At 63.7% G+C, this 57076-nt stretch carries 55 protein-coding genes, 3 tRNA genes and 1 riboswitch (1 of these 59 cut by a window edge); of the genes, 13 read left to right on the top strand and 45 right to left on the bottom strand.

Annotated features, from left to right (window positions below):
* The 5 genes from DOM32_RS09515 to DOM32_RS09495 all read right to left on the bottom strand — a co-directional run.
* Window positions 1–652: the 5' end (the start) of a methyl-accepting chemotaxis protein gene (locus DOM32_RS09515; protein WP_110633791.1), read on the bottom strand. The gene continues 1043 nt to the left of window position 1, outside the view; the window shows 652 of its 1695 coding nt (coding positions 1–652); the start codon lies at window positions 650–652; its stop codon lies off the left edge, out of view.
* Between the two features lie 502 nt (window positions 653–1154).
* The gene (ku, locus tag DOM32_RS09510) at window positions 1155–2369 is read right to left on the bottom strand and encodes a non-homologous end joining protein Ku (protein ID WP_157957061.1); all 1215 of its coding nucleotides are present in this window, start codon (window positions 2367–2369) and stop codon (window positions 1155–1157) included.
* A complete protein-coding gene (ku, locus tag DOM32_RS09505; protein ID WP_110633785.1) occupies window positions 2362–3135 on the bottom strand; it encodes a non-homologous end joining protein Ku in 774 nt (257 codons plus the stop codon). The genes ku (DOM32_RS09510) and ku (DOM32_RS09505) overlap by 8 nt, the downstream gene beginning before the upstream one ends.
* A gap of 44 nt (window positions 3136–3179) precedes the next feature.
* Complete coding sequence (gene ligD / locus DOM32_RS09500) at window positions 3180–5918, bottom strand: DNA ligase D (RefSeq protein ID WP_110633782.1); 2739 nt, start codon at window positions 5916–5918, stop codon at window positions 3180–3182.
* A 189-nt stretch (window positions 5919–6107) separates the two neighbouring features.
* A complete protein-coding gene (locus DOM32_RS09495; RefSeq protein WP_071232665.1) occupies window positions 6108–6719 on the bottom strand; it encodes a hypothetical protein in 612 nt (203 codons plus the stop codon).
* A 384-nt stretch (window positions 6720–7103) separates the two neighbouring features.
* On the opposite strand from DOM32_RS09495, the gene DOM32_RS09490 reads away from it, so the two are divergent.
* The 3 genes from DOM32_RS09490 (at window position 7104) to DOM32_RS09480 (ending at window position 11985) form a co-directional block, all read left to right on the top strand.
* Window positions 7104–7928, top strand: coding sequence for a manganese catalase family protein (locus DOM32_RS09490; protein ID WP_110633779.1), 825 nt, complete (start codon window positions 7104–7106; stop codon window positions 7926–7928).
* 286 nt (window positions 7929–8214) lie between these two features.
* A complete protein-coding gene (locus DOM32_RS09485) occupies window positions 8215–9477 on the top strand; it encodes an acetate/propionate family kinase (RefSeq protein ID WP_110633776.1) in 1263 nt (420 codons plus the stop codon).
* A gap of 81 nt (window positions 9478–9558) precedes the next feature.
* On the top strand, window positions 9559–11985 hold the full coding sequence (locus DOM32_RS09480) for a phosphoketolase family protein (RefSeq protein WP_244179871.1): 2427 nt from the start codon (window positions 9559–9561) through the stop codon (window positions 11983–11985).
* A gap of 127 nt (window positions 11986–12112) precedes the next feature.
* Here the strand turns inward: DOM32_RS09480 and DOM32_RS09475 are convergent, their stop codons facing one another.
* Entirely contained in the window at window positions 12113–12880 is a 768-nt protein-coding gene (locus DOM32_RS09475) for a cytochrome c oxidase assembly protein (protein WP_110633771.1), read from the bottom strand.
* Window positions 12877–13341, bottom strand: a complete 465-nt coding sequence (locus DOM32_RS09470; RefSeq protein ID WP_071231955.1) for a DUF2243 domain-containing protein — start codon at window positions 13339–13341, stop codon at window positions 12877–12879. Before DOM32_RS09470 ends, DOM32_RS09475 begins: the two co-directional genes overlap by 4 nt.
* A gap of 449 nt (window positions 13342–13790) precedes the next feature.
* On the opposite strand from DOM32_RS09470, the gene DOM32_RS09465 reads away from it, so the two are divergent.
* The 4 genes from DOM32_RS09465 (at window position 13791) to arsJ (ending at window position 16930) form a co-directional block, all read left to right on the top strand.
* Window positions 13791–14210 (top strand): arsenate reductase ArsC, encoded by a 420-nt coding sequence (locus DOM32_RS09465; protein ID WP_110633768.1) that lies wholly within the window; start codon window positions 13791–13793, stop codon window positions 14208–14210.
* Window positions 14211–14219: 9 nt separating this feature from the next.
* Window positions 14220–14573 carry a metalloregulator ArsR/SmtB family transcription factor gene (locus tag DOM32_RS09460; protein ID WP_110633765.1) on the top strand — a complete coding sequence of 118 codons (354 nt, stop codon included), beginning with the start codon at window positions 14220–14222 and terminating at the stop codon, window positions 14571–14573.
* Window positions 14574–14653: 80 nt separating this feature from the next.
* Window positions 14654–15670 carry an ArsJ-associated glyceraldehyde-3-phosphate dehydrogenase gene (locus DOM32_RS09455; RefSeq protein ID WP_110633763.1) on the top strand — a complete coding sequence of 339 codons (1017 nt, stop codon included), beginning with the start codon at window positions 14654–14656 and terminating at the stop codon, window positions 15668–15670.
* 12 nt (window positions 15671–15682) lie between these two features.
* The gene (arsJ, locus tag DOM32_RS09450; RefSeq protein ID WP_110633760.1) at window positions 15683–16930 is read left to right on the top strand and encodes an organoarsenical effux MFS transporter ArsJ; all 1248 of its coding nucleotides are present in this window, start codon (window positions 15683–15685) and stop codon (window positions 16928–16930) included.
* 73 nt (window positions 16931–17003) lie between these two features.
* Here arsJ and DOM32_RS09445 read toward each other — a convergent pair whose 3' ends face one another.
* The 29 genes from DOM32_RS09445 to DOM32_RS09305 all read right to left on the bottom strand — a co-directional run bounded on the left by DOM32_RS09445 (window position 17004) and on the right by DOM32_RS09305 (window position 43269).
* Window positions 17004–17666, bottom strand: a complete 663-nt coding sequence (locus DOM32_RS09445; protein ID WP_110633757.1) for an NADPH-dependent FMN reductase — start codon at window positions 17664–17666, stop codon at window positions 17004–17006.
* An 80-nt stretch (window positions 17667–17746) separates the two neighbouring features.
* Window positions 17747–19057, bottom strand: coding sequence for an arsenic transporter (locus DOM32_RS09440; RefSeq protein ID WP_110633754.1), 1311 nt, complete (start codon window positions 19055–19057; stop codon window positions 17747–17749).
* 15 nt (window positions 19058–19072) lie between these two features.
* Window positions 19073–19831, bottom strand: a complete 759-nt coding sequence (gene arsH, locus DOM32_RS09435) for an arsenical resistance protein ArsH (RefSeq protein ID WP_110633751.1) — start codon at window positions 19829–19831, stop codon at window positions 19073–19075.
* Window positions 19828–20241 carry an arsenate reductase (glutaredoxin) gene (arsC, locus tag DOM32_RS09430; protein WP_110633748.1) on the bottom strand — a complete coding sequence of 138 codons (414 nt, stop codon included), beginning with the start codon at window positions 20239–20241 and terminating at the stop codon, window positions 19828–19830. The genes arsH and arsC overlap by 4 nt, the downstream gene beginning before the upstream one ends.
* A 7-nt stretch (window positions 20242–20248) precedes the next feature.
* Entirely contained in the window at window positions 20249–20599 is a 351-nt protein-coding gene (locus DOM32_RS09425; RefSeq protein WP_110633745.1) for an ArsR/SmtB family transcription factor, read from the bottom strand.
* A gap of 95 nt (window positions 20600–20694) precedes the next feature.
* Window positions 20695–21042, bottom strand: a complete 348-nt coding sequence (locus DOM32_RS09420) for a DUF190 domain-containing protein (protein WP_110633742.1) — start codon at window positions 21040–21042, stop codon at window positions 20695–20697.
* Complete coding sequence (crcB, locus tag DOM32_RS09415; protein WP_110633739.1) at window positions 21039–21440, bottom strand: fluoride efflux transporter CrcB; 402 nt, start codon at window positions 21438–21440, stop codon at window positions 21039–21041. Before crcB ends, DOM32_RS09420 begins: the two co-directional genes overlap by 4 nt.
* Before the next feature lie 102 nt (window positions 21441–21542).
* A riboswitch (Fluoride riboswitch) is annotated at window positions 21543–21627 on the bottom strand.
* A 67-nt stretch (window positions 21628–21694) separates the two neighbouring features.
* Entirely contained in the window at window positions 21695–23158 is a 1464-nt protein-coding gene (locus DOM32_RS09410; RefSeq protein WP_110633736.1) for a dihydrolipoyl dehydrogenase, read from the bottom strand.
* Between the two features lie 67 nt (window positions 23159–23225).
* Window positions 23226–24437: a zinc-dependent alcohol dehydrogenase gene (locus DOM32_RS09405; protein ID WP_110633733.1), complete on the bottom strand. Its 1212-nt coding sequence runs from the start codon at window positions 24435–24437 to the stop codon at window positions 23226–23228.
* A 263-nt stretch (window positions 24438–24700) separates the two neighbouring features.
* Complete coding sequence (locus tag DOM32_RS09400; RefSeq protein ID WP_071231969.1) at window positions 24701–25027, bottom strand: four-helix bundle copper-binding protein; 327 nt, start codon at window positions 25025–25027, stop codon at window positions 24701–24703.
* A gap of 313 nt (window positions 25028–25340) precedes the next feature.
* A complete protein-coding gene (locus DOM32_RS09395; protein WP_110633730.1) occupies window positions 25341–25754 on the bottom strand; it encodes a DUF6691 family protein in 414 nt (137 codons plus the stop codon).
* Entirely contained in the window at window positions 25751–26206 is a 456-nt protein-coding gene (locus tag DOM32_RS09390; RefSeq protein ID WP_110633727.1) for a YeeE/YedE family protein, read from the bottom strand. The genes DOM32_RS09395 and DOM32_RS09390 overlap by 4 nt, the downstream gene beginning before the upstream one ends.
* A 206-nt stretch (window positions 26207–26412) precedes the next feature.
* The gene (locus tag DOM32_RS09385) at window positions 26413–27327 is read right to left on the bottom strand and encodes an MBL fold metallo-hydrolase (RefSeq protein WP_110633724.1); all 915 of its coding nucleotides are present in this window, start codon (window positions 27325–27327) and stop codon (window positions 26413–26415) included.
* A 521-nt stretch (window positions 27328–27848) separates the two neighbouring features.
* A complete protein-coding gene (egtD, locus tag DOM32_RS09380) occupies window positions 27849–28811 on the bottom strand; it encodes an L-histidine N(alpha)-methyltransferase (protein WP_110633721.1) in 963 nt (320 codons plus the stop codon).
* Window positions 28812–28863: 52 nt separating this feature from the next.
* Complete coding sequence (gene egtB / locus DOM32_RS09375) at window positions 28864–30219, bottom strand: ergothioneine biosynthesis protein EgtB (RefSeq protein WP_110633718.1); 1356 nt, start codon at window positions 30217–30219, stop codon at window positions 28864–28866.
* 62 nt (window positions 30220–30281) lie between these two features.
* Window positions 30282–31691 (bottom strand): NADH-quinone oxidoreductase subunit N, encoded by a 1410-nt coding sequence (locus tag DOM32_RS09370; RefSeq protein ID WP_110633715.1) that lies wholly within the window; start codon window positions 31689–31691, stop codon window positions 30282–30284.
* Window positions 31691–33178: a complex I subunit 4 family protein gene (locus DOM32_RS09365; RefSeq protein WP_110633712.1), complete on the bottom strand. Its 1488-nt coding sequence runs from the start codon at window positions 33176–33178 to the stop codon at window positions 31691–31693. Before DOM32_RS09365 ends, DOM32_RS09370 begins: the two co-directional genes overlap by 1 nt.
* Window positions 33175–35061 (bottom strand): NADH-quinone oxidoreductase subunit 5 family protein, encoded by a 1887-nt coding sequence (locus DOM32_RS09360; RefSeq protein WP_110633709.1) that lies wholly within the window; start codon window positions 35059–35061, stop codon window positions 33175–33177. Before DOM32_RS09360 ends, DOM32_RS09365 begins: the two co-directional genes overlap by 4 nt.
* A complete protein-coding gene (gene nuoK / locus DOM32_RS09355; protein WP_035413666.1) occupies window positions 35061–35366 on the bottom strand; it encodes an NADH-quinone oxidoreductase subunit NuoK in 306 nt (101 codons plus the stop codon). Before nuoK ends, DOM32_RS09360 begins: the two co-directional genes overlap by 1 nt.
* Before the next feature lie 27 nt (window positions 35367–35393).
* Window positions 35394–36014 (bottom strand): NADH-quinone oxidoreductase subunit J, encoded by a 621-nt coding sequence (locus tag DOM32_RS09350; RefSeq protein ID WP_110633823.1) that lies wholly within the window; start codon window positions 36012–36014, stop codon window positions 35394–35396.
* A 25-nt stretch (window positions 36015–36039) separates the two neighbouring features.
* Window positions 36040–36966 carry an NADH-quinone oxidoreductase subunit H gene (locus DOM32_RS09345; protein WP_110633706.1) on the bottom strand — a complete coding sequence of 309 codons (927 nt, stop codon included), beginning with the start codon at window positions 36964–36966 and terminating at the stop codon, window positions 36040–36042.
* Complete coding sequence (locus DOM32_RS09340; RefSeq protein WP_157957060.1) at window positions 36959–38269, bottom strand: NADH-quinone oxidoreductase subunit D-related protein; 1311 nt, start codon at window positions 38267–38269, stop codon at window positions 36959–36961. Before DOM32_RS09340 ends, DOM32_RS09345 begins: the two co-directional genes overlap by 8 nt.
* Window positions 38260–38607 carry an NADH-quinone oxidoreductase subunit A gene (locus DOM32_RS09335; protein ID WP_110633700.1) on the bottom strand — a complete coding sequence of 116 codons (348 nt, stop codon included), beginning with the start codon at window positions 38605–38607 and terminating at the stop codon, window positions 38260–38262. Before DOM32_RS09335 ends, DOM32_RS09340 begins: the two co-directional genes overlap by 10 nt.
* A 396-nt stretch (window positions 38608–39003) precedes the next feature.
* Window positions 39004–39079: transfer RNA gene (locus DOM32_RS09330), tRNA-Thr, on the bottom strand.
* Between the two features lie 20 nt (window positions 39080–39099).
* Window positions 39100–39174 (bottom strand) — tRNA-Gln (locus tag DOM32_RS09325).
* 7 nt (window positions 39175–39181) lie between these two features.
* A tRNA-Phe gene (locus tag DOM32_RS09320) sits at window positions 39182–39257 on the bottom strand.
* Between the two features lie 91 nt (window positions 39258–39348).
* Window positions 39349–39621, bottom strand: a complete 273-nt coding sequence (locus DOM32_RS09315; RefSeq protein WP_071231535.1) for an oxidative damage protection protein — start codon at window positions 39619–39621, stop codon at window positions 39349–39351.
* Window positions 39622–39633: 12 nt separating this feature from the next.
* Entirely contained in the window at window positions 39634–40719 is a 1086-nt protein-coding gene (mutY, locus tag DOM32_RS09310; RefSeq protein ID WP_110633697.1) for an A/G-specific adenine glycosylase, read from the bottom strand.
* A gap of 162 nt (window positions 40720–40881) precedes the next feature.
* A complete protein-coding gene (locus tag DOM32_RS09305) occupies window positions 40882–43269 on the bottom strand; it encodes an AsmA family protein (protein ID WP_110633694.1) in 2388 nt (795 codons plus the stop codon).
* 290 nt (window positions 43270–43559) lie between these two features.
* On the opposite strand from DOM32_RS09305, the gene hisB reads away from it, so the two are divergent.
* The 4 genes from hisB to hisF all read left to right on the top strand — a co-directional run bounded on the left by hisB (window position 43560) and on the right by hisF (window position 46577).
* On the top strand, window positions 43560–44153 hold the full coding sequence (hisB, locus tag DOM32_RS09300; protein WP_071231538.1) for an imidazoleglycerol-phosphate dehydratase HisB: 594 nt from the start codon (window positions 43560–43562) through the stop codon (window positions 44151–44153).
* A gap of 40 nt (window positions 44154–44193) precedes the next feature.
* On the top strand, window positions 44194–44835 hold the full coding sequence (hisH, locus tag DOM32_RS09295; RefSeq protein ID WP_071231539.1) for an imidazole glycerol phosphate synthase subunit HisH: 642 nt from the start codon (window positions 44194–44196) through the stop codon (window positions 44833–44835).
* 171 nt (window positions 44836–45006) lie between these two features.
* Complete coding sequence (gene hisA, locus DOM32_RS09290) at window positions 45007–45807, top strand: 1-(5-phosphoribosyl)-5-[(5-phosphoribosylamino)methylideneamino]imidazole-4-carboxamide isomerase (RefSeq protein WP_110633691.1); 801 nt, start codon at window positions 45007–45009, stop codon at window positions 45805–45807.
* Window positions 45804–46577, top strand: a complete 774-nt coding sequence (gene hisF / locus DOM32_RS09285; RefSeq protein WP_087720695.1) for an imidazole glycerol phosphate synthase subunit HisF — start codon at window positions 45804–45806, stop codon at window positions 46575–46577. The genes hisA and hisF overlap by 4 nt, the downstream gene beginning before the upstream one ends.
* Window positions 46578–46668: 91 nt before the next feature.
* On the opposite strand, the gene DOM32_RS09280 is transcribed toward hisF, so the two are convergent.
* The 3 genes from DOM32_RS09280 to DOM32_RS09270 all read right to left on the bottom strand — a co-directional run bounded on the left by DOM32_RS09280 (window position 46669) and on the right by DOM32_RS09270 (window position 48491).
* Window positions 46669–47442, bottom strand: coding sequence for a DUF3298 and DUF4163 domain-containing protein (locus DOM32_RS09280; RefSeq protein ID WP_110633688.1), 774 nt, complete (start codon window positions 47440–47442; stop codon window positions 46669–46671).
* A gap of 145 nt (window positions 47443–47587) precedes the next feature.
* Window positions 47588–48178: a YjaG family protein gene (locus DOM32_RS09275; protein WP_071231543.1), complete on the bottom strand. Its 591-nt coding sequence runs from the start codon at window positions 48176–48178 to the stop codon at window positions 47588–47590.
* 10 nt (window positions 48179–48188) lie between these two features.
* On the bottom strand, window positions 48189–48491 hold the full coding sequence (locus DOM32_RS09270; protein ID WP_071231544.1) for an MGMT family protein: 303 nt from the start codon (window positions 48489–48491) through the stop codon (window positions 48189–48191).
* A gap of 60 nt (window positions 48492–48551) precedes the next feature.
* Here DOM32_RS09270 and DOM32_RS09265 point away from each other — a divergent pair, with 60 nt between their 5' ends.
* Complete coding sequence (locus DOM32_RS09265; protein WP_110633685.1) at window positions 48552–49226, top strand: type 1 glutamine amidotransferase; 675 nt, start codon at window positions 48552–48554, stop codon at window positions 49224–49226.
* A 13-nt stretch (window positions 49227–49239) separates the two neighbouring features.
* On the opposite strand, the gene mnmH is transcribed toward DOM32_RS09265, so the two are convergent.
* The 5 genes from mnmH to DOM32_RS09240 form a co-directional block, all read right to left on the bottom strand.
* Entirely contained in the window at window positions 49240–50313 is a 1074-nt protein-coding gene (gene mnmH, locus DOM32_RS09260) for a tRNA 2-selenouridine(34) synthase MnmH (RefSeq protein WP_071231555.1), read from the bottom strand.
* 35 nt (window positions 50314–50348) lie between these two features.
* Entirely contained in the window at window positions 50349–51389 is a 1041-nt protein-coding gene (gene selD / locus DOM32_RS09255) for a selenide, water dikinase SelD (protein WP_110633680.1), read from the bottom strand.
* Window positions 51390–51521: 132 nt separating this feature from the next.
* Window positions 51522–52898 carry a DNA repair protein RadA gene (radA, locus tag DOM32_RS09250; RefSeq protein ID WP_087720709.1) on the bottom strand — a complete coding sequence of 459 codons (1377 nt, stop codon included), beginning with the start codon at window positions 52896–52898 and terminating at the stop codon, window positions 51522–51524.
* Window positions 52899–53044: 146 nt separating this feature from the next.
* Window positions 53045–53509 carry a copper resistance protein NlpE N-terminal domain-containing protein gene (locus tag DOM32_RS09245; RefSeq protein ID WP_071231548.1) on the bottom strand — a complete coding sequence of 155 codons (465 nt, stop codon included), beginning with the start codon at window positions 53507–53509 and terminating at the stop codon, window positions 53045–53047.
* A 127-nt stretch (window positions 53510–53636) separates the two neighbouring features.
* Window positions 53637–54734 carry an alkene reductase gene (locus DOM32_RS09240; protein ID WP_110633676.1) on the bottom strand — a complete coding sequence of 366 codons (1098 nt, stop codon included), beginning with the start codon at window positions 54732–54734 and terminating at the stop codon, window positions 53637–53639.
* 189 nt (window positions 54735–54923) lie between these two features.
* Here DOM32_RS09240 and hisC point away from each other — a divergent pair, with 189 nt between their 5' ends.
* A complete protein-coding gene (gene hisC, locus DOM32_RS09235; protein WP_110633674.1) occupies window positions 54924–55982 on the top strand; it encodes a histidinol-phosphate transaminase in 1059 nt (352 codons plus the stop codon).
* A 259-nt stretch (window positions 55983–56241) separates the two neighbouring features.
* Here the strand turns inward: hisC and DOM32_RS09230 are convergent, their stop codons facing one another.
* Complete coding sequence (locus tag DOM32_RS09230) at window positions 56242–56994, bottom strand: VIT1/CCC1 transporter family protein (protein WP_110633671.1); 753 nt, start codon at window positions 56992–56994, stop codon at window positions 56242–56244.
* Window positions 56995–57076 lie beyond the last annotated feature (82 nt).

Raw genomic sequence — 57076 nt, 5'->3', positions numbered from 1 at the left:
GCGCCATGATGCCGCGGATCAGCCCCAGGGCCATCGCCACGCTCAGCACGAGCGACCCGAGCATGGTGCCGATGATGATATTGCGCCCCCATTCGTATTCGACAACCGCGCTCTCGAACGCCTCGGCCGCCTGCGCGCTGTTGCGGTCGATCAGCGTCTGGATGGCGTCCAGCGCCGCGGGGTACTGCTGGCGCAGCGTCGTCGTCGCGATGAGGCGGGCTCGATCGAAGTCGTTGCCGATCATCGCCGCGTTGAGCTCGGCGATGGTGGCCCGCAAGCGGGTCAGCGCGGCGATGAAGGCGTCCGCCATCTCCCGCTCCTGCGGGCCACTGAGACGTTGCGGATAGTAGTCTTCCCAGGCGGCATCGATGACGGCATCGTTATCCGCGACCTCCTGCTGCGTCACGCGGGCGGACTCCGGGTTTCGGTCACGCTGCTCCGCGGTGATCTTGACCCGATTGCTGAGCAGGGCTCGATCGATTCGGCTGAGGTCCGTCAGGGTCATCACGTTCCCTTCATAGGTCCGTTCGAGAGCGGCATTGTTGTCGCTCAGACAGAGCAGCCCGACGACTCCGATAATGAACAGCATGACGATACAGGCGCCCAGGCTCGCGGCCAGGCGGAGTTTGACGCTTCGATTCAGTAGCAGCATGGTAAAAAGCCCCGATAGATGCCCTTGGCTCAAGCCTCAGGGCAAGTGAAACTGGTCTCGGCAGGCGAGGATTCTCCATGGAGAATTCGTTTCATGCCGCGAGACGCTCTATCGGCGCTGCACAAATAAACTTAATTTTATTTAGTGTTTTAAGGCAGGGTTCGCCACCGAGACTCCCACCGGTTAAGTCACATCAACCCATCTTTTTATTTTCTAAAAATCCATTTAAAAACAATAGCTTAAAAATAAGAAAACTTTCTTTTTCATTGATTAACCACCCAATTCACCATGACCGTTATCGGCCCAGGATAAGTATGGAATTTCTGGTACTTTTATCCTACAAAACCGAGCGCCGTATAATTACCGGCCTTCGGCGATATCCCTGCCTTCGCCGAGTCGCGCTGGCTGAAGAGCTGAATGGCTGAAGAGCCGAACTGCTGAATGGATGGATATCCGAATAGCCGGATGGAAAAGCAATGTCAGGTAGTGCCACCGCCTCGCTTCAGCGCTGGCGGCCTATCGCGTCGATCAATTCCGCCTTGCTCATGCCGCTTCGCCCGGCGATGTCGCGCTGCTGCGCCAGCTCGTAGAGCGCTTCACGGGTGAGCGAGGAGAGTTCGGCTTTCGTCGATTTCTTGTTGCGGTTGCCGGATGGCTTCGCCCGCTCGCCTCCTGACTTGCGAGGCTTCTCGGTCCGGCCTTTCGTTTTCCGAGACCTGTCTTCGCTTGTCGACGAGTCCTCGTCCCGCGACTTGCCCTTGCGGCCACTCGTCTCCTTGCGGCCATTCGTCTGCTGGCGTGAGGGCTCGACCCGGCCGCGCTTGAGGCTGCGCTTGAGCACCTGCATCAGATCGATGACCTCGGCGCCTTCCTGCTCGTCGTCATCGTCCGCCGCCGCGCGGGAGGATTCGACCGGCACGATATCCTCGTGGCGACGGCGCTTTTGACGGACCCGCTTCTTGAGCGCCTCGATATGCGGATCGATCAGTTCATCGGGATCGAAGCGCTTCGCCTCGAGCTTGTCCATGGCGCGCTGCATCTGCCGCTGGCGTGTCGCATCCGGCTCGCCCGGCGCGTCCAGGCCGAGGCTCTGCGGCGTGCGCAATTCGTCATGAAAGCGCAGCGCCTCCGCTCGCAGGATGCCGTTCTCGGCCACAATCGCCACCAGCACCTCCCGCCCACGCATCACCAGCGTGGCAATGCCCGCCCGGTTGGCGTTTTCCATCGCCGCGGCCAGCAGCCGATAGGGCTTGAGCGCCCCACTGCCGTTGCCCGAACGAGAGTCCGGCACCAGGAAGTAGGCGCGCCGGAAGTAGAGCGGATCGAGCTCGTCCAGCGAGACAAACCGGCTCAGTTCGATCTCGCGCCGATGTTCGAGCGTGGCATCCTCGATCTCCTGGTCTTCGACGACCACGTAACGGTCCTCGTCGACCTCGACGCCCCGCGCCAGCTCGCTCGACTTGAGCGGCTTGCGCCCGGTCTCGCTGAAGAAACGCCGGGACAGCGGCCTGCCTTTGTCATCGACCTCTTTCAGTATGACGTCCCGGGCATGCTGGGCGGGATAGAGACCGACCGGGAGATTGACCAGCCCGAAGGCGATGGTGCCGGACCAGAACGGCCGCGGCCCACGAAAGCCGCTGTCGTGGTGCTGCTGCTTGTCCGACTTCGATGTTTTCGGCTTCGTTGTTTTCGACTTCGACGTTTCCGACTTAGGCACGCTTGCGCTCCCGGGCCAGACTGGCCTTGAGTGACGAGGCGATATCGTCGGTGGGTTCCTGCCGACGGCGTCGCTTGACCTTGACTCGCTTGCCGCTGCGCTTGGTCTCCACCAGCGCCTCCAGCCGCTGGCGGTATTCGTCCTGATAGGTTTCCGGCTCGAAATCGGCGGCATACATCTCGACTAGGTCGGTCGCCATCTTCACTTCGCTGTCGTTCAGCTTGCCGCCGCCGGGCGGATCCAGCGCATCGGCATCGACGACCTCGTCGAGATGACGCAAGGTGATCAACACCGGATGGCCGTCGTGGTCGCGCAGCGCGCCGACGTAAGCCTTGTGCCGCATCACCCAGTGGACCAGCCCTTCCCGACCGCTATCGGCAAGTGCGGCGGCGAAGGCGTCGAACGTGTCTTCGTCGCCATCCGGCCCGAGAAAATAGGGGCGCTGGTACCACTGGTTGTCGATGACCCCCTCGGGGAGAAAGTGCATCACCTCGATCTCCCGCGAGGGCGCCGGCGCCAGCTCGTCCAGCTCCTCCTCGTCGAACAGGATGCGATCCTGCTTGTCGATGACCGCCTTGTGCCGGTCGTCCCGCGATACCATCCTGCCGCTCTGCGGCTCGATCATCGCCTGATGCACGGGGCGATGCCGACGCCGGTCGAGCAGCCGAAAATGGACGTTGCGGTCGCTGACCGCCGTATAGAGCTTCACCGGCACCCGCTCTCCGCCGAAACCGATGACACCTTTCCAGACTGCGCGAGCGCTCATCGTTCTGTTTCCTCACTCATTCCGACCATCCTCCCGTCAGACATTCAGACCTCCATTCCGGCATCGCGGCAGCGCTGCTTGGTCAGCCGTTGGCGGGCGTCATCGAACCCGGCCCAGGGGTCCTGCTCGAGCGAGGCCAGCCGACGCGGCAGGTTGGTCAGCGTGTATCGATCGGCCTTGAGTTTCGGCCCGAGCTCATCCCAGCGGATCGGCGTGGCGACCGGCGCGCCGGGCCTGGCGCGGACCGAATAGGAAGCCACCGCCGTGGCGCCCCGGCCGTTGCGCAAGTAGTCGAGGAATACCTTGCCGCGCCGGGCCTGCTTGGACATGTTGAGCGTCAATTGATCGGGATGGCGATCGGCGCAGCGCTCGCAGACCGCCTCGGCGAACGCCTTGGCGGTGTCCCAATCGGCGTGCGGCTTGAGCGGGACCACCAGATGCAGCCCCTTGCCGCCGGTGGTGCGCAGGAACGCGACGAGATCGAGCTCGGCCAGGGCCTGACGCAGCTCGCCGGCGACATCGATGACCGCCTGCCACTTGCAGTCCGGCGCGGGATCGAGATCGAACACCAGCTGGTCGGGGCGTTCGAGGTCGTCGACGCGACTGTTCCAGAGGTGGAATTCGATGGTTCCCATCTGGACCAGCGCCACCAGATCGGCCGCGCTGCGGACATAGAGATAGTCATGCTTGCCGGACTTCTCGGCGATGGCCACGCTCGGCAGGTCGTCCGGCATGGTCTCGCTGGGGTGCTTCTGGACGAAACACTCCTTGCCAACACCGCCGGGGCAGCGCAGCAGCGTCAACGGCCGCTGGGCGAGACCGGGCAGGATCCAGCCGGCCTGCTCGGCATAGAATTCGGCGAGCGCCCGCTTGGTGATCCCTTCCTCTTCGAACAGCACCCGATCCGGATGCGTCAGCCGAATGCCTTCGATCCTGACGTCACCGCTGCCGCTCGCCTTTGCGGAGCCGTCCGTCTTTGCGGCGCTGCCGCTCGTCTTTGCGGATGAACGATTGTCGTTGGCCTGTTTCGTCATGGTCGCCCCCGAGGCTTGCTGCTGGCTCAATCGAATGTCCCTGGGATCGCGGTCCTCGCGCACGCCACGAAAGCGCGGGTGGCGCAGGCGCCCGTCGTTGGTCCATTCGCTGAAGTTGACATCGATCACGCGCTTCGGCGTGACCCAGTGGCTGCTGGCCAGATCGGGAATGTCACGCTCGACGAAGGGCGAGGTCTTGCGCGGCGAGCGGGCCAGGTCGCGCTGCCACTCGGCGAGCTGGGCGTGGGAAAACCCCGCCCCGACCCGCCCGCAGTAGCGCAGTTTGCCCGCGTCGTCGTAGGCGCCGATCAGCAGCGAACCGAAGCCGCTGCGCGATCCCTGGGGATCGGTATAGCCGCCGACCACGAACTCCGCCTGACGCTCGGTCTTGGTCTTCAGCCAGTCCCGATTGCGGCGGCCGCGATAAGGGGCGTCGGCGCGCTTGGAGACGATCCCCTCCAGACCCTGGCGGCTCGCCTGTTCGTAGAACGCCTCGCCCTGCCCTTCGATGTGATCGGTATAGCGCAGCATGCCGCCGTTGCCGATCCCCACAGCTTCGCAGACCTGAGTCAGCACCGCCTTGCGATCTCGCAGGGCCGCGTCGTCGAGTGTCACGCCCTCGAACCCGAGGCCGTCGAGATAGCGCAGATCGAATATCTGATAGACCAGTCCGGCGGTCTTCTCTTCGCTCAGCGCGCCCTGCAGACGCCGGAAGTCGCTGACGCCGTCGCGTCGCAGCGCCACGACCTCGCCATCGAACAGCGCCTTGTCCAGCGGCAGGGCTTCGATCGCCTCGGCAATCTCGGGAAAGCGGTCGCGCCAGTCATGGCCGTTGCGGGTCAGCAGGCGCACCTTGCCGCCGTCGAGCCGCGCCAGAATGCGGTAGCCATCGAACTTGATCTCGTGGAACCAGTCGTCACCGGCCGGCGCCTCGTCGACCAGCGTGGCCAGCTGCGCCTTGGGCTGGGCCGGAAAGCTCGCCTGGCGTGCACCGTCGATCTGATCGGGATCGATCTTGATGGCACTGGCCTTGCGGCTACTGCTCGAGTGTTTGCCGCCGCTTTTCGATGAGGTTGTTGATGATGAGGATTGGGACGACGAGGACTTCGTCGACGAGGATTTCGAAGCCGAGCTTGTTGATGACGAGGTTGCTGATGACGAGGATTCGGACTTCGCAGAGGCGGATTCGGGCTTCCCTTCGGCGATCTCCGCCATGCGCCGATTCGAGGCGACGCTGACGTCATCCAGGCTGTCGGGCACGTGGGCATCGCCGTCGTCGTGGCGCTTGATCATCAGCCACTGCCTGCCGCTTCCCTGCTGGCCGTCGCCACTTCGACCGCGCATGCGCTTGAGCGTCCAGGCGCCCTTGAGCTTGTCGCCGTCGAGTTCGAAATCGATCTGGCCGTCGTCGTGCTTGCCATTGACGCGCCACTCGCCGCGATCCCAGATCATCACCGTGCCGGCGCCGTAACCCTCGGGGATCACGCCTTCGAAATCGCCGTAGTCGAGCGGATGATCCTCGACCTGCACCGCCAGATGCTTCTCTCCCGGCTCGAGGCTCGGCCCCTTGGGCAGCGCCCAGCTGCGCAGCACGCCATCCTCTTCCAGTCGCAGGTCGTAGTGCAGCCGGCTGGCGTCGTGCTTGTGGATCACGAAACTCGACCGCGACCGCTTCCTGCCGCGTTTGCCGCGAGGTTCCGGCGAGCGCGAGAAGTCTCGCTTGTTGCGATAGGTCTCGAGGTCAGCCATCCGTTGCTCCCTCACGATAGCCTGGCGAATGGAACGATAGCCTGGCGAATGGAAACGATAATCTGCCGATGGAGACTTCAGCGTAGTCGACGCCAATCGGCACGTCAGATCATTGATTCAGGTCATCCAGCGCTGATCCCTGGCCACCACGCGGCTCCTGATCGTTAATCCAGTTGGTCGTGCGACTAGTTAGTCGTTCATCTCGCGAATCCATTGACGCACCTTGTGTCGGCGCCAATGGGACGCGTAGCGGCGGGTATCGTGGGAGGTCGGGGTCAGGTAACACCCGTTTTCGTCCTCGCTCAGTTCGAACGTTCTGAGCGCACCGACCGGCGCGTCCTCACTGCCGTATACGGCGATGAAACGCAGCTCGATCGCTTGGAGGACGATCTCGTCGTCGGCGATGCCGTGGTAGGTCTGCACTTTCTGGATGATGCCTTCGAAGGTGCCGATATCGTTGAAACTGCCGGGCATCATCGGCCCCTGTCGTGTCGTCTCCGCCAGCTGGGACGACTTCGGTTTTTCGGCATCTTCCATATCGATCATGCTGATAGCGTAATTGCCCTTGTCCGTGTGCAGGATGGCGAAGATATGTTCGATGAAGATCGCTTCCGGACTCATGTTGCTGACGACACAACGGGCCTGCAGCGTCTTTCCGCCGCCGCGATTGATGATGATCTTGGGTTGCCGCTGCCTTCTGAAATTCAGATAGAGCAGTTGCGCGTAAAACAGCCATACCAGAAGCGTGAAAAAGCCAGTCACCGCATTGATAGCGGAACTATGGTTCGATAACCATTCCATGATTCATTGCTACCTTTGACGTGCCATATCGATGATTATCCGACTCAGAGTGGCGCTAACGGTTGCACTCATGAAAAGTAAAAGCATCAACAATTATCGCCAGTTAAAAGCCATGCCGTTATTAACCGAAGGTAATTATTGCTTTACAAAAAATGGGGAAAAAGATCTCGAGAGGAGAAACTGGAAACGCGGCTTCGGATGACATTCTGGCCTGATGGCCGATAGAGGATACAAATAAAAACCTAATAAACAGGCCTTTTTAACCTGGATCAGTAGCGCTGTTATTCATGGCAACTAGCTTCTGATAGGCATCGGCTATTTTTGATGGCAACCGCTTCCTGAACCCATCGGATAGCTTCGCTACCTCGTTCCCGGAGAAAAACCATGTTCCATCATTCATCCAAACTTCAGTACCCGGTCAAGGTCGATCAGCCCGACCCCCAGTTTGCCATGCTGCTGCAGCAGGCAATCGGCGGTGTCGAAGGTGAGATTCGGGTCGCCATGCAGTACTTCTTTCAAGCCATGGGGGCCCGCGGTGACGATCGCATTCGCGATCTGCTGATGTCCACGGCCACCGAAGAGCTGGCTCACATCGAAATGCTCGGCCATGCCGTCGCCCTGAACCTGGAAGGCGCGCCCGTCTCCTATCAGGAGGAATCGGCCAAGGATCCGATCATCAATGCCATCCTCGGCGGCGCCAATCCTCGCCACCTGCTTTCTTCCGGCCTTTCCGCCATGCCGGTCAATGCCAACGGCGTGCCGTTCGACATGAGCCATATCTATGCGACCGGCAACGTAGCGGCGGACATGATGGCCAACGTGGCCGCGGAATCCAGCGGTCGCGTGCTGGCCTCGCGGCTGTACAACTGGACCAGCGATAAAGGCATGAAGGATTTCCTGTCGTTCCTGATCGCTCGCGATACCTACCACCAGCAGCAGTGGCTCGCGGTAGTCGAGGAACTGGGCGGATTCGAGAAGCAGTTGCCGATTCCCAACTCGACGCCGGAGGCTCACGAGGCAATGGAACATTCGTACTACTACCTCAATACGCTGATGGACAAGGAAGCGCCGATGGGCCGCTGGAATCAGGGGCCGTCGCTGGATGGCAGGGCCGAGTACACGACGCGCCAGGCGCCCGAACCCGAAGGCCAGGCGCCGTCGCTGGGCAAGGCCAGGAAGAATTCCGGCGCTCAGAAAGAGCAGCTGTAACCCGGCGAGGCGAGCGTGACGCGTGTCGCGACCGACACGCCTCGCTGAGGCATGCCGCATTCATCGACGTGTCGGTCCCTGAACGAGACTGGTCCCGAATTCATCGGGGCCAGTCGTCATTTGAAGGGGCGGCCCGGGTCGACCACCTTGATATCGGTGCGTCGTGGCTCGCTCGCGCCCTCCGTTCTCCACTATCGTCGGTGAGTCGCTATGGCCCGCTCGCCGCTATAGTCAGCAAGTCGCAATAGCCAGCCAGTCGCCATAGTCAGCAACAGGACAAGACCTCATGGCCGCGTCATCCGCCTATATCATCGCCCTCAATGCCGGTTCCTCCAGTATCAAGCTTTCGCTCTATCGCACCGACGATACGACCTCGCCCGAACTCATCGCCAAGGCCCAGGTTGAGGAGATCGGCGATTCGCCGCATCTGTTCGGAAAGCTGGCCGATGGCAGCGTTTTCCTCGACGAGACGCCAAATGATCACGAGCTGCCGGATCATGACAGCGCCTACGCGCGATTGCGCGAAGCGCTGGATGCACGATTCGGCAAGCTGGAACTGGCCGCGGTCGGCCATCGCATCGTCCATGGCGGCGACCTCTTTTCCATGCCGACGGCCATCGACGACGCCACCCGCGAAAGTATCGCGTCACTGGTCCCGATGGCGCCGCTGCATCAGCCGCATCATCTGGAAGGTATCGATGCCGTCAGCCGTTTCGCCCCCGAGACGTTGCAGGTCGCCTGCTTCGATACCAGCTTCCATCTCGGGATGCCCTGCGTCGCCCGGTTGACCGGACTCCCCTATCGCTTCTTCGAGCAGGGCATCCGCCGCTTCGGCTTTCACGGGCTCTCCTACGAATACATCGCGGGCCGATTGCCCGATGTCGACCGACGTCTGGCCGAGGGCCGTACCATCGTCGCCCACCTGGGCAACGGTGCCAGTCTCTGCGCACTGCAGGCCGGCAGGAGCGTCGATACCACGATGAGCTTCACGGCGCTGGACGGGCTGCCGATGGGGACGCGCTCGGGCGCCCTCGATCCGGGGCTGGTGCTCTATCTCGAGCATGAACTCGGCTATTCGAGCGAGAAGCTGCAGACGCTGCTCTATCACGATGCCGGGCTGCTCGGGCTTTCCGGTATTGACAGCGACATGCAGACACTGCTGGAGAGCGATTCGCCCCGGGCACGGTTGGCGGTGGACTTCTTCGTCTATCGCGTCGCCCAGGAGATGGGGCGCATGGCGGTGAGCCTGGGCGGTGTCGATGGGATCGTCTTTACCGCCGGCATCGGCGAACACGCGGCGCCGATTCGCCAGGCCGTCATCGAGCGGCTGGCCCCGCTGTGGTCGGTGGCGCTGGACGACACCGCAAACCGGGCCGCCGAGCCAGGGCGCATTTCGACGCCGGATAGCGCAGTCGCCGCTCACGTCATCCCCACCGACGAGGAGACGATGATCGCCCGGCACACCTGGCAGCTTTACCGGTTACGCACGCGGGGCGACGCCAGCGAGTCGGCCCCGAAGCCGGATCAGGATCAGGACCATCGCGCCTAGAAATCTGCCCGAACCATCAAGCCACCAGCCATTGGCATCCGACCTCTTTCGTTCACGCCACCATTATCCAGGAGTGCCTTCATGTCCCCTTCCATGAGCCAATCCACGACGACGCCCCGGCTTCCGGTCGACAAGGACGAGGAGTTGCTTAAGCGGATCGATCACTGGTGGCGGGCGGCCAACTATCTCGCCGTCGGCCAGATCTATCTCACCGGCAACCCGCTGCTCGAAACGCCGCTGACGCTCGATCACATCAAGCCGCGCCTGCTCGGCCACTGGGGCACGGTGCCGGGGCTCAATCTGATCTACGCCCATCTCAACGCACAGATCCAGCGCCGCGATCTCGACGTGATCTATCTGACGGGCCCCGGCCACGGCGGCCCGGCGCTGCTCGCCAACCTGTGGCTGGAGAACAGCTACAGCGAGCATTTCGGTCATGTGCCGCGCAACGCGGAAGGCATGCAGCGCCTGTTCCGCCAGTTCTCGACGCCCGGCGGCGTGCCCAGCCATGTCAGCGTGCCCACGCCGGGCTCGATCCACGAAGGCGGCGAGCTGGGCTACGTGCTGACCCACGCCTTCGGTGCCGTGTTCGACAACCCCGATCTCGTCGCGGCCGCGGTGGTGGGTGACGGCGAGGCGGAAACCGGCCCGCTGGAAGGCTCCTGGAAAGGCGTCAACTATCTCAACCCGACCCGGGACGGCGCGGTGCTGCCGATCCTGCACCTCAACGGCTACAAGATCGGCTCGGCGACGGTGCTGGCGCGCAAGAGCGACGAGGAGCTGGAGCACTACTTCCGCGGCCACGGCTACGCGCCGCTCTTCGTCGCGGGCGACGAGCCCGATGCCGTCCATCGCGACTTCGCGGCGGCACTGACCAGCGCCCTCGACCGGATCCACGAGATTCAGCAGCATGCGCGACAGGAAGGTATCGACCGCCGGCCGGTCTGGCCGATGATCGTGCTGCGCACCCCAAAAGGCTGGACCGGGCCGAAGTCCGTCGACGAACTGCCGGTGGAAGGGACGTTTCGCGCCCACCAGGTGCCGATGAGCGGCCTGAAGGACCATCCCGAGCGACTGCAGCAGCTCGAAAGCTGGATGCAGTCCTATCAGCCGGCGGAGCTGTTCGACGAGCAGGGCGCGCCCCGGGAATCCATCACCGCCTTGTGCCCTGTCGGCGAACGGCGCATGGGCGCCAACCCGCACGCCAACGGCGGCAAGCTGCGCCAGCCGCTCGCGTACCGGCCGCTCGAGAGCTACGCCGTCGAGTTCGACGAGGCGCAGCGCGGCCGCGAGCTCCACGGCTCCACCGAGCGCCTTGGCCAGTTCATGCGCGATATCTACGTCGACAACCCGCACAACTTCCGGCTGTTCTGCCCCGACGAGATCAAGTCCAACCGGCTCGGCGCGGTGCTGGACGTCACCGATCGCTGTTTCATGGGGCCATTCGAGGAATACGACGAACAGCTCTCCATGGACGGTCGCATGCTCGAGGTGTTGAGCGAACACAACTGCAACGGTTGGCTGGAAGGCTACGTGCTGACCGGCCGCCACGGCCTGTTCGCCAGTTACGAGGCTTTCGTCTCGATCATCGATTCCATGGCGATCCAGCATGCCAAATGGCTGGAGCACGCCCGCAACGTCGACTGGCGCGCCTCGATCCCGTCGATGAACTATCTGCTGACCTCTACCTGCTGGCGCAACGACCATAACGGCTTCAGCCATCAGGGGCCGGGATTCATCGACACGCTGCTGAGCAAACAGCCGCAGGTGGTAAGGATCTATCTGCCGCCGGATGCCAACACGCTGCTGGCGACCGCCCAGCACTGCTTCGACAGCGTCGATCATCTCAACGCCATCGTGATCGACAAGCATCCCCAGCTGCAGTACCTGACGATGGACGAAGCCCGCGAGCACTGCCGCGAAGGTCTCGGCATCTGGGAGTGGGCCAGCAACAGCGGAGACGAAGCACCGGATATCGTGATGGCCTGCGCCGGCGACACCGCCACGCAGGAGACCCTGGCAGCGGCGGATATCCTGCGTACCTACCTGCCCGCGCTGAAAGTTCGCGTGGTCAACGTGGTCGATATCATGACGCTGCGGGTGGATCACCCGCACGGGATCAGCCAGGACCGTTTCGTCGAACTGTTCACGGCGGACCGGCCGGTGGTCTTCGCCTTCCACGGCTTTCGCGGCGTGGTGCACCAGCTGATCCACAATCGCCCCGAGACCGAGCGTTTCCACGTTCGCGGCTATCAGGAGGAAGGCACCACCACGACGCCGTTCGACATGACGGTACTCAACCAGATGAGCCGCATGCATCTGGCGCTCGATGCCCTGCGCTACCTGCCGGACCAGTGGGAAGGCGCCGCCGAGCTCATCGAGGATCTGCAGGCGCTACTGCAGAAGCACCACGCCTATATCCGCGAGCATCTCGACGACATCCCGGAGATCACCCAGTGGGTCTGGTCGGCGGGCAACGTTCGACTGCCCGTGGACAAGGACGTTTGAGGAGGAAGTCTCGCGAAGGAAGCCTCGCGAAGGAAGCCTCGCGAAGGAAGCCTCGCGAAGAGAGTCTCGATAAGGGAGCCTTGATAAGGAAACCGCAGGGACGCCACGCAGGCGGCAGCTAGCGCGCCTATCGTGGCGTCGTCGATGTCCTGGGCGCGACCGTCGCCGTTTCACGATAGCGTGACCGCACCCATTGGCGGGCCAGCAGATAGACCAGCAGCGCTTCCGGCAGCTCTCCGGCATAGAACATCAGCTCCGCGCCCTGCTGGACCTGATCGAGCGGCATCGATGCGGGAAGATGGAACCGGTACATCCACTTGGACAGCATGGCGTGCGCCGCCATCGATACCACCAGCACGCCGAAGCGCCATTCGAGGGCGGGGCGCTTCGGCGCCGGATCCGGCCCGGCGATGGCCCAGGTGAAGAGACAGCCGGCAATGATGAAATGCCAGTGCAGCCACAGCGCGAATCCGGGCGAATGGAGCATCGTGGCGTAGAGGTCGGTCAGGTAGAGCACCATCATGCCGCCGACATTGAGCAACGCCGCCGTGACGGGGTGGCTCAGCACGCGAACGGGTGCCAGCGACACAAAACCGACCCAGCGCCGGCCCCAGTGCGCGGGCACGTTCTTTAGCGCCAGGCTTATCGGCGCCGCCATCACCAGCCCCAGCGGCGCGATCATTCCCGCGACGAGATGCACCGCCATATGGCCGCGAAAATCCCGGTGCGCCCACTGCATCGACAGTGGCGACATCACCGCGATGATCGCCAGCGCGCCGCCCACGAAGATGACCAGCCGCCATAGCGGCCAGCCCCGACCATGCCGCTTCGACCGCCACCAGCCCCAGGCGTAGAGTGCGGCCAGTGCGCCGAAGACCAGCGTGAAGGCGTTCACCGCTGGCTCAGCGCCTCACCCCGCCGGGCCCGGCGCAGCAGCCAGTAACCGATGGCGAGCAGCAGCAGGCCGGCCAGGTTCCAGCCGAGGTCATACATCAGCAGATTGTCGACGTAGCGAACCTGGTGAAGCCCCAGTATCTTGTGGTCGACGATGCCGTCGAACAGCTGAAAGCCGCCCATCCCCAGCAGGAATCCCGCGCCGCGATAGCCGGCGGCGTGGCGGCCGGTCTCGTGCAGACGCAGCATCAGCACCGCACCGATGACCAGCACCACCAGCTCCAGCGTGTGCAGCAGCCCGTCGGAGGCCAGCGCCAGCGCCGAGTTATCGGTTTCGACGAAATGGTGCCAGGCCAGCACCTGGTGAAAGACGATCTCGTCGAGCGCCGCCATCATGCCAATGCCCAACAGGATCGCGGCCAGCAGCGTCGCGCCGACTCGTCGTTGAACAAGATCGTTCATGACGATCTCCTCTTGCCGATATGCATACCAGTAGACAGGAAACCCGCTTCATCGAATGAAAACTCAGCGACACCGAACGAAAAACCCCGACCGCTAGGGGCCGGGGTTAGATCGTAGCGGTTCCTTGCTAACTTGCCATGGCATCCTGCCATGCGTCCTTGTGAATATTGCTTCCTGCAATTTCCATCCTTGGCACCACGTCTTCCTGACGTTGTCCCTACACCGTACGCGCTAATTCCATCAGATAAGTTTATGTGAGTTAACTAATAGCATTTGGTGTGTTTATTTCTGTAACGCACATTCCTGCTGACCAATCCGCTGTCATGAAAATGACATGCACATATGCGTATATGGCAATATCTTCCCATCGGCGGCAGGAATCGACTCGGCAACGAGCCGGCGCCCAACCCGAGCGCCGAGAAGCATTGAAAACGTATGAGGACGTGTTGATGGAAAAGCAGCGTGTGCTATTTCTCTGCAATGCCAATTCGGCAAGATCGCTGATGGGCGAAGCCCTGCTCCGGCACATGGCGGGAGATCGTTTCGAGGCCTTCAGCGCCGGTGTCGAGCCCAGCGAACCCCATCGTGCCGCGCTGAAGGCGCTGGAGTCGATCAACGTCAGTACCCGGGGGCTGGCGAGCAAGTCGCTGGAGACCTACGCCGGCCAGACGTTCGATACCGTCATCATTCTCTGCGAGAAAGCCCGGCAGCACTGCCGCGACTGGGAAGGCCGCACCAGGGAGCTCATCTACTGGGACATCCAGGATCCCCGGCTCCACGACGATCCCAGGAACTACCAGCATACGCTGCAGGAGATCCAGACACGCCTGAAGCTCTGGCTCGGCGTCAAGTCCAGAGCCCATCCCTGAGGATCGATCGTGTCCGCACTCTCTCCCGTTCAGCTCTTCAAATGCCTCGGCGACGAAACGCGTCTCGCCCTGACGCTGCTCATCCACACCGAGGGTGAGCTCTGCGTCTGCGAAATGACCTATGCGCTGCAGGAGTCCCAGCCCAAGGTCTCGCGTCATCTCGCGCAGTTGCGATCGTGCGATCTGCTGCAGGATCGGCGCCACGGGCAGTGGGTCCACTATCGTTTGATGCCGGGTCTGCCGAGCTGGGTACTCGCGACCCTCGACGAAGCGACCGCGGGCGCCTCCTCGCTGATGGACGAAGCCCGCGACCGGCTGGCGGCGATGGGCAACCGCCCCGCGCGCCAGACCGAACACTGTTAATGAAATACGGTTAATGAAATACGGTTAGTGGCATACGGCCAATCGAACACGCTCAACCGAACCTTGCCAAAGGAGTTGCCATGTCTCTTCGAATCGGGATCAACGGCCTCGGTAGAATCGGGCGCCTCGCCCTGCGCAGCCTGTGGGATCGCCGCGCGGTGGAGACGCTGGAGATCGTGCGGATCAACGACCCGGCGGGAACGGCGGAAACCTTCGCCCACCTGCTCGAGTTCGACTCCGTGCATGGACACTGGTCCCCGGGCAGCGGCATCGCGGCCGGCGAGCGGTCGATCACGGTGGATGGCGTCGAGATCCCGTTCAGCAGCCATCGCGAACTCGCGGACAGCGACTGGTCGCAGTGCGACGTCGTGATCGAGGCATCCGGCGTCATGAAGAGCCCCGACAAGCTGAAGGCCTATCTCGACCAAGGCGTCGGACGGGTCGTGGTCACGGCGCCGGTCAAGGCAGAGGGCGTGCTCAACGTGGTCATGGGCGTCAACGACCATCAATACGACCCCGGCCAGCATCGCATCGTTACCGCCGCGAGCTGCACCACCAACTGCATGGCGCCAGTGGTCAAGGTGATTCACGAGACGTTCGGCATTCACCACGGCTCGATGACCACGATCCACGACATCACCAACACCCAGTCGATTCTCGACAGCCCGCACAAGGACCTGCGTCGCGCCCGGGCCAGCGGCATGAGCCTGATCCCCACCACGACCGGGTCCGCCAAGGCGATCACCGAGATCTTTCCCGAGCTGACGGGCAAGCTCAACGGCCATGCCGTTCGCGTGCCGCTGGCCAATGCTTCGCTCACCGACATGGTGTTCGAGGTGGAACGCGAGACCACGGCCGAAGCAGTGAACGATGCGCTGAGAGACGCCTCGACGGGCGCACTGGCAGGCATTCTGGGCTTCGAGACCCGCCCGCTGGTGTCGGTGGACTACCGCACGGACCCGCGCAGCGCCATCGTCGATGCGCTTTCGACCCTGGTGGTCGACGGCAGCCAGGTGAAGATCTACGCCTGGTACGACAACGAGTGGGGCTACACCAACCGCACCGTCGAGCTGGCGCTCAAGGTCGGGCGAGCGTAGACGAGGTCGATCATGTCATCTGTCGAGCGGCTGAGATCGCTACCCTTCGAAGTCCGCCAGTATCTGCTGGTGACCGGCAACTACTGGGCGTTCACGTTGACCGACGGCGCACTGCGCATGCTGGTGGTGCTGCATTTCCACCAGCTCGGCTACTCGCCGCTCGACGTGGCGATGCTGTTTCTCTTCTACGAGGCCTTCGGCGTCGCGACCAATTTCGTCGGCGGCTGGCTCGGTGCCAGGCTCGGGCTCAACCGGACGATGAACGTGGGCCTCGGCCTGCAGATCGTCGCCCTGGGCATGCTGCTGGTGCCCTCGTCGATGTTGACCGTGGTGTGGGTGATGGCCGCCCAGGCGCTCTCCGGGATCGCCAAGGATCTCAACAAGATGAGCGCCAAGAGCGCGGTCAAAGTGCTGGTGCCCAGCAACAGCCAGTCGGCGCAAAGCGCCCTTTACCGCTGGATAGCGCTGCTGACCGGCTCGAAGAACGCCCTCAAGGGCATCGGCTTCTTCCTGGGCGGCCTGCTACTGACGCTGATCGGTTTCCAGGGCGCCATCGCGCTGATGCTGGCGATGCTGGCCGGGGTGTTGCTGCTCTCGCTGTGGCGGCTGCGCGCCGACCTGGGCAGGACGAAATCCAAACCCAGGTTTCGCGAGGTCTTTTCCACCTCCCGGGCGGTGAACGTGCTTTCCGCGGCCAGGCTGTGCCTGTTCGCGTCCCGTGACGTCTGGTTCGTGGTGGCGCTGCCGGTGTATCTCTACGATCAGCATGGCTGGGGCTACTGGGCCGTCGGCGCCATGCTCGCCGGTTGGGTGGTCGGCTATGGCGGCGTGCAGACACAGGCGCCGAAGATCACCCGGCTCGTGCAAGGGGGTGCCAGGGGTATCACCGCCGGCTGGGCGCTCGCACTGGCCTCGCTGCCTGCCCTGCTGGCATTGCTGCCGCTCGAGGCCGACATCTTCTGGCTGGTGGCCGGACTGCTGCTGTTCGGCGTGGTGTTCGCCATCAACTCCAGCTGGCACAGCTATCTGATCGTGCGCTTCGCACGCGCCGAAGGCGTGTCGATGGACGTGGGCTTCTACTACATGGCCAATGCCATGGGCCGACTGATCGGCACGGTGCTCTCCGGCTGGCTGTATCAGGCGTACGGACTCCAGGCCTGTCTCTGGGTTTCTGCCGGCCTGGTACTGGCGAGCGCCGTCATCGCCCTGGGCCTGCCCGCGGAGTCGACCGAGTCGGACGACGCCGAGCCGATTCACTGAACGGCAACGCAAGGCGGGAATCATGACCGCTCCCGCTGGGGCGCGCTGTCGAGTCTGTCGGGATTTCGTCGACTCAGCCGGGCGCGTCGCGCTGCCGGGGCTCGCGGGTGAAATCGCCGATCAGCGTGTGCGGATCGGCCTCCTCGCACTGCCTGCGAGCGGCCTCGGCCCACCAGCGCAGTTGGGTGGAGCCGCGCTGCAGGTAGGTCCGCCAGCGCTCGGCGCCCTCGTCGTCGCGATACCGCCCTTCGTCATCCAGCACTTCCGCCGCGTGCGGCACGTGGACCATCGCCGACACCGGCAGGCAGCCCAGCTCGGAAAGGAAGGTACGCATGCCCACGGCGGCACGGACGCCGCCCCACTGCCCCGCCGAGTAGGTCACGATCAGGCTCGGCTTGTAAGCGTAGCGTGAACTGCCGAAGTGGTTGAGCAGGTGCGCCAGCGCCGGGCTGAGGCTGTGATTGTATTCGGGGCTCACCATCACGTAGGCGCCGGCCTCGCGGATCCTGTCGGCCAGCGCGTCCAGCGGCTCGGGCGCCCGGCCGGAAGCGTAGGCGAAGTGCGGCTTGAACACCTCGCCGAGGTCGTAATCCAGCGGATCGATCAGCTCGATCTCGTCGTCCGGATACGATTCCCGGAAGTGTGCAACCAGCGCCGCCGCCACCCGGCTTCCCAGGCGCGGCGGTTTCGGTGGCTGGCTCTGTCTCGTCGAGCCCAGAAATACCAGAATGTTCATGCAGTGCCTCTCGACCGGTTGTCGGTTCTCGTACGGCTGCCGGCGCTCGTGGGCTGCTGGCGCTCGTGGGATTGCCGAGCTCAGGCCGCCGGCAGGGCAGGCAGCCACAGCGCCAGCGCCACCAGGGTCGCCAGCAACACAGGCGGAGTGATCAGCAGGCCGACCTTCATGTATTGCCCCCAGCCGATCCTGTAGCCCTTGCCGGCCAGCACGTGCAGCCACAACAGCGTCGCCAGGCTGCCGATGGGGGTGAACTTCGGCCCCAGGTCGTTGCCGATCACGTTGGCGTAGACCATCAGTTCCTGGGTGACCGCCGGCACCTGCGCCTGATCGATCGCCAGCGCCCCCACCAGCGTCGACGGCAGATTGTTCATGATTGATGCGACGATGGCGGAGAGGAACCCGGTGCCGATGGTAGCGACGAAGTCGCCCTGCCCGGCCAGCCACTGCAGCGCCCGGGCGCCGTAATCGGTCAGGCCGGCGTTGCCCAGCCCGTAGACCACCAGGTACATACCGATCGAGAACAGCACGATCTGCCACGGCGCGCCCTTGAGCGCCGCAGTCACCGAGACGGCGGCCCCCTTGCCGCCCTGCCACCAGCGACCGGCGATCGCCATCAGCAGAATCGCCGCCGCGCCGGTCACGAAGGCGATGGGAATGCCCAGCGGCGCGGTGACGAAATAGGCGACGAGCAGCACCGCCAGCAGCGGAAAAGCGGCCCGGAAGATCAGCGGATCCTTGATCGCCGAGCGCGGCGCGTCTAGCTCCTCGACCGAATAGCGCTTGGGAATCCGCCGGCCGAAGGCGATCCAGAGCACGGCCAGCGTCGCCGCCAGCGACACCAGATTGACCGGCACCATGACCGCCGCGTAGCGGTCGAAGCCGATATCGAAGTAGTTGGCGCTGACGATATTGACCAGGTTGGAGATCACCAGCGGCAGGCTGGTGGTGTCGGCGACGAAGCCGGTGGCGATGATGAACGCCAGCGCCGCCGGCGGCGAGAAGTCCAGCCGCAGCAGGATCGCGATCACGATCGGCGTCAGCAGCAGTGCCGCGCCGTCGTTGGCGAAGAACGCCGCGATGACCGCGCCGAGCACCACGACCAGCGGAAACAGCAGATGCCCCCGGCCGTTGCCCCAGCGCGCCACGTGCAGCGCCGCCCAGGCGAAGAATCCGGCCTCGTCGAGGATCAGCGAGATGACGATCAGCGCGACGAAGGTGAACGTCGCGTCCCAGACGATATCCCATACCACGCCGACGTCGGACAGCTGCACCACGCCTGCGAGCAGCGCCACCAGCGCGCCGCCGAGCGCGCTCCAGCCGATGCCCAGCCCCTTGGGCTGCCAGATCACCAGGATCAGGGTGACGACGAAAATAGCCAGTGCCAGCATCGAATGACCTTGAGTTCAGTGAGTGCTTTGATTGACGCGGCGAGAGAGCTCTTCGGCACTCTCGACCCGCTCGGAATAGCGATCGGTGAGATAGGCCGAGCGGCCCCGCGTCAGCCAGGTGAACTTCACGAGCTCCTCGCAGACATCGACGATGCGCATGTAGAGCGGCGACGGCTTCATGCGGCCGGCCTCGTCGAACTCGTTGAACGCCTTGGGCACGGAGGACTGGTTGGGGATGGTGATCATCCGCATCCAGCGCCCCAGGATCCGCAGCTGGTTGACGGCGTTGAAGCTCTGGCTGCCGCCGGAGACTTCCATCACCGCCAGCGTCTTGCCCTGGGTGGGGCGAACGCCGCCCAGCGACAGCGGAATCCAGTCGATCTGCGCCTTCATGATGCCGGTCATGGCACCGTGGCGCTCCGGGCTGACCCACAGCATGCCGTCGGACCATTCGGCGAGTTCGCGCAGTTCCTGCACCTTGGGATGCTCCGCCTCGGCATCGTCCGGCAGCGGCAGGCCCGAAGGATTGAAGGTTCGCACCTCGCAGCCGTACCAGCGCAGCAGCCGGCCGGCCTCCTCGGAGGCCAGCCGCGAGAAGGAGCGCTCGCGCAGCGAACCGTAGAGCACCAGAATCTTTGGCGGATGACGCGGCGCATCGCTACCGACCAGCGCCTCGATATCGATCGGCTGCAATTTCGCCGGATCGATATTGGGCAGGTCGTCGAAATCAACGGACTCGTCCACCTCGCCGCCACTCCTTTCTCTGCCGATCATTTGCCCGCTCCCTCGGCACGCACGACGTCGCCGTCTTCCTTGGTGAACGTGGCGACCGGGTTGGCCAGCAGCCCCAGCACGCGCTCCGAAGGCCGGCACAGCCGGGCGCCCTTGTCGGTGACCACGATCGGGCGATTGATCAGGATCGGGTGCACCATCATCGCGTCGATCAACCGGTCATCGCTCAGGGCCGGATCGTCGAGGCCAAGCTCCTCGAACGGCGTTCCCTTGCGGCGCAGCAGTTCTCGCGGCGTGATGCCCATCATCGAGATCAGTTCGACCAGCCGCTCGCGGGTGGGCGGCGTCTTCAGGTATTCGATCACGTCCGGCGTCTCGCCGGAGGCCTCGATCATCGCCAGCGTGTTGCGGGACGTGCCGCAGTCGGGGTTGTGGTAGATCAACGGCTTCATGACGATCTCATGTCTCCTTGCTTTCGGGGTGGCATTGCCCCAGCGCGTCCATCAGCGGCTCGCAGACCTCCGGACGCCCGGCACAGCAGTCGCGCACCAGGAACTGGATCGTCTCCTTCATGTGCGAGAGATCGGCGCGATAGATGATCGAACGGCTCTGGCGTCGCGAGACGACCCAACCGGCCCGCGCCAGCACCGAGAGATGGGCCGACATCGTGTTGTGGGGCACCGAGAGCTGACGCGCGATCTCGCCAGCCGGAAGCCCCTCGGGCTCATGGCGGACGAGCAGCCGAAATGCCTCGAGGCGCGTCTGCTGGGACAAGGCGGCAAAACTGGCAATGATAGCGGTAGTTTCCATATGTCCAGAATATAGGACATGTCAGAATACGGCAAAGCCGCCGGAGGGATGCCGAACGGTAGTGGCTCCTTCGGGAGCCACTCGCTGCATCGGATTCAGCCGTTGCTGTCGTTCGACTTATCGTTCAACTGGCCGAAGTAGACGGGCCGGCAGATACAGAAGACCGGGGCGCCGGTCTCCTCGACGGCGGCGACGAAGCGTTCCGCCTTTTCCTCGTCCATCGCGTACATCAGCTCGACGGGCTGATCCGCCAGATCGAAGAAATGGGCAGAGTGCAGCTTGCCGTCCTCCCCGGTTCCCTCGACATCGCTGCGCCTGGTCATCCGGTTGATATCCAGGCTTTTCGCCGTCTCGGTGACCCAGTCGTAGACCCGCTTCCCCTCGTGACGACGAGACTCGGGCACGATGAATATCACCTCGTAGCCGCTTTTCAGACGATTCATTGCTGCGATCCTCCCAGTACGTTCTGAATGACGCTGAAGGTCAGAAAGCCCAGCCCGGTCATGGCGAGCGACCCCAACACGTGAATGCCGATCCCCATCAACGCCATGCCGTAACGCTCCGCCTGGATATTGCCGAACATCTCGGCCGAGAAGGTGGAGAACGTGGTCAGCGCGCCCAGGAAGCCGGTGATCACGAACAGGCGGAGTTCCGGCGACAGGGAGGGAAGATGCGCGAAGAACGCGACGCCGATACCGATCAGCCACGCCCCCAGCAGGTTCGCCACCAGCGTCCCGGGCGGAATCGCCGGAAACAGGGCGTTGAGCCAGACACCCAACAGCCATCGCAGATTCGCACCGATCGCGGCGCCGGCCCCGATCGACAATACGGACAACCACATACCTAGCGTCCTCGATACATCAAGGTTTCATCAATGATCCGATCGAGGAGCCGCGCCAGCGAGGAAGGAAAGACAGACACCTGCCGACACGCCTCGACCGAAGCGCCCGCAGGCATCATTAACCGATAGACGGTGGTTCGAGCGAACGAGAAGGCCGCTCGGGAGGAATGCCATCTCCCACGGCAAGACCTTAGCACCGAACCCGGCGGCCGCGCTACTGAACCGCCCGGCGACGCTCTCCCGGCTCTTTCTATCTAGGCGCCGGGGCCGCACTCCATGCATTGATTCTCCATCGCCGGTTTCAGCAGCAGCCGGGCGCTCAGCTCGCGCAACGCGGTCTGAAGCCCTTCTTCCAGCGTCGGGTGATAAAACGGCATCCCCAGCATTTCCGGTACGGATAGCGCCTGCTGATGCGCCCAGGCGAGCAGATGCGCCAGATGTTCGCCCGCGGGCGCACAGAGCTCGGCGCCGAGAAAGCGGCCACTGCCGTATTCGCCGTAGAGACGCAGATAGCCCCGGTTGGCCGCCATGATGCGAGCCCGGCCCTGGTTCTCGTAGGAAAATTCGCTGACGCTCAACCTGTCGCCATACTGCTCCGCCAGCGCGGCATGCCCGGGTCCGACGCGGGCCATCTGCGGTTCGCAGAAGGCGATGCTCAGCGGGGAACGGCGCGGCGCGGCGTAGACGCCTTTCCCGCGGCCGGCGTTGTCGCCGGCGATATTGCCTTCGTCGGTCGCCTCGTGCAGGACCGGCGTATCGTTGTCCACATCGCCAGCCATGTAGATATGGCCGAACTCCCCGTTCCCGTTGCGACAGCGCAGCGTATGGCGATCGACTTCCGGCATGCCCCGCTCGTCCAGCGCCAGCCCGGCGCGAGGCAGCTCGAGCCTATCGACATTGGGCTGGCGCCCCGTCGCGATCAGCGCGTGATCGAAAGATTCGGTCATGGATTCGCTGGAGCGGCGATCGGTAAAGCGCACCCTCACCTGATCGCCGTGGCGCTCGACGATTTCCGCATCGCCGCGCGTATCGAGATAGAACTCCTCGTTGAACAAGCGCTCGCACTGAGCGATCACCTTGTCATCGGTCAGCACGCCCAGACTGCCGTGCTGGCCGAACAGCCGTACTCGCACGCCGAGTCTCGCTAGCGCCTGGGCCAGCTCCAGCCCGGTGGTCCCCGGGCCGAACACTGCCACCGATTCGGGCAGCGTCCGCCATTCGAACACGGTATCGCTAGTCACCAGCCGATCTCCCGCGATCTCGAACGGCTCGGGAATGACCGGCCGCGATCCGGTGGCGATGACGATTCTTCCGGCCGTGAGCCGAATGTCGTCACCGATGAGCAGCGTATGCGCATCTTCGAAACGGGCCATGCCCTGATAACGGCAAGAATCGGGAATGGAAGCCATCGACTCCAGCACGTGGCCCACGAACCGATCCCGCTCCTGGCGCACGCGCGTCATCACCGCTTCACCATCCACGCGCACCTCGCCGTCGAGCCGAACGCCAAACGGCGCGGCATGACGAGCCTGATGCGCCGCGCTGGCTGCCGCAATCAGCAGCTTGCTGGGCATGCAACCGACTCGGGCGCAGGTCGTGCCGGGGGTTCCGCCTTCGATCAGCGCCACGCTATCGGTGTGGTTGCTGGCTGCCTGCCAAGCTGCCAGCCCCGCGCTGCCGGCACCGATGACCGCGACCTCGAACCGATGCTCCTGCATGCTTCCTCCCTATGGGCGCGCCCAGATCGAATGACAACCGTCCGCGAACGGCACCTGCCGGTGAGCGTCAATTCGCCTGCGGCTCGAGCTCGACTTTGATCCAGCCTTCCTCGCGACGATCGAATGCCTCGTAGGCTTCGAGCACGTCGGAGATCGGCGTGGCCTGGCTGAGGATCTCCGCCGGGTCGATCAGCCCCGTCCGGGTCATGTCGACCAGCTTGGGGATGTACTTGCTGTGGTTGCAGTTGCCCATCTTCAGCGTCAGGTTGCGGTTCATCGCCATGCCGATCGGGAACTGGCGGAAATCCGGCGGGTAGACGCCGATGATCGACAGCGTGCCGGCCTTGGCCAGACTTCGAACCGCCCACTGCAGCGCCTGGCTTGGAGCATCGCCGGGGTGCCAGTTGTCGCCGTCGGGATTCGTTTCCGGGGCGTTGGTACGCGATTCCTGCTCCTCGGTCTCGATGTCGCTCTTGTCGCCGGCGTGGGCATCGTGGGCGTGCTCGGCATCGATCCCCACCGCATCGATGGCACGATCCGGACCGATTCCGCCAGTCAGGCGCTGCAGCGTCTCGACCGGATCCTCCCGATCGAAGTTGATGCACTCTGCACCCAGCTTGCGTGCCTTGTCGAGACGATCCGGCTTGGAGTCGATGGCGAAGACCCGGCCGGCACCGAACAGCTTGGCGCTGACGATGGCGCACAGCCCCACCGGGCCGCAGCCGAATACCGCAACACTGTCGCCATCCTTGATCTCGGCGAGATCGGCGCCGAAGTAGGCGGTCGGCAGAATGTCCGATATCACGATCGCCTGTTCGTCGCTGACTTCGTCGGGCAGCTTGGTCAGCACGGTAGTGGCGAACGGAATGCGCGCCTTCTCGGCCTGCAGGCCGTTGAAGGGTCCGGTCGGCGCCGGCCCGCCGAAGAACGAGGTGCCGGCCTGCTTGCCGTTGGGGTTGGCAACGTCGCATTGGGCGTAGTAACCGGCGCGGCAGTAGGAGCAATTGCCGCAGCCGATGGTCGAGGAGACGACGACCCGGTCGCCGATAGCGAGATTGCGCACGTCGTCGCCGAGCTGCTCGACGATACCGACGCCTTCGTGTCCGAGAATGGTGCCAGCCTGCATCGGCGTGAAGGAGCCGCGAACGAAGTGCAGGTCGGTGCCGCACAGTGCAGAGGTGGTCAGCCGGATGATGGCATCGGTCGGTTCCTGAAGTTGCGGCTCGGGAACGTCATCGACGCGAATATCACCGATAGCGTGAAAGACGACGGCTTTCATCATGCCTCCTGATATTTTCAGAGTCGGGTGTCGAAACAGTACGAGTCATACACGCAGGCATCCTGCATGAATGAACGAATGAGTGGACTCGTACGCGACAAATCTCCTTGAGCGTAGATGGCGCCGAATGACTCGCCACGTGCCTTCGGAATAACGGATTAACGTGGGTCAAGTGCGGCAACGGGCGCTCATGAAACGACCCGATATCCGGGTGGATATCGGGTCGTTCACAGGGAGGTACTTTTCGCCTTGCTTCCTGCTGGTTACGCCATGGCTTCACACGCTTCGGCGCAGCGGTGACAAGCCTTGGCACACTCCTGGCAATGCTCGGCATCATGCTTGGCGCACTCGTCGCCACACGCCTTGCAGATATCCGCACAGAGTCTGCAGATCTGGCTGGCATATTCGCTACCCTGCGCCATGAAGGAGGCCGCCAAACGGCAGATCTGCGCACACTGCCTGTCCAGACGGATACATTCCGCCATCATTTTCACGTCGTCTTCTTTCAGGCAGGCAACAGAGCAGGCATCGCAGTAAGCCGCACAGACATGGCAACTCTCGATGCAGGATTGATACTTTCCGAAGTCCATCTCGTCTCCTTTGGCGCTTTTACCAACGCCCATTTATTGGCAATAGGTATCGAAACTGCTTAACAGTCCATCCAAAGGTGTAGCGACTTCCAGGGCCTCGGACAAGTTCTCGCAATATATAACTACCGTATTCTTATATCCTTTTGATACTACAACACAAAGGTTTGGATAAATGGGATTGGCCTGCCGAAAAGGGACTAATAAAAAACATCCCCGCTATTTAAATTGGATAAATCCTTGGCAGTATTTTTGCTCGCACAATACAACACTAGGTCTACTGGCAGGCTGATGATGTCAGGATGAGTTCGCCCCCTCAGTGAGCGGGCGAGAACCGACGGGCCAGCCACCACCCCGCCACCATGGCGACCAGAAACAGCGCCAGCGGCCAGCTCAGCCCCGGCAGCGAGGCGACCGCCGGCCCCGGGCAGTAACCGGTCAGCCCCCAGCCGATGCCGAACAGCGCCGCACCGCCCAGCAGCCGGCCGTCGAGATCGCGGCGCGTGGGTAGCTGGAAGCGCGCGTCCAGCACCGGCGCCTGCCGCCGCCAGGCCAATCGATAACCGGTGAACGTGGTGATGACGGCACCGCCCAGCACGAAGATCAGGGTCGGGTCCCAGGCGCCGGCCACGTCGAGGAAGCCGATGACCCGTGCCGGATCGGTCATGCCGCTGATTGCCAAACCAAGCCCGAACAGCAGTCCGGCCAGATACCCTGCCAGCGCTTTCATACCGAGCCCCCCAGCATGTGCCGCGAGACGAACACCGTCAGCATGGCGACCAGCACGAAGACGAGCGTCGCGGCCATCGAGCGTGGCGAAAGCCGCGCCAGCCCGCAGACCCCGTGCCCGCTGGTGCAACCACTGCCAAGCCCCGTGCCCAGCCCGACCAGCAGTCCTCCCGCCAGCATCAGCAGTGGTCCGGCCACCGGCAGGCCGACCACACCGGCGCCGGCAGCCGTATTGCCCAGATCGCTTTCCGTCAGCATCAACAGGGCCGGCCCCGACACCAGCCCGAGCAGAAAGGCCAGACGCCAGGGTCTGTCCCCGCCGCGATCGAAAATCAGCCCGGAGAGGATGCCGCTGATCCCGGCGATGCGTCCCAGCAGCCCCATCAGGAGAGTGGCGGAAAGACCGATCAGGACGCCGCCCAATGCCCCTTGCAACCAACCCATCGTTTCCATCTCATGTCCTCTTGGCATTGTCGCCACCACGGTTGTCTCAACCGGCTGTCGTCGAAGACCCGGAGGCGGCACGTCGATACCGGGATGGCTCGGCAACGACCGCGGCCATGCAGCGCGCACCGGTATCGAAGGTGCTCATAAAGACGCGACTGATGCATGACAGGCCAGCCTCGTTATCCGCGTCGTGCCATGCTTTGAGATTCATCTCACTCCCACGCGGCGCCTTCCAGCGCATTGAGCGGAATCTTCAGATAGCGCTTGCCGTTGCTCTCCGGCTCGGGAAGCCGCCCGCCGAGGATGTTGACCTGCAACGCGTGCAGGATCAGCTTCGGCATCGGCAATTCGCTATCGCGGCGGTTGCGCAGCTCGACGTACTCGGCCTCGCTGCTGTCGCCGAGCCGGTGCTTGTTGTGCTCGCGCTGCTCGCGCACGGTGCTTTCCCACTGCGGCTCGCGGCCGTCGGGCATGTAGTCGTGACCGGTGAACAGGCGCGTCTCGTCGGGCAGCGCCAGGATCGCCTGGATCGAGTGCCACAGCTGATGCGCGCTCCCGCCGGGAAAGTCGGCGCGGGCAGTGCCGAAATCGGGCTGGAACAGGGTGTCGTGAACGAAGGCGGCATCGCCGATCACGTAGGTGATCGAGGCCAGCGTATGACCCGGCGAGTGCATCACGCGGCAATCGATCTCGCCCAGCGTGAAGGTATCCTCGTCGTCGAACAGATAATCCCACTGGCTGCCGTCATCCTTCAGGTCCGGCCAGTTGTAGATCGCCTTCCACAGCGTTTGCACCTGGGTTACCGGCCGGCCGATGGCGGTAGGCGCACCGGTTTTCTCGTGCAGATAGCGCGCGGCGGAGAAGTGATCCGCGTGCGGGTGGGTATCCAGAATCCACTCGACCACGAGCCCTTCCCGCTCGACATACGCCAGCAACTCGTCGGCCTGATGGGTCGCGGTGGCGCCGGACTTCTCGTCGAAGTCGAGCACCGGATCGATGATCGCGCAACGACGCGTGGCGGGGTCGCTGACGATGTACTGAATGCTGAAAGTGCGAGGATCGAAGAAGCCGGCAACATCGGGTCGGCCTTTACCCCTGTCACCTTGGGAGAGAGCGAAAGTGTTCATGGCGACTCCTTGGGAAGACATGCCCCTAGAGTAACGCCATATTGGTTCTAAAGTTATATCTTTTAGAGATATAAAAATCGACGCAAAATTCTCTTTATGCCATCGGGATATAACCGTGGCACCTGTTATCCATGGCCGCCAGACAGCACTGGCTGCCGAGCCGCCAACGAAGATCAGAAGCATGGTGGAATCATGCAGGAGTGCGCGGAATGAAGGCGAGCGGCGAAACGGAAGAGCAACGAAAAATGAAAGAGGGCCCAAGCGCAAGCGCCGGACCCTCAGTAAGCACTACCATAGGTGCTTGGCTATCACGGCCTCGCAAATCCGTGAATCCTTGGCATCAGGACATTCCTGTCTGAATTCCTGGCGAGCATCCATCCAATGGAAGACGACAGGATATAGCCAAACTATGATTAGGGATAATGATCTGGCCTAAGTATCCGTAGGATTTTGTTACTCATTGTAACTCAGACGACATCTCATGCGTCCTCGGGCTGCCCTGTCTCGCCAGCAGTACTACTTCAGCAGCGCTCCAGATAGTGGACGCTAAACAGGTCCTCGTCGTCGGTCCAGCAGGCGCGCGCCTTGAATCCGGCGCGCTCCGTCAGGGCCTGAAAGCCTTCGACCGTGTACTTGTAGGAGTTTTCGGTATGGATCGTCTCGCCCTTCAGAAAATGGAAGCGTTCGCCTTCGATCGCGACGACCTGGGGTAACTGGCTGACCAGGTGCATCTCGATGCGGGATTGCGCCTCGTTGAAGAAGGCCCGGTGGGCAAAATGCCCGGCGTCGATTTCGGTGTTCAGCTCCTCGCGTAGGCGATCCAGCAAGTTCAGGTTGAACGCTGCCGTCACGCCTGCTGCATCGTTGTAGGCGGCTTCGAGTGTCGTCTTGTCCTTGATCAGGTCGACACCGATCAGCAACCCGCTGCCGACGGGCAGCAGGGAATGCAAGCCGCGCAGGAAATCTTCGGCGGCCTGCGGGTCGAAGTTGCCGATGCTCGACCCCGGGAAGAAGCCGACCGGCCGTTCGCAGCACAGCCCCTCCGGCAAGGCCATGTTGCAGGAGAAGTCGGCACAGGCGGCGTGCACCTCGAGCCATGGATAGTCGGCAGCCAGACGGCGCGTGCTTTCGAGCAGGAAGTCCCGGGAGATATCGATGCCGAGATAGCTCGACGGTCGCATGGCTTCCAGCAGCAGCCGTACCTTGCGACTTGCCCCGCTGCCGAGCTCGATCAACGTCGCCTCATCCCCGGCGATGTCCGCGATGTCCTCGGCGGCGTTGGCCAGGATCCGTTCTTCGGTTCGTGTCGGGTAGTACTCCGGCTGTTGGCAGATCCGGTCGAACAGCTCGGAACCCCGCTGATCGTAGAAGAACTTTGGCGAGGCAAACTTCTGCTCGGCGCTGAATCCCGTCAAGATCTCGTCGCGAAGCGACGTCTTGGCAGGGGTCGTATGCATGTCATGGAATCGTACGGCCAGGGTCATGATCAGCTCTCCTTGGAATCTCTGATTGATTATTCCGCTGGGTAATACGGCGTTACTCAGAGGCTCCCTTGGCAAGACGGAAACCGGAAAATGCCCAGCGGGCATGAGGCGGGAAGAAGTTGCGATAGGTGGCGCGGATATGATCGGCCGGCGTCGCACAGCAGCCGCCTCGCAACACCATCTGGCCGGACATGAACTTGCCGTTGTATTCCCCCAGGCTGCCCGGCAACTTGCGAAACCCCGGATAGGGGCGATAGGCGCTGCCGGTCCACTCCCAGACATCGCCGAACATCTGGCTCGGCGCGCCGGTGGTCCCGGCGGCGACCGGCTGCAGATGGTCCTGCTCGACGAAGTTCCCCTGCTCGACTAAGTTCCCCTGCCCGACTAAGTTCCCCTGCCCGAAGTCGTCCTGAATGACGGCATCATGGGCCACCGTCTCCCACTCGGCCTCGGTGGGCAGGCGGGCGCCGGCCCACTGCGCATAGGCATCGGCCTCGAAGAAGCTGACATGGCACACCGGCGCGTTCATGTCGACCGGTACCAGGCCGCCCAGGGTGTAGTGATGCCAGACACCGTCGCGTTCGACCCAGTAGAGCGGCGCCTGCCAGTCTTCGGCCTTGACCGTGGCCCAGCCGTCCGACAGCCAGTGCTCGGGCTTGTCGTATCCCCCCGCCTGCATGAACGCGAGGAACTCGCCGTTGGTCACCGGACGGTCGGCGATCTGGAAAGCCTCGACGAACTGGCGGTGGCGCCCCATCTCGTTGTCATAGGCAAAGCCTCCCACGGTGTCGTCGTGGCCGATGTAGCGAATACCGGCCGGGTAGGCATGCCAGCCGAGCGCAGCGACGTCATGCGCGGGCGTCGGCGCCAGGTCGTCCCGGTAGGCCGGGCACAACGGGTTCTGGGCCAGGATGTGCTTGATATCCATCAGCAGCAGCTCCTGATGCTGCTGCTCGTGCGGCAGGCCCAGCTCGAGACGTCGGAGAATCTCCTGGAGATGTTCCTGAGGTGGATCGCTGAGCAGCGCTTCCATGGCCCGGTCGATGTGCGCGCGATAGCGATAGACATCGTCCACGGTCGGCCGCGAGATCATGCCGCGTTCGGGCCGGGGGAACGGCGTGCCGTGGGTCACGTAATAGGAATTGAAGAGATGATCGTACGCGGGGTCGAGGGTCTGGTAGGCGGGCAGGAACGGTTTCAGGATGAAGGCTTCGAAAAACCAGCTGACATGGGCGATGTGCCATTTCGGCGGGCTGACATCCGGCATGCTCTGCACCATGTAGTCTTCCTTGTGCAGAGGCGCACAGATGGCCTCGGTCGCGGCACGAACCCGCTGGTACGCGCGCAGCCACTCCTTGGCGTGAAGGCTATCGGGTCTGTCGATGACCAAATCATGAACGGATGCCATGAATGATTCCCTCCTGAGTCTGACTCCATGAAACTCGATCGGCAGGCTTGGCCTGCCGGGACTTACCGTGCAAAGCGTATCGAGTCCGTAAACACCATGAGTGCTTCTGCACCAAGCCCCCCGACGATTAACAGTAGACCAGCCACGATCATTGTGAAGCTTGCCCAGGGACCTGAAAGCACATGCACGGTAGATCGGGCGCTGCCGAACATCATCGGCGCGACGATGCGCAGGTAGTAGAACAGCGAGACGACGGTGTTGATCACCGCCACGAGCGCCAGCCAGGCGTAACCGCCCTCGATCGTGACGCGAAACAGCATCAGCTTGCCGAAGAAACCCACCAGCGGCGGGATACCCACCAGGGACAACAGCGACACGATCAGTATCGTGGCCGCGATCGGTGCGTGTCGGGCCAGCCCCCGGTAATCGTCCAGCACGGTACGCCCCCGCAGGTGCGTGACCACGGCGAAGGCAGCCAGGTTGGCCGTGGCATAGGTCGCCAGGAAGAACACCAGTGCCGGCAGGGCCTGATCGCTGACACCCAGCACCACGATGGCCATCAGGGCATACCCAGACTGGGAAACCGATGACCAGCCCAGCAGGCGGCGCACGTCCGCCTGTCGCAGCGCCGCCACGTTGCCCAGCGTCATGGTGGCGACGGAGATCGATGCCACGATCGCCCGCCAGGCGACATCCGGCGGCAGCAGGGAAACGAAGCGGGCCAGCGCTACCGCGGCGCCAACCTTGGGGATGACGGTCAGGAAGGCTGCCGCCGGTACCGGTGAGCCCTGCGCCACGTCCGGCATCCAGGCGTGAGCCGGAAACGCCGCCAGCTTGAAGGTCAGCCCCAGCACCACGCAGGCCGTGGCGATGGTCAGTGCCAAGCGGTCGCTGTCCGTGGCAAGCGCCTGGGCGATGTCCGGATACCCGGTACTGCCGGTCAGGCCGAACAGCACCACCACCCCGATCGTCAGCAACGCATTGGTCAAAGCGCCGATCAGGAAATACTTCATCCCGGCCTCCAGCGCGGGCGCCCAGCCACGGTGATAGGCGGCCAGCGGGTAACTCGCCACCGAGGACAGCAGCACGCCCAGCACCAACTCCATGGTATCGCTGGCCGAGGCCATCATGATGACGCCCAGCAGCGCGAACAGCACCAGTGCGTAGTACTCGCCATGGCGGCGATCGGTCCGCATCCATTCCGGCGACATCGCGACGACCAGCGCACCGGCGACCAGCACGACCAGCTTGCTGGCGAGCGCCACGCCATCCAGGGCCCAGACACCGGAAAACGTCAGCCGCGGCGCCCCGCCCCATTGCGCGACGGTCAGCCCCGCACCGAGACCGATCGCGAGCAGGGCCAGCACGGCTGCCCAGTGATGCTGCCGCTGACGGAGGAAGCTGGCGAACAGGACGATCGCCACGGCACCCAGCGTCAGGCTGATTTCCGGCAGTACGTCACCGATAGGCATCAGCGGCCCCCCACCAGCAGCGTCGCCGATGCCTCGACCAGGGTCAGCAGAAACGCCGGTGCCACGCCGATGATCATGAAGCCTGCCGACAGCACCGCGAGCACGCCCCACTCGACGGGACGCAGATCCTCGAACTGCGCCCAGCGCTCCGGCATCGCCCCGAAGAACACCTTCTGCAGCATCTGCAGAAACAGCACCGCTGTCACCAGGATGCCCAGCACGCCAATGACGGCGAGCCATGGATAGACGCCGAAGGTGCCGGCAAAGATATGGAACTCCGCCACGAAACCGGCCAGGCCGGGCAGGCCCAGGCTGGCAAAGGACGCGAGCACGGCGAAGGCGGTCAGCCATGGGGCCTGACGAAACAGGCCACCGTAGCTGTCCAGGTCATATTCCTCGGTACGCTGCCAGAACGAGCCACATATGAGGAACAGCGCCCCGGTAATCAGGCCGTGCGCCACCATTTCCACCGTGGCCCCCACCAGGGCCAGTTCGCGGGCATACCCGGCGTCCTGAATCAGGGCACCGGCCACCGCGATACCCAGCACCGTATAGCCCATGTGATTGACCGACGTGTAGGCAATGCGCCGCTTCAGGTTGCGCTGGCCGAGCGCCACGAAGGCCCCGTAGAGAATTGATACGACCGCAAACAGCGCAATGACCAGGGCATAGCGAGAGAACGTCTCCGCCATCATGGCGAACGGAATGCGGATGATTCCGTAGGTGCCCATCTTGAGCAGCACCCCGGCGAGAATCGCCGAGACCGGCCCCGGGGCATCGACATGCGCCTGGGGCAGCCAGGTATGAACGGGCACCACCGGTGTCTTGATGGCGAAGCCGAGCATGAGGGCGAGGAACACCAGGCCCGCAGTCATGCCCGCGCCCGCCAGCGGTTGCTGCTCGATGAGCACGCGCATGTCGAAGGTATGCGGTTCGACCGACAGATAAAGCCCGATGATCGCCAGCAGCAGCAACAGCGAGCCGCAGAAGGTGTATAGAAAGAACTTGAACGCGGCGGGCTGCGCCTGACCATGCCCCCAGCGGCCGATCAGGAAGAACATCCCCACCAGACTCAGGTCGAAAAAGACATAGAAGAGCAGCAGGTCCAGCGCCAGGAAGACACCCAGTGACACGGACTGCAGAAAGAGCATCCAGGCGTAGTACTGGCGAGGCTGATGCTTCGTGTCCACGGGGTAGGCGATGCTGGCCGAGAAGACCAGGGCGCTCATCGTCGCAACAGCCAGGGCAATGCCGTCCACGCCCAGCCTGTAGCCCATGCCCAGGCTGGGCACCCAGGGCACCTCCTCGACGAACTGGAACAGCGCACCTTGCGGATCGAACTGTCGCCACGCCCAGGCCAGCAACAGCACCGGCAATACCGAAACCACAATGGCACACCGGCGAGCCGTGGTCTCGGTCCAGCGGCTTGAAACGGCGAGTGCGAGGGCACCCAGCATGGGAAGCCCCAGGGCTGCAGTCAAAATCAAAGGAGCGCTCCTATGCTCAGGATGATCAGGATCGCGGCGAGTCCTGCCGCGATACCGGTGTAGTAGTGATGCATCTGCCCGGTATGCGCCCGGCGTACCACTTGCCCCGCCCAGTCGACGCCCTTCGCGAGCTGGATCGTGGCGCCATCGAACGCGCCTTCGCCACGCCGCTCTCCCAGCCTGGCCAGCCACGCACCAAAGCGGGCACTGCCACGGATTCCGGCATCCACGGCGCGATCGTCGAAGCGTGCCAGGCCATGGCTGAACATCATCACGGCATTCGCGCCACGTGCTGACAACGCTGGCAGGCCAAACCAGTCCGCCATGGCGGTACGCGTTTCGCTCTGCTGGCTCGACACCTCACGACGCACCGCCAAAATGCCCAGGCCCACGCCCAGCGCCACCAGCAATAGCGATACGATCAGTTCCCACGGCCTGGTCTTGGGAAAGTGCACAGCCAGCAAATCAGCGAGGCTATTCCCGACGCCGGGCCACCAGAGTAGCGACAGCGCCAATGTGCCTGCCGCCAGCAGGTAGAACGCGACGGCCTCCGCCCGGGAGTGTCCGGGCCGGGAGGCAGCCTCGCTCATGCGGTCATGCCGCCCCCGCCCGAACGCCAGCAGTTGAAAGCGCGTGCCGTACAGCGCACTGAGGCCTCCCGCCACGGCGGCGATCACGGCCAGCCAGGACACCTGATGGCCGGCGGCCGCGACGATCTTCTCCTTGCTCCACGCTGCACTTAGCGGAACGACGCCTGCCAGCGCCAGGCTGGCTACCATGGCGGCTGCCGCGACGCCAGGAAGCAGGCGACCCAGGCGCATCGCAGTCAGCGAATAGCTGTCGACATGGCGTTCGGCGATGCCGGCGGCCAGGAACAGCGCCGCTTTGGTGAATGCATGCGTGACGAAGTGCACCAGGGCGACGCCGGGAAAGCCCGCCCCTGCCGCCAGCCACATCAGGCCATACTGGGCCGATGTCGAGGCGGCCAGCAGCTTCTTGGCATGGCCCTGAAGACAGGCCACCAGTCCCCCTGCCAGGGCAGTGGTCAGCCCCAGCGTGATGGCGACCGGCGCAAACCAGGCGACGGCGGAGAGTTCCGCATGCAGCCGGACCACCAGGTAGATCCCCGCCGCGACCATGGTCGCCGCATGGAGCAATGCCGACACCGGTGTCGGCCCGGACATGGCGGCAAACAGCCAGGGAGAGAACGGCACCTGGGCGGATTTCGCGGCGGCGGCCAGCACGACGCCGGCAACGAACACGTCCAGCCGCCACCCATCGAGTTGGGCCAGGTCTGCAAAGGCAAACGAGCCCGTGCCGGCGAACGCTGCCGCCGCGGCGATGTACAGCCCCAGATCCCCGAAGCGAGTGACCAGGAACGCCCAGGCGGCATCCCGCAGGTTGCCGGCCTTCTGCCATTCATGGGCGATGAGCGCCCACGAGCATGCCCCGACCAGTTCCCAGGCGATCAGCAGGGTGACGAAATCCTCGGCCAGGACGAGCAGTTCCATCGCGCCGACGAACGCCGTCAGCAGCGCCACCAGTCCGACGGGGGGGCGCACCGTCTCTCTGCCACTGATCGTCGATGCCTCATGGTAGGCGCTGTAGACGATGATCGGCGCGGCGATCAGTGGCACGACGATGGCGAACACGGCGCTGGTGGACGTCATCCCGAGTGACAGAACGATTCGGGAGCTCCAGCGATAGGTGCCGCCCCAGTCCGCCGTGACCGCGATGCTCACGAGCAGCAAGGTAGCGACCGTGATCGCCACCCCCGCCAGGGTCAGCACGGCACGGCCCCTGTCGTCGCTCGGCCAGCGCTTGCCGACCCCATGGATGACGAGGGCGGCCAGCAGCGGCAAGAGAGGAACGAACCACAGCATCAGTGCTTCAGCCCGGTCAGCGATTCGGTCATGTCGGCCTGTTTACCGCGGAAGACCGCGACCACCAGGGCGAACCCCATCGCCATCTCGATGGCCATCACCGCCATGACGATGATCGTCAGCAGTTGGCCTTCCGGTGCTCCGGCCCCGCTGAAGGCCCAGAAAGCCACCGCCGCCAGCATGACACCGTTGAGGATCAGCTCCAGACCCATCATCAGCATCACGAACGACTGCTGGGAAAGCGCGCCATAGATCCCGATACCGATCAGTGCCGCTGCCAATAGCAAAAGTGTGGTGAGTGTCATGCAAGCCTCCCTGCCTGTCTGTCCTGCTCAATGGTGATGATGGTGATGCCCACCTTCGCCCTCTTCGTCCTCCTCGGGCTTGCCTGCCGGGTCGCCGCCCGGTTCCAGCCCCGGCGGCATCGAGCCCTCCGCCGCCGCGCCATAGCGCCCGCGATGGCTCGACAGCACCACCACGCCGATCATGGTGGTCAGCAGCACGAGACCCGCCGATTCGAAAATCAGCATCGAATCACCGAGCATTTCGTTGCCCAGTGATCTGACGGGTTCGAGGCCTGCCGGCACCGGCTGATCGGGAAAGATCGCCAACAGGGCCATGGCGCCCAGTATCAGAAAACCGGCGACGCCGGCCCCGATGGCGATACGTTCCTGATGGACCATGTTCATGGGATTCAGGCCGGCCGGGTTCATCATGAACATGACCATGAACAGCGCCATGACCGTCATTTCCACGGCCATCATGAAGAACATGGCAACGCCCAGGTATTCCGCCGCCAACAGGATCATGATCACGCCCACGGCGATGAACGACACCAGCAGAAAGAAGGAGGCCCGTACCATCGAATCGGTGCGAAACACGCGCCATCCGGTAACCACCGCCAGCGTGGCCAGCAGCAGAAACGCGATATCGACACCGAGGCCGTGATTCATGCTCTCCATCACAATAACGCTCCGTTCATTCCCATAACGCCACAGCGCCGGCCCATACCAGATCGATGAACGACAGCGGCAGCAACACGACCCACATCAAGGTGACGCAGCGCTCCGGCGCCAGTCGCGGCAGTAGCCGCCCGAGCAACAGCAGCACGCTCAGTACCGCCAGCATCTTGAGGGACATCCATAACGGGCCGGGCAGCCAGGGGCCCAGCCAGCCCCCCAGGAAGGCAGTCGCCGCCACGCCGCTGAACGCGACCAGCATGGCCGCCCGGGCCATGTCCCAGACCAGCCGTGGCGGCCCCGAGATCTCCGAGGCCGTGCCGCCGGCAAGATCCGTCGAATCGGCCAGGTTCAGTGGCCCCCAGAAGGTCATGCCCAGGCCGACGATGAGAAACAGCGGCAGGCCCAGCGGCTGGCGGATGACATTCCACAGGCCTTCCTGCGAAGCCACCACCTGGGTGAACTGCAGCGATTCGGCCGGCAATGCCACGCCGATCAGCACGAACATGCTGATCAGGATGTAGGAGAGCCCCAGCGCCACGTACCGGTACCCGCCGATCAAGGCCAGTAACGAATTCGCCGACCAGCCATGCAAGAAGATGACGACGGTCGCCAGCGCTTCCACGCTGCCCCACAGCACCACGCTGGTGACCAGATCCGTGGCGACCAGCGATGCCGACCATGGCACCACCGCCAGCCCGCCCGCCGCCAATGCCAGATACAGGGCCGGTGCCAGCCGCCAGGCTCGCCAATCCGGCGCTTCGGTGGCATTGGCATGCTGGGTCAGCAACCAGGCTCCGCGCGCCATCGGCGCCAGCCAGATACCTCCGGCCTGAGGAGTGCCAAGCACGCTGGCAACCAGGCGATCGAGCACGGCAACGGCATAACCGCCGACAACCAGCATGAAGATCTCCATGAGAACCGGCAGAAACAGCTCGCTAAACATCGTTCCCGGTACCTCCCCGTACCGCCCGGGACTCGCCGGATGGCCGTGTGCCGACAGGTTGATCGGCCAACCCCGCGACATCCAGACTGGCGACCGTCGCCAGGGCACCGCCCCACTCCAGCCCGGGTAACAGCTCGTCGAAGAGCGTGCTCGCATCCGCCGGCCGCCGCGCCGACCAGGGGCCACGCGGTGTCTCGATGCTGCCTGTCTGCTCCGTGTGTACCCTGTCGCGTTCGGCCAGACGGGCCAGATGAAGAGATTGGTCGATTTCGTCCAGAAGCTGCCGCCAGCGAGCATGGGTATCGCCCGCGGTCTGACAGACGGGGGAGAATCCCAGTCGTCGATAGCCGGCATCCTCCGCACGCAGATCATCATCCAGTCCGGCGGCTCGGGCGGCGGGCCCGCCGATCATGCGTGCCTGCTCGGAGCCGAGCACGCCGCCGCCCGCCGTCAGACGAAAGAAGCCGCTACGTGATAGTGCGCGCCGCAACCCGTCGAGGGTGCTCGACGTCGACAACTCATGCGCCAGGCGCAAGGCCCTCAGGCTCACGCCCTCCAGGCCCGCCAGATGCAATGCATGAAACAGCCGGTGAAGGTGATGGCGGACCCGGGCAAGCTCGACCTCCGCAATGGGGACGGGGCGCTCGCGAGCGTCGAAAAAAACCTCGTCGAGAGGTTGTGGATACGGCGCCAACTGCGTTTGCCATGTCTGCACGAGATCCCCCTGCAGGGTGATCTCAGCCGCCATGCCGGGCGGAAATGCGAAGAAGAACGGCCCCAACCGGAAAGTCAGTGAATCCAGCGTCAACCCGTCGCGAATGTCGTCCTCCATGTTCATGGCCATGGGCCGCCCGTAGGGCACCCCGCCCATCATGCCTTCACCGCCCTGGCCGAAATCGCCCTTGCCTTCCCAGGGGTTGGGCGGCTTATCCGGCAGGAGACGATGGGCACTGCCGCGGCGGCCTTCCATCAGTTCGCGATGCGCCGTGACCAGTGCGCCGGGCAGGTCGTCGAGATCGTCGATACGGGCCACGCGTTCCAGATGAGGCCAGGGTTCGCTGCGAAACCACAGCGTCGTGAAAGGGTATGGCAATTGGTCGCGCACCCGGCGCAGGGGCTCGAAACGGTCGGCCGGAACCTCCCCCGCCACCAGCAACACACTGGCGTGGCGCGGCGAGTCGACCAGTTCGATTTGCGGCGATAACGCGAGGTGCCGCAGCACACCATCCCCCTGCTTGCCCAACACGGGAAACACGGGAACGCGGCCACGCGCGGCGAGTTTGTGCAGCCAGCTCACTGCCACTTGAACACCCCCTCACGCCAGGCATAGACGATGCCCACCGACAGGATGGCGAGAAACATGCCCATCTCCATCATGGCCTTCATGCCCGTCTCGACGAACACGACCGCCCACGGGTACATGAACATCATCTCCATCTCGAAGGCGATCAACAGCAGCGTCATGGCGTAGTAGCGAACGTGGTAGCGGCTCCAGGCGTGGCTGTCGGGCGTCCCCCCGCCCAGAAACGGCACGCGCTGGGACCAGCTGGGCCGAGGCTGATGACGCATGGGCAGCCACTGCACCAGCAGCCCGGCGCCAAGTACCACGATCAGAATGACGAGAAGAGCGAACAGCTCCATGCGGATCCCTCGCGTCGCTGATTCAAACGAACCTGGGCCAAAGACAATGACCGCGGGTTCCAGTCCTTCGCTGATAACCAGCCCTTTATCAAAGGGTAGGCGGCTCACCTGAACGCAAACTGAATAAGCGTCCTCATTTAGCTCCCTGGATAAAGTAGGTTAACAATAGCCAAGGTGCGAGGCAGAGCCGGCCGTCACGCAGCCAGCAGCCATCGAGTTCACGGGGGCGCCACGGTCGAATGTCGCGGCTGGAGCGGCAAGGTAGGAACGACAGGAATAGGCATGCCAGGCAGAGCTGACAGAACTTTCTGACAAAACTGGCAGGCACAAAAAAACCGCCTTGAAGGGCGGTCTCTTGTAAGGCTTAAAAAGCCTTATGAATCAATCTCTAAGCTCTGGTGCCGACACCAGGAGTCGAACCCGGGACCTACTGATTACAAGTCAGTTGCTCTACCAACTGAGCTATGTCGGCGAGCATAGAGACGTTAGCGATGGCTGGGGTAGCAGGATTCGAACCTGCGCATGCCGATACCAAAAACCGGTGCCTTACCACTTGGCGATACCCCAGCATTGATGGTGGCCAGAGACGGAATCGAACCGCCGACACGGGGATTTTCAATCCCCTGCTCTACCAACTGAGCTATCTGGCCCTCGCCAACGGGGACGCATTTAACCAGCAAGCCGTTTTGGGGTCAACCCTTTTATTTCAAAAAGATGAGTTCTTTTTTCACCGCCCGGAATTCACTGGCTGGGCGGCACGTATCCTTCGGCGTGATCGGTTTCCTGATTGTCGAAAAACCGGTTCATCTGCGTCATCAGATACTCCCGAGCTTGCGGCTCCAGCATGTTGAGGTGCTTCTCGTTGATCAGCCGAGTCTGCAGCGCCTGCCACTCCTCCCAGGCGCGTTTGGAGACGGTCTGCTGGATCTCCTGGCCCTTGGCGCCGGGCAGCGGCGGGAAAGCCAGAGCTTCGAGTTCCTGCTGATACTTGCGGCAGAATACGGTCTGCGCCATGAAAACCTCCTGTCATGCGTTGAGTGCGTGCGTCTGGGCCAGTGTCGCCAGCAGCGCCTTGACCGGTGCCGCCAGGCCAATGCTGGCGGGCTCGGCGGGATCGACCCACTGCCGATTCGATTCGGCCACCGCCGTGGCGGCGTTCCGGTGCGGAAGCCGCGCCGGTCGCGGCGTGATCTCCAGTCGGAAGTGGGTAAAAGTGTGGGTGAACGGCTGCCAGGCGCTTTCCAGATGAACGCCTCGACAGTGCCGCTCCAGCCACTCGTGCAGTTCGCTGTCGCCATCGAACTGGGGGAAGCCCCACAGGCCGCCCCACAGACCGCTGGGCGGGCGCTGCTCCAGCAGCACCCGGCCAGCCTCGTCCTGCAACAGTAACATCTGTGTCTGCCGCGTCGGCAATTCGCGCCTGGGCTTGGAACCGGGATAGAGGCGCTCCTCGCCCCGGGCATGCGCCACGCAGACATCCTCGAACGGGCACAGCAGGCAGCTCGGCTTGCCACGCGTGCAGATCATGGCCCCCAGATCCATCATTGCCTGAGTGTAGTCCGGCAACTGCTCCGAGGGCGTGTAGCGCTCCGCCAGCTCCCATAGCCGGGCGAGAACGTCGTTCTTGCCGGGCCAGCCTTCCACCGCATGCAGCCGGGCCAGCACGCGCTTGACGTTGCCGTCCAGAATCGCGGCACGCCGGCCGGTGCTGATGCTGACGATCGCGCCAGCGGTCGAGCGGCCAATCCCCGGCAAGGCGGTCATCGCCTCGAGATCGTGGGTCGGGAATTCGCCGTCGTACTCATCGACGACGACCTTGGCGGCCTTGTGCAGATTGCGGGCGCGGGCGTAGTAGCCCAGCCCGGTCCACAGGTGCAGCACCTCATCCTGGGGCGCTCGCGCCAGTGCGTGGACATCCGGGAAGCGCGCCATGAAGCGCTCGAAGTAGGGAATGACGGTGGCGACCTGGGTCTGCTGGAGCATGATCTCCGAGACCCAGACCCGGTAGGGCGTCTTGTCGTACTGCCACGGCAACGACTTGCGGCCGTGCGCGTCGAACCAGTCGAACACGCGCTCGCGGAAGGCTTCGGCCGACAGGGCTATTTCTGCCAAACGGCACCTCTTCGGAATGATGGAAACGATCCGGCCCGCCATGCGACGGGACCGGGTCGAGGTGATGAACAGGATGGGAAGACGGAAGCGAAGCGACAATCCGCCAGCAGAATGACAAGGCGCCGACATGACGTCGGCGCCCAGGCTGAGTGCTGACCAGGCTTACTGGAAGATATCCCGAATCTTGTTGCCCAGCTTCTCGGCCGCGCCGTCTCCGAGCTTTTCGTCGATCTTCTGGCGAGTCTCGTCGTCGAGCTGCTTGTCCAGTTCTTCGTCGATCCGTTCGCCGGCCTTTCGCTTGGCCTCGTCCCTGGCCAGTTCGGCAAGGGAGCTCTGGAACGCCTCGCGATCGAATCCGCACCACTGCCCTGGCGCCTCGTCGAGGCTGCCCTGGCAGCGGATCGGGAAGTCGATCCGGGCCAGTCTCGGATTGACGCCACAGGCAGCCTCGTCGGCAGTATCGGTAAAGCGCGCCGCGGCGCGATAGTCGAGACGGTTGGTCACCAGATTGACGTCACCCTTGCCGGTCACCTCGATGCCCGGGATGGCGATGACGAGATCGTCGTTGTGCGCCACGCCGTTGTCGACCGTCACGCTGGCCTGCAGGCGATCGAAGGCGGTGTCCTCGCTCCATTCGCGGGTCGATTCACGCCCTTCCAGCGTCGCGACCGCCGTGCACAGCTGACGCGAGACATTGACGTCGAGCATGGCGCCGTCGTCGACACGCAGCGCAGCCTGGCCGTCGAGATTCTGCTTGAGCCCTTCGACCGTGTTGGTCCGCGAATCGAAATCGCCCTGCAGGTTGAGCTTGCCGCGTAGCGGTGACGTCTTGCCGCTGAAACCCTGATACAGCGGCGCGATATCGACGCCGTTCATGCGCTCGGTGAAGGAGAGCCGGATCGGCGACTGACTCAGGTCCAGCGCGCTGGAGGCCTGCAACGCGCCGTCGTAGAGGTTGGCGCTGAGGGAATCGAGGCGCTGACGCCCGCCGCTGCCACTGGTGGCCAGTTCGACGTCGCTCAGATCGATACCCTTGACCTTGAGGGAATCCAGCGTCAGATGCCCTTCCTGCTCGAGCCCGGCGAGCCAGTCGACGGGAAGCAGCTCGGCGCCTTCGGCCGCGGCCAGCGCCGGCGCGACACCGAGCGCCGAGAGCCAGGCGGTGTCCTTGGCGTCGTCGCCCGTCGCGTCGCCGCCTGCGTCCTGCGATCGCGGTGCCAGATAGCGGTCCAGATCGAGCCGATCGCCGGCAAGATCGAAATTCAGCGCCTGACCGTCGAACGCGGCACCCAGCGAGCCACGCAGTTGGGTTTCATCCAGCGTCATCTGCAGATCGTCGAAGTCGATCTGTTGCGCATCGCCTGAGAACGGTCCTCTCAGCGACAGCGCTGTGAGCGCCTCGTCGTCGGCGCTGTTCACCTCGATACCGAAGCGCGTCAGCCAGTCCCGCACCGACAGCGGCGCCAGTTCCATCCGGCCCTGATAGCGTGGCGCGTCGCTCAGTTGCGTGACGTTCACGCTGCCTTTCAGGTCCAGGCCATCGTCGCCGGTCAAAACGAGGTCACCGAGCGTGGCGGTCTGGGCCTCGAGATCGGCCGCCGCATCGCCCTGAAGGTCCAGCGACAGCGGTGTTTCCTGCATGGCGGAATGGTAGAGCGAGGCAGCAAGCTGAATGTCGTCGGCCCGGTACTGTTTCGCCCGGGTATCGGCGACCAGCGTGGCAATTTTCAGATTGAGCGTCTGGGCCTGCTCGGCCAGTGTCGGCAGTTGCGCCTTGCCGTTGAGCGTCACGCCCTCGAAGGTGTAGCGCCCGGCACCGAGATCCATCCGCATCTGGCTCTTCAACTGCAGATTGCCGTTCACATCCGGCTGGCGACCTTCGACATCGAAGGAGAGCTGGATCGGGAACGAGGATTGCGGGCTGACGTTGCTGCTTTGCAGACTGAGGTTGGCCAGCGTGATGTCCAGCGGTTTCTGCCGATCGACGTAATTCACCTGACTGTTGGAGACCTTGATGCTGGCGATGTCGAACGCCACCGCCTGATCGGCGCCCGGCTTCAGGCCGGGGCCCTTTTTCTCCGATTTCTCTGGCTGAGCCTGTTTCGACGACTCGGCCCCCTTCTGGCCATCGTTCTCGGCCAGGCGATCCAGCAGCACCTGCCAGTTGCCCTGGCCCTGCGCATCGCGGGCGAGATTGAGGCGCATGCCATCGAGGATCAGGCCGTCGACCGAGACATCGCCGGTCAGCAGCGGCGTAAAGGCCACGCTGACCTCGGCGTTATCGAAGCCGACGAAGGGGGCATCGTCCCGGGACTGCTCGGGGAGCCAGGCTTCGGCGTCCTTGACGCTGACGCCGATGCGCGGATAGAAGGACCACGACAGTGGGCCATCGAGACGCAGCTCGAGGCCGCTCTGGTCGCGAACCGCCTCGATCAGGCGCGGTTTGAGATCGTTCGGATCGAAGAACGTGGTGATATAGACAACCGCCACCACGACCAGAATCCCCAGGACACCGACTGCCGCCAGCAGCGTTCTGAACAGCCCCTTCATTCCCATCCTCCCTGTGCGTGATCGACAGATGCCAGCGGTCGATGAACGGTACATCGCCGCCACGCCTTGCGACCGGGAATCGCCCTACCGGGAACGACTGAATGATGCGACTCGACGTGCTGTGTGGCTTCCGGCATGCCCCCTGTATCTCCTTGTCGGCAGAACGGCCTGACTGATCGGTGGGCGGCGCGAAGATCGCCGCCTGATAAACACCGCCATTGTAGCGGATGCAGGGCTCGATTCACTATAATGGCCGATTCTCGCCAACCGTACCGGGAGATTCCCCACGCATGTCCGAGCGCATCGCCACGGTGTCGCGCGACACCAACGAGACGCAGATCACGGTCACGGTCAACCTGGACGGCAGCGGCCGCCTGGATTGCCGGACCGGGGTTCCTTTCCTCGACCACATGCTGGATCAGGTGGCTCGCCACGGCATGATCGACCTGACGATCGATGCCAAGGGCGATCTCGAGATCGACGAGCACCACACCGTCGAGGATCTCGGCATCACCCTGGGTCAGGCCTTCGCCCAGGCGATCGGCGACAAGCGGGGCATTCGTCGCTACGGCCATGCCTACGTGCCGCTCGACGAGGCGCTGTCCCGCGTGGTGATCGATTTTTCCGGCCGTTCGGGCCTGTTCATGGATGTCGAATTCACCCGCGCGACCATCGGCCGGCTGGACACGCAGCTGTTCTGGGAGTTCTTCCAGGGCTTCGTCAATCACGCCCAGGTCACGCTGCACATCGACAATCTCAAGGGCTTCAACGCCCACCATCAGGCGGAAACCATCTTCAAGGCGTTCGGCCGGGCGCTGCGTGCCGCGGTCGAGGAAGACCCCCGCATGGCCGGCCAGATGCCGTCGACCAAAGGCAGCCTGTGATACCGTCCATCGCCACCACCGAATCAGCGAGGAAACCGCAATGACGATCGCCGTGATCGATTACGGAATGGGGAACCTGCACTCCGTGGCCAAGGCGCTCGAGCACGTCACCCATGAAAACGTCATGGTGACCCGCGATCCGCGCTCGATTCGCGGTGCCTCGCGCCTGGTGCTGCCCGGCCAGGGCGCGATCCGCGACTGCATGGGCGAGTTGCAGCGCACCGAGCTCGAAGGCCTGGTCAAGGATCTGCTCGAGGAGCAGGCCAAGCCGCTGCTGGGTATCTGCGTCGGCCAGCAGATGCTGTTCGATCGCAGTGAGGAGAACGGCGGCGTCGACTGCCTGGGCTTCCTCCCCGGTCGCGTGCGTCACTTCGGCCACAAGCTGACCACGCCCGAAGGCGAGCGCCTGAAAGTGCCGCACATGGGCTGGAACCGCGTGGCGCAGCATCACCCGCATCCGCTGTGGAACGGCATCGAGGACGGCGCGAGGTTCTACTTCGTGCACAGCTATTACGTCGAGGCCGCCAGCGATGCCGATATCTTCGGCACCACCGATTACGCCGGCGTCGATGCCCACGTGGTCACCGGTCGCGGTACCGTCTTCGCGGTCCAGTTCCATCCGGAGAAGAGCGCCGGGGACGGTCTGCGGTTGCTGGAAAATTTCGTCAACTGGGCGCCCTAGCCACCATCCGAAAAGTGGCTGCGCTCATCCATATGGCGTTAAAAAATCGGCTCAAGATACTCATTTACCCTCCGTAAACTCCGTTCTTTCGCCGATTTTTGCCTTATCTGGTCATCGCTCGCCGACTTTCGGACAGCACCTAACCGACTCACAGTCAAAGGATTCGAAGCCATGCTGGTGATTCCCGCCATCGATCTCAAGGACGGCCAGTGCGTGCGCCTCAAACAGGGCCGCATGGATGATGCGACCTCCTACGGGGACGATCCGGTCGCGATGGCCGCACGCTGGGTCGAGGCCGGCGCGCGGCGGCTGCACCTGGTTGATCTCAACGGCGCCTTCGAGGGCAAGCCGGTCAACGGTGACGCCGTCACGGCCATTGCCCGCGCCTATCCGGATCTGCCGATCCAGATCGGCGGCGGCATCCGTAGTGCCGAGACCATCGAGCACTATCTCGCTGCCGGGGTCAGCTACGTGATCATCGGCACCAAGGCGGTCAAGGAACCCGACTTCGTCGGCGAGATGTGTCGCCGGTTCCCGGGCCACGTGATCGTCGGCCTGGACGCCCGCGACGGCTTCGTCGCCACCGACGGCTGGGCCGAGGTGTCCACGGTCAAGGCGGTGGATCTGGCCAGGCGATTCGCCGATGACGGCGTCTCCTCGATCGTCTACACCGACATCGCCCGCGACGGCATGATGCAGGGCGTCAACGTCGAGGCCACCGCGCAGCTGGCTCGCGACGGCGGCCTGCCGGTGATCGCCTCCGGTGGCGTGACCGATCTGGAAGACATTCGTGCGCTGGCCAAGGTCGCTGACAGCGGCATCATCGGCGCCATTACCGGCCGCGCCATCTACGAGGGCTCGCTCGACGTCGCCGAGGCACAAGCGCTGAGCGATTCGATTCAAGGCGATTCGATTCAGGGCGATTCGATGCGTGGTGACGGGATCGACGCCGCCAAGGGAGACATCTCATGACGCTGGCCAAACGCATCATTCCCTGTCTCGACGTCGACGCCGGCCGCGTGGTCAAGGGCGTCAATTTCGTGGGGATTCGCGACGCCGGCGATCCGGTCGAGATCGCCAAGCGCTACAACCAGCAGGGCGCCGACGAGATCACCTTTCTCGACATCACTGCCAGTCATGAAGATCGCGGCACCACCGTCGAGATGGTCGAGCGTATCGCCGGCGAGGTGTTCATTCCGCTAACCGTGGGCGGCGGCATTCGTCGCTGCGAGGATATTCGCACCATGCTCAATGCCGGTGCGGACAAAGTCTCGATCAACACCGCCGCCGTCACCAACCCGGATTTCGTGCGCGAGGCCGCCGAACGCTTCGGCAGCCAGTGCATCGTGGTGGCGATCGATGCCAAGAAGGTCAGTGCCGAGGGCGAGCCGCCGCGCTGGGAAATATTCACTCACGGCGGGCGCCGCCCGACCGGGCTGGACGCCGTGGACTGGGCACGCAAGATGGTCGAGTACGGCGCCGGTGAACTGCTGCTGACCAGCATGGACCGTGACGGTACCAAGGTGGGCTTCGATCTCGGCGTGACCCGCGCGATCAGCGACGCCGTCGAGGTACCGGTGATCGCTTCCGGCGGCGTCGGCAATCTCGATCACCTGGTAGCCGGCGTCAAGGAAGGCGGCGCCGATGCGGTGCTCGCCGCCAGCATCTTCCATTTCGGCGAGTACACGATTCCGGACGCCAAGCGCTACATGGCCGAGCACGGGATCGAAATGCGCCTCTGAGCGCTGTGAGCCTGAGCCGCGAGAGCGGATCGACGAAAGCGCCGCGGCCCGATAGGGTCGCGGCGCTTTCGCATCGTCAACGCGGACGCTTTTAAGGCAGGTAGCGTGACCGGAAGATACCGTCGAGCTCGGCGTAGGGAATCATCAACTGCGGCTGCCCCGCCGCGTACGGCGCCAGGTCGTAGACCTGGTACTTCACCGCCAGCCCGTCCGCCAACGGCGCCACGTTGTCGGATAGCGCGAACGGCCACTGCATCTCCGATAATCCTCTGGCCTGGTCGGTCTTCAGCCAGCGCTGATGCGCCCGCTTCAACGCCGCCTCGTAAGCCGGCCGCTGCCCCGGCAGCAGCATGTCGTCGAGATCCACCACCTGCTGCGTGTCGCGACTGATCACCATGTAGGAGGTCAGCGGCAAGCCGTGGGCACCACCGCTATACAGATAACCGTCGAGCTCGATCACCAGCAGGTCGTCGCGATCCGCCACGATGTCCGCCCTGAGATCGGCCTCGAAGCCGGGCAGTTCCGGCACGTCCTGGCGGGCGCTGCGGGCAGCCGCGAACACTTGATCGGCGAAGGCATCGAAAGAACGGGACTGCCCCATGGCGTTGCCGTCGGGGCTATCGCTGAGCCCGCTCGCCAGGCCGAACAGCCGCCGTTCGAGTTCGTCGGAGAGTTGCGGCGATTCGGGGAAGCGCAGGTAGGCGGCGTTGACGTTGGCGCAGCCGTCACCCTCGCAGTCGGGCTCGTGTACGCTTTTCACTACCGGCTCGGTGCGCAGCGCATCACCGCTCCATCCCAGACTCTGGCAACCCGCCAGCATCACTGTCGCCAATGCCAGACCACCGACCAACCAGCGTTTCTGCATGATGTTCCTCCTTGAACGTTATTCTCGCGCGTCGGCCGCTATTGCTGTTATCGGCCTCCAATCGCCTTGCTCCTGTCTTTCCGTCGACAAGCCGTTATCAACAGTCTCTGGCATGACCAGCTTATCCACAACCGGTCGACGCCGATCAATCGAGGCTCAGCCCCAGATTGCTGATCCCCTGGTTCCGCCCCAGGATACGCAGCGCCCGTAGATCTTCGAGCCGGGGATCGGCCTCGAGCGCTTCGAGCACCGCGTCCTGAAAATCGCGCTCGTCCTGCATCAATTCGTGCTCGCGGAACAGTGCGTCGAGCCGCTCGGCGTCCTCGCTGCCCTCGGTCATTTCGATATAGGCGCGTACGCCGTTGCGGGAAACCCGGCTCACCTCCAGTGCGGCCTCCGGGGCTTCGCCGCGCAGGGCATCCAGCAACGTGGTCAACGCCATGACGCTCTCCGTTGCCCGTCGCGCACCGAAGCTGTCGTCGTCCTCCGGCGGCTCGATCTCGGCCAGTTTCTCGGCCTGCTTGTCGAAGTCGATCCGGGCCGAGGCGACCTTGAGCCGCTCCCACACCAGATCCAGCACATTGTTCATCACGCTCGGATTGCCGTGGCCGCTCATGCCGGCATAGAGCGCATAGTTGGGCACCAGGCGTTCGCTCAGCGCCGCCATGAAAGCGATCTGCTGGCGCGCGTCGAGCCGGCGAAGCCTGGCGTTGAAGCTACCCGTGGGCTTTGTCATGAATTCCTCGTCATTCTGGCCACATCAAATGCATCGGCACGCGACCACCGGCATCGAAAACGACCCCTTCGGCGCGCAATTTCTCGTGCTGGCGCTGGGCGCCGCCATGCTCCGCGATTCGTCGGCTGGCACCAATGACCCGGTGCCAGGGCAGGTCGTGCCCCGCGGGCAACTGCCGCATGGCCGTCCCGACCAGGCGCGCGGTGGCGCCTTCGGTCATCCGGGCGATCCGGCCGTAGGTGGTGACACGCCCCGCGGGTATCTGCGCCACGATGGTGTAGATCTGTTCCAGGAGCTGGGCACGAATGGCCATCGCTAAAACCCTATTCCTCGCTTGTGGAGTGGTCCGGTCGTCCCCATCATTGGACCTATCATGCATATCTACTTTCTTCAGCATAGCCCGCTGTTCGGCCCCGCCCGCATGGCGGATTGGCTCACCGGCATGGGCCACAGCTACAACCACTGCCGGCTGGACGAGGGCGAACTGCCACCGCCACTGGCCAACTGCGACGCGCTGGTGCTGCTCGATGCGCTGCAACCGCCCGATGCCATGCTGCTCAAGCGCGAGCGCAAGCTGGTGGATCGCGCCCTGAAGAGCAACAAGCCCGTGCTGGGCATCGGCTTCGGCGCCGGCCTGATCGCCGAGGCGCTCGGCGCCATCGTGTCGCCCGCCGTGCAGCCGGAAATCGGCTGGCAGCCGCTGGCCCTGGCGGACGAAAGCCCCTTCGACCTGCCGGAAACCTTCGACGCCCTGCTCTGGCACCGCGACATCTTCGGCCTGCCGGATGGCTGCCTGCCGCTGGGTAGTACGCCGGCCGGTCCGGTCCAGGGGTTCGCCTGGGATCTGGGTCGCGTCGTCGCGCTTCAGTGTCACCTGGAGCTGACGGCCCAGGGTACGGCGGCGCTGTGCGATCACGATCTGCCGGCCACCAACGCCGCGCCCTACGTGCAGACTCGCGACGATATCCTTGACGACCCGCGACGCTTCGATCGGCAGGCGGCGCTACTGGACCGGATCATGACCCAGTGGCTGAGCGCGCTGAGCTAGATATTCTCTCTATCTAACCGGCCTGCTCGCGCTCCCACTGCCGGGCGACCGCCAGGCAGCTGTCCCAATCCCCGACGTGCAGTGTCGGCCGGGGCTGATGCTCGATCTGGTGGCGATACATCGGGTCGTAGTACTCCCGCAGCAGCGGTGCCAGCCAGGCATCGTGGGCCTGCACGTTGCCGTGGCGCTGGGCCACGAAGGCCCGCTGCTGCGCCTCGGTCAATCGCGCCAGACGCTCGCCCCCCAGGCGCTTGCCGAGGCGTTTCAGAGCGCCGGAGAGCTGCTTGCGAAACAGCACTTCGCCCAGATGCGGGCCGTAGTCGCGATGATAGATCGCGCTCAGGTCCTCGATGTAATCCTTGCGGATCTGCTCCAGGCGCCACTCCAGCGGCATCTCCACCCGGATACAGGGCGCGGCTTTCATTATCTGCCAGAAGGTAGCCGGAATCGCCAGCCGCCCGATACGCTGGGACTCGTCCTCGACCACCCGCGCATGGGGCAGACGCATCAGGTCCAGCGTCAGGCCATGTTCGAAGTCGATCTGCGACGGCCCGGCCAACGGATGCTGGCCGAAGGCCGACCCCTTGTGACGCGCGTGGCCTTCCAGGTCGACGCCAGAATCGAGCGAATTGACCAGCGCCGTCTTGGCGCAGCCGGTCAGACCGGCGACCAGCAGCAAGGGTGCCTGACTGTGGGCTTCCAGCGTTTCGATGAACCGGGTGCGCATCGCCTTCCAGCCACCGCGAATCCGTGGCAACGGATAGCCGCGCTCGGCAAGCCACTGCTGCGAGATCTTCGAGCGCATGCCCCCGCGGAAGCAGTAGATGACGCTATCCGGCGCTGCCTTTATGGCTTGTTCCCAAGCGGCCAAACGCGCTTCGCGACTCTCGCCGGAGACCAGGCGGTTACCCAGCTCGACCGCGGAGTCCTGGCCGGCGTGCTTGTAGCGAATGCCGACCTCGCGGCGCTCGTCGTCGTCCATCAACGGCAGATTGATCGCCCCCGGCAAGGCGCCAGCGGCAAATTCGATCGGCGCCCGGACATCAATCAACGGTCGTTGGAGCAGCGCCAGATCGGCATCGATCAACTCATGACTCGTTGCACGGCTCTTGTCGTCGTCCTTCAACCGCGCACCTCGATCAGGCTGGCACCGCCGCGCTTGCTGACGCATTCGCCGAACGCTTCCAGTTTGAGTTGATGCTGACGCCCGATTCGCTCGACATCGTCGGCCCAGGCCGGATCCACGGCCAGCAGCAGGCCGCCGGAGGTCTGCGGATCGCACAGCCACTGCCAGTGAGCGGCGTCCATGTCCGGCAGCGCCTTGCCGATCGCTTCACGGTTCCGCCCGGTGCCCCCTGGCACCGCACCCTTGCGACGATAGGCCTCGGCTTCGGCGAGACGCGGCAGCTTGGCGAAATCGATCCGCGCCTCGACGCCACTCGCCGCACAGACTTCGCTCAGGTGCCCGGCCAGCCCGAATCCGGTGACATCGGTCATGGCATGCACGCCTTCGACCTTGGCCAGTTCCTTGCCGATATCGTTGGCGATCAGCATCGTCTCGCGAGCCAGGCCGTGGTGACCGGCTTCCAGCAAGCCCTGCTTTTCCGCCGTGGTCAGCAGGCCGACGCCCAGCGGCTTGGTCAGATAGAGTAGGTCGCCCGGCTTGGCGCCGCTATTGAGCTTGAGGTTGTCAAGATCGACCAGGCCGTTGACCGAGAGCCCGAAGATCGGCTCCGGCGCGTCGATAGAGTGGCCGCCTGCCAGGGCGACGCCCAGTTCGCGACAGACGGCCTGGGCCCCGGCCATGACGTCCCCGGCAATCTCCGCCGGCAGCTTGTCCAGCGGCCAGCCGAGAATGCCCAGCGCCATGATCGGCTCGCCGCCCATGGCGTAGACATCGCTGATGGCGTTGGTCGCGGCGATGCGGCCGAAGTCGAACGGATCGTCGACGATCGGCATGAAGAAATCGGTAGTCGAGATCAGGCCGCGGCCGTCGCCCAGGTCATAGACGGCGGCATCTTCACGCCCCTGGTTGCCGACGATCAAATGCTTGCTGTTGGCACCCGGCCCGGCCTTGGCAATGATGCGGTCGAGCACGTCGGGGGCGATCTTGCAGCCGCAGCCGGCCCCGTGGCTGTACTGCGTCAGGCGAATGGCACTCATGGTCTGCTCCTCGTCTCTTTCCTGGAGATATCGATCCTGGCTGGCAGTTTACCCGACACGGCGACGAGACTCAGCGCCGAACGACGAGATCCGCGCCGGCGACGGAGGAGGCGGCCCCGTGGGCCGCCATGTTCACAGCGCTTCCAGCGCCTCGGCCAGCTTGTCGACCGCCACCACCTGCATGCCGGCAGGCGCCTTCTTGGGCGCATTGCCGCGTGGCACGATGGCTCGCGTGAAACCATGCTTGGCGGCTTCGATGATACGTTCCTGCCCGCTGGGTACCGGACGGATCTCGCCGGACAGCCCCACTTCGCCGAACACCACCAGCTCCCGTGGCAAGGGCCGATTCTGAAGACTGGAGACCACGGCCAGCAGGACCGCCAGGTCGGCGCTGGTCTCGAGCACCTTGACCCCGCCGACGACGTTGAGGAAGACATCCTGATCGCCGGTAAACAGCCCGCCGTGCTTGTGCAGCACGGCCAGCAGCATTGCCAGGCGGTTGTGGTCGAGCCCTACCGCGACGCGACGCGGGTTGCCCAGCGCAGACTCGTCGAGCAGTGCCTGCACTTCGACCAGAATCGGCCGCGTGCCTTCCCACACCACCATCACCAGACTGCCGGAGGCCAGCTCCTCGCTTCGCGACAGGAAGATCGCGCTGGGATTCTTGACCTCCTTGAGGCCGAGCTCGACCATCGCGAACACGCCGAGTTCGTTGATCGCGCCGAAGCGATTCTTCTGCCCGCGCAGGGTGCGGAAGCGGGAGTCGCTGCCGCCTTCGAGCAGCAGCGAGGCGTCGATCATGTGTTCGAGCACCTTGGGGCCGGCCAGCGTGCCGTCCTTGGTGACATGACCGACCAGCATCAGCACGGTGTTGCTCTGCTTGGCGAAGCGCGTGAGTGCCGCCGCCGATTCCCGCACCTGGGCGACGCCACCGGGCGCGGAGCCGATATCCTCCAGATGCATGGTCTGGATGGAGTCGATGATCAGCACCTCGGGGCGCTCCCGCTCGGCCACGGCCAGCAGCGTCTCGATGCTGGTCTCGGCGAGCATCTTGAGTCCCTGGGTCGGCAGTTGCAGGCGGTGGGCGCGCATCGCCACCTGGGACAACGACTCCTCGCCGGTGACATAGAGTACGCGTTTGCTCTGGGCCAGGCGGCAGGCGGTCTGCAACAGCAGCGTCGACTTGCCGGCGCCGGGATGGCCGCCCAGTAGCACGGCCGAACCGGGCACCAGGCCGCCGCCGAGAACGCGATCGAACTCTTCGAACGTCGAACTGAAGCGCGGCACCTCGGTGAGATCGACGCCGGAAAGATCGACGACCTCTCGCGACAGCGCGCCGGCATAACCGCCCCGAGCACCACTACCGCTCGCGGGTGCGCCGGGCCGGGCGCCGCCGACCCTGACCTCGCTCAGCGTGTTCCATTCGCGGCAGTTGCTGCACTGGCCCTGCCATTTGCTGTAGTCCGCACCGCATTCGGTGCAGACGAAGGCGCTTTTCGCTTTTGCCACGCGCGGCGGTCTCCATCAAGCAGGTGGGGATGACAGACGTGCATGGCGCCATAGATGGCGTTTCCACACCGACTGCCCGTTGACGGCTGTCCTTCAACGACAAGAGGCGGCCAATGGCCGCCTCGATGTGCTCGTCAGCGTAACGATTACTGACGGGTCAGACGCAGCATCTCGCCGTTTTCGAAACGACGGCGCTGGGGATCGATCAACTCCAGCGTGCTATCGTCGATCTTCTGGAAGTAGTAGATCTGGCCTTCGCCGTTCGGCGTCAGCTCATAGACCGTTGCCTGCGGATCGACCGCCGTTCCGGTCATCGTTTCCCACTGGCCTTCGTACTGCTCCGGATCCGGGTTCTGCGGATGATTCCGGTAGTCGGCCTCGAGGGTGAAGGTACGCTCGGCAGCGGGCGATGACTCGGTGCCGTTGAGGTCGACGGTCAGGTCGATACCATCACAGCTGCGACAAGGCAGCGTGCCTTCGTAGGTGGTCGTGGTCGACGACATTCCGGCAGATGAATCGGCGGTGCCGGTCTGCGTTTGGGTGCCACCGCTGGCACAACCGGCCAATACGGCAACCGTGGCGGCGCTGGCCAGCAACGTCCTGATCTGCATATCGGTTCTCCTTCACTTCTGGGCCATATAGGCCGCCTCGGCGGCCACATGATGACAGGATAGCGGTAAGTTTCCCGCGTGACACCCCATTCAGCCACCACGGCTCAGGCTGTCACGCGCAAACGGCTCAATCCAGCGCCGGATAGTCGGTGTATCCCTCGGCCCCGCCACCATAGAAGGTTTCCGGATTCGGCTCGTTGAGCGCGGCATCCCGACGGAAGCGCTCGACCAGATCCGGGTTGGCGATGTAGGGACGCCCGAAGGCAGCGGCATCTCCCAACCCGTTTTCGATCAGCGCTTGTGCACGTTGGGCGGTGTAGTGCCCGCAGTAGATCAGCGTACCGGAGAAACGCTCGCGCAGATCGCGGCGGAAATCGTCGCTCAATTGCGGGCCTTCGCCAGTCCAGTCGGGCTCGTTGATGTGCAGATAGGCGATCTGGCGACGGCTCAATTCGCTGGCCAGATAACGCATCATCGCTTCGGGCTCGTCATCCGAGAGACCGAAGATTTCGATGAAGGGCGACAGCCGCACACCAACGCGCCCGGCCCCCATGACCTCGTTCACGGCGTCGACGACTTCCAGCAGCAGACGGGCTCGGTTGACCACGTTGCCGCCGTAGCGGTCGTTGCGCCGGTTGCTGCCGGTAGCGAGGAATTGCTGCAGCAGATAGGCATTGGCGGCGTGCACCTCGACCAGATCGAACCCTGCACGCTTGGCGCGCTTGGCAGCCTGACGGTAGTCGTCGATCAGGCCGGGGATCTCGTCCAGCGCCAGCGCCCGTGGTGTGCTGGTCGGGTGCTGGCCGGAGCTGCCGTCCTCGAACTCGACGAAACAGTTGGCGCCCTCGGCGCGCAAGGCGCTGGGCGCGACGGGGGCCTGACCACCCGGCTGTACCATCTCGTGAGAGATGCGGCCCACGTGCCACAGCTGCAGGGCGATCCGCCCGCCGGCACCGTGCACGGCGTCGACGACCTGGCGCCAACCCGCTTCCTGAGCGTCGGCCCAGATGCCCGGCGTGTAGACATAGCCCTGTGCCGTGGGCGAAATGTTGGTCGCTTCGCTGATGATCAGGCCCGCGCCGGCCCGTTGGGCGTAATATTCGGCCTGCAGTGCGCCGGGAATGCTATCCGGCGTGCGGGCACGAGTCAGTGGCGCCATCATGACGCGATTGTCGAGTTCGACGTCACCGACGGTAATGGGCGAAAGCAACTTGTCGTAAGCCATGGAATCCCTTCGAAGATAAGAGTGTAAATCGTGAGTCGGATATTCCTTAGATGAGGCCGTTAGAGCACTAATCAACCCTACCGTTCATATTCCCGGGGTTGGCTTGCACCGATTCGAGCCTGACGTCACTATGAGTGCTGCCCTGCCGCACTTGTCTGCATCGTATCCATCACGTGCCCGCGAGAGATCATGAGTCGATTCTGGAGCCCCGCCGTTCGCGCCCTGACCCCCTACGTACCGGGTGAGCAGCCACGCGAGAAACTGATCAAGCTCAATACCAACGAAAATCCCTATCCGCCTTCCCCGGCCGTCGAGGCGGTATTGCAACGATTCGCGGTGGATCATCTGCGTCTCTACCCGGATCCGGAATCTTCGGCATTGCGTCAGACGCTGGCGAAGACCTATGGCGTCGAGCCGGAACAGGTCTTCGTCGGCAACGGCTCCGATGAGGTATTGGCGCTGGCGTTCCAGACCTTCTTCTGCCAGCCGAAGCCGCTGCTGATGCCGGCGATCAGCTACAGTTTCTACCCGGTCTACTGCAAGCTGTACGACATTGCCTATCGAACCGTGGCGCTGAACGACCACTGGCAGATCGCCCTGGAAGCTTTCGATACCGACAATGGCGGGGTCGTGTTCGCCAACCCCAACGCACCGACCGGCCACGGTCATCCGCGCCAGGCTATCGCCCGCCTGCTCGAGCGTATCACCGAGAGCGTCGTGCTGGTCGACGAGGCCTATGTGGATTTTGGCGGCGAAAGCGCCATCCCACTGATCGACAATCACCCCAATCTGCTGGTCACCGGGACGTTGTCCAAATCGCGCAGCCTGGCGGGGCTGCGCGTAGGTTATGCCATCGGCTCGCGTGAGCTCATCGACGGGCTGGAGCGGGTCAAGAACTCGTTCAATTCCTATCCGATCGATATGCTGGCCAGCGAAGTCGCCATCGCTTCACTGGAGGATGACGAACACTTCCAGGCTTGCTGCGAGCGGGTCGTCGCGACACGCGAGTGGACGCGTCAGCAGCTCGAAGCCCTGGGTTTCGAAGTCCTGCCGTCACAGACCAATTTCCTGTTCGTGCGTCATTCGGAACGCAATGGCGCGACAATTTTCAGCGAACTGCGTGAACGCGGCATTCTGGTGCGTCATTTCGACAAGGATGGACTACGCGACTTCCTGCGTATCTCGATCGGCACCGATGACGAGATGCGCAGCCTGATCGAAGCACTCCAAGCCACGCGCCAGGCTTAGTGGCAGCGCGATATCCGTCAGAACGGTATCGGCTTTCCCACGCATTCCCAGAAACTGCCGCTCTCTTCAGGGCGGCAGTCATACATGACGGCCAGCAAGCGCTCCGTCAAGAAATACGGGCACAGTTTTCCTTCCGAAACACGGCGCTGAAACGGCCGGGAAAGAGAGGTGTCGATCGTGTCACCAGCGACTCGGCGTTCAGGTCTTCGAATCGCTTTCCCGGCGCCCCCCTGTCGCAGCTAAAAAAGCGCTTGAATGATCAGTTATCTAGTATCCCTTGTGCGAAATAGCCGGTAGCAAAAGCTAATCCGGCTGCTGCGGTACCCATCAACAATGTACGCAGTCCCGATCGCCACACTGGCACACCATATATCGCGCTCTTAAGCATGCCGATACCTAAAAACACCAGTCCTGCGAGACCAAGACTGGCCAGGAATCGAGTTGTAATACCGAGTCCGGGCAGAGCATAGGGCAATAGAGGCAAAGTGCCGACCAAAAGAAATGCAGAGAAGGTAGTCAGAGCCGATCGCAAAGGGCTGATTCCAGCAGCAGAAAGCCCATATTCTTCCCGTAACATGGTTGAGATCCATACCTCTGGATCGTGACATAGCGCTTCGACTACCCGTTCAAGCAGCTCCCCCTCAAACCCCTTCGCTTGGAACAGCTGACGAATCTCTTCTCGCTCGCCTTCTGGCACCAAGGCGATGTGTTGGTGTTCGACCTGTTCAGCGTTAGCAATCTGAGCCAATTGTGCTTGGCCAGCCTCATAGTTGCTCACCGCCATACTGAAACCATCAGCAGCCAAGTTGGCGAATCCCAGTACTAATGCTACTTGTGGCGAGAAGCCCGCACCGAAAGCACCAGATACCACAGCAAAGGTAGTGACACAGCCATCAATACCTCCGAGTACAGCATCAGGTAGCGTTGATGCTCTCATTGGCCTTGCCAGCCGGTCGCGCACCGCATCGGGCTGGTGCTCGCCCAGAAGCTCCTCGCGGCTGGGAGTCGGCATGATGAAACCTCCTGTGGTCCGGATGGCTAATCAGGAGTATATGCACAACAAGGATATCGAGCTGATCAAAAGCGCCATTCTA

It is taken from the genome of Salinicola salarius, from assembly GCF_003206135.1.
GTDB lineage: Bacteria > Pseudomonadota > Gammaproteobacteria > Pseudomonadales > Halomonadaceae > Salinicola > Salinicola salarius.
This window is presented reverse-complemented; position numbering and strand designations above follow the sequence as displayed.

Bases quoted from the DNA above. Each gene is read 5' to 3' on its own strand.
- DOM32_RS09465 (WP_110633768.1), top strand. From the start codon at position 13,791: ATGGAAAAGCAGCGTGTGCTATTTCTCTGCAATGCCAATTCGGCAAGA.
- DOM32_RS09385 (WP_110633724.1), bottom strand. From the start codon at position 27,327: ATGAACACTTTCGCTCTCTCCCAAGGTGACAGGGGTAAAGGCCGACCC.
- DOM32_RS09470 (WP_071231955.1), bottom strand. From the start codon at position 13,341: ATGAACGATCTTGTTCAACGACGAGTCGGCGCGACGCTGCTGGCCGCG.
- ligD (WP_110633782.1), bottom strand. From the start codon at position 5,918: ATGGCTGACCTCGAGACCTATCGCAACAAGCGAGACTTCTCGCGCTCG.
- DOM32_RS09495 (WP_071232665.1), bottom strand. From the start codon at position 6,719: ATGGAATGGTTATCGAACCATAGTTCCGCTATCAATGCGGTGACTGGC.
- hisC (WP_110633674.1), top strand. From the start codon at position 54,924: ATGAGTCGATTCTGGAGCCCCGCCGTTCGCGCCCTGACCCCCTACGTA.
- DOM32_RS09335 (WP_110633700.1), bottom strand. From the start codon at position 38,607: ATGGAGCTGTTCGCTCTTCTCGTCATTCTGATCGTGGTACTTGGCGCC.
- DOM32_RS09400 (WP_071231969.1), bottom strand. From the start codon at position 25,027: ATGGACTTCGGAAAGTATCAATCCTGCATCGAGAGTTGCCATGTCTGT.
- DOM32_RS09270 (WP_071231544.1), bottom strand. From the start codon at position 48,491: ATGGCCATTCGTGCCCAGCTCCTGGAACAGATCTACACCATCGTGGCG.
- arsJ (WP_110633760.1), top strand. From the start codon at position 15,683: ATGTCATCTGTCGAGCGGCTGAGATCGCTACCCTTCGAAGTCCGCCAG.
- DOM32_RS09410 (WP_110633736.1), bottom strand. From the start codon at position 23,158: ATGCAGGAGCATCGGTTCGAGGTCGCGGTCATCGGTGCCGGCAGCGCG.
- DOM32_RS09345 (WP_110633706.1), bottom strand. From the start codon at position 36,966: ATGTTTAGCGAGCTGTTTCTGCCGGTTCTCATGGAGATCTTCATGCTG.
- DOM32_RS09305 (WP_110633694.1), bottom strand. From the start codon at position 43,269: ATGAAGGGGCTGTTCAGAACGCTGCTGGCGGCAGTCGGTGTCCTGGGG.
- DOM32_RS09230 (WP_110633671.1), bottom strand. From the start codon at position 56,994: ATGCCGACTCCCAGCCGCGAGGAGCTTCTGGGCGAGCACCAGCCCGAT.
- DOM32_RS09420 (WP_110633742.1), bottom strand. From the start codon at position 21,042: ATGAATCGTCTGAAAAGCGGCTACGAGGTGATATTCATCGTGCCCGAG.
- DOM32_RS09245 (WP_071231548.1), bottom strand. From the start codon at position 53,509: ATGCAGATCAGGACGTTGCTGGCCAGCGCCGCCACGGTTGCCGTATTG.
- egtB (WP_110633718.1), bottom strand. From the start codon at position 30,219: ATGGCATCCGTTCATGATTTGGTCATCGACAGACCCGATAGCCTTCAC.
- arsC (WP_110633748.1), bottom strand. From the start codon at position 20,241: ATGAAGCCGTTGATCTACCACAACCCCGACTGCGGCACGTCCCGCAAC.
- DOM32_RS09280 (WP_110633688.1), bottom strand. From the start codon at position 47,442: ATGCAGAAACGCTGGTTGGTCGGTGGTCTGGCATTGGCGACAGTGATG.
- DOM32_RS09455 (WP_110633763.1), top strand. From the start codon at position 14,654: ATGTCTCTTCGAATCGGGATCAACGGCCTCGGTAGAATCGGGCGCCTC.
- DOM32_RS09485 (WP_110633776.1), top strand. From the start codon at position 8,215: ATGGCCGCGTCATCCGCCTATATCATCGCCCTCAATGCCGGTTCCTCC.
- DOM32_RS09405 (WP_110633733.1), bottom strand. From the start codon at position 24,437: ATGAAAGCCGTCGTCTTTCACGCTATCGGTGATATTCGCGTCGATGAC.
- DOM32_RS09370 (WP_110633715.1), bottom strand. From the start codon at position 31,691: ATGCCTATCGGTGACGTACTGCCGGAAATCAGCCTGACGCTGGGTGCC.
- crcB (WP_110633739.1), bottom strand. From the start codon at position 21,440: ATGTGGTTGTCCGTATTGTCGATCGGGGCCGGCGCCGCGATCGGTGCG.
- DOM32_RS09390 (WP_110633727.1), bottom strand. From the start codon at position 26,206: ATGGAAACGATGGGTTGGTTGCAAGGGGCATTGGGCGGCGTCCTGATC.
- hisF (WP_087720695.1), top strand. From the start codon at position 45,804: ATGACGCTGGCCAAACGCATCATTCCCTGTCTCGACGTCGACGCCGGC.
- DOM32_RS09480 (WP_244179871.1), top strand. From the start codon at position 9,559: ATGTCCCCTTCCATGAGCCAATCCACGACGACGCCCCGGCTTCCGGTC.
- egtD (WP_110633721.1), bottom strand. From the start codon at position 28,811: ATGACCCTGGCCGTACGATTCCATGACATGCATACGACCCCTGCCAAG.
- DOM32_RS09445 (WP_110633757.1), bottom strand. From the start codon at position 17,666: ATGAACATTCTGGTATTTCTGGGCTCGACGAGACAGAGCCAGCCACCG.
- DOM32_RS09490 (WP_110633779.1), top strand. From the start codon at position 7,104: ATGTTCCATCATTCATCCAAACTTCAGTACCCGGTCAAGGTCGATCAG.
- DOM32_RS09315 (WP_071231535.1), bottom strand. From the start codon at position 39,621: ATGGCGCAGACCGTATTCTGCCGCAAGTATCAGCAGGAACTCGAAGCT.
- DOM32_RS09350 (WP_110633823.1), bottom strand. From the start codon at position 36,014: ATGAATCACGGCCTCGGTGTCGATATCGCGTTTCTGCTGCTGGCCACG.
- DOM32_RS09240 (WP_110633676.1), bottom strand. From the start codon at position 54,734: ATGGCTTACGACAAGTTGCTTTCGCCCATTACCGTCGGTGACGTCGAA.
- hisA (WP_110633691.1), top strand. From the start codon at position 45,007: ATGCTGGTGATTCCCGCCATCGATCTCAAGGACGGCCAGTGCGTGCGC.
- hisB (WP_071231538.1), top strand. From the start codon at position 43,560: ATGTCCGAGCGCATCGCCACGGTGTCGCGCGACACCAACGAGACGCAG.
- ku (WP_110633785.1), bottom strand. From the start codon at position 3,135: ATGAGCGCTCGCGCAGTCTGGAAAGGTGTCATCGGTTTCGGCGGAGAG.
- DOM32_RS09425 (WP_110633745.1), bottom strand. From the start codon at position 20,599: ATGGAAACTACCGCTATCATTGCCAGTTTTGCCGCCTTGTCCCAGCAG.
- DOM32_RS09275 (WP_071231543.1), bottom strand. From the start codon at position 48,178: ATGACAAAGCCCACGGGTAGCTTCAACGCCAGGCTTCGCCGGCTCGAC.
- DOM32_RS09440 (WP_110633754.1), bottom strand. From the start codon at position 19,057: ATGCTGGCACTGGCTATTTTCGTCGTCACCCTGATCCTGGTGATCTGG.
- DOM32_RS09265 (WP_110633685.1), top strand. From the start codon at position 48,552: ATGCATATCTACTTTCTTCAGCATAGCCCGCTGTTCGGCCCCGCCCGC.
- arsH (WP_110633751.1), bottom strand. From the start codon at position 19,831: ATGATCGGCAGAGAAAGGAGTGGCGGCGAGGTGGACGAGTCCGTTGAT.
- selD (WP_110633680.1), bottom strand. From the start codon at position 51,389: ATGAGTGCCATTCGCCTGACGCAGTACAGCCACGGGGCCGGCTGCGGC.
- DOM32_RS09395 (WP_110633730.1), bottom strand. From the start codon at position 25,754: ATGAAAGCGCTGGCAGGGTATCTGGCCGGACTGCTGTTCGGGCTTGGT.
- nuoK (WP_035413666.1), bottom strand. From the start codon at position 35,366: ATGACACTCACCACACTTTTGCTATTGGCAGCGGCACTGATCGGTATC.
- DOM32_RS09360 (WP_110633709.1), bottom strand. From the start codon at position 35,061: ATGCTGTGGTTCGTTCCTCTCTTGCCGCTGCTGGCCGCCCTCGTCATC.
- hisH (WP_071231539.1), top strand. From the start codon at position 44,194: ATGACGATCGCCGTGATCGATTACGGAATGGGGAACCTGCACTCCGTG.